This is a genomic window from Rhodococcus quanlei (assembly GCF_055231015.1).
The window spans coordinates 114777-172447 of record NZ_JBUYWD010000001.1 but is presented as its reverse complement, the minus strand read 5'-3'; the positions used below and the strand labels follow the sequence as shown (position 1 = coordinate 172447).

At 64.1% G+C, this 57671-nt stretch carries 28 protein-coding genes (2 of these 28 cut by a window edge); 10 read left to right on the top strand and 18 right to left on the bottom strand.

From position 1 onward, the window contains the following. Positions 1-301, bottom strand: the 5' portion of a protein-coding gene (locus ACZI8Q_RS00705; protein WP_463371576.1) for a helix-turn-helix domain-containing protein. 278 nt of this gene lie to the left of the window's left edge; only the first 301 of its 579 coding nucleotides appear in the window; the start codon lies at positions 299-301; the stop codon falls past the left edge of the window. A gap of 66 nt (positions 302-367) precedes the next feature. On the opposite strand from ACZI8Q_RS00705, the gene ACZI8Q_RS00700 reads away from it, so the two are divergent. Next, positions 368-1426, top strand: coding sequence for an alpha/beta fold hydrolase (locus ACZI8Q_RS00700; RefSeq protein WP_463371575.1), 1059 nt, complete (start codon positions 368-370; stop codon positions 1424-1426). Between the two features lie 224 nt (positions 1427-1650). After that, entirely contained in the window at positions 1651-2157 is a 507-nt protein-coding gene (locus ACZI8Q_RS00695; protein WP_463371574.1) for a hypothetical protein, read from the top strand. Between the two features lie 114 nt (positions 2158-2271). Here the strand turns inward: ACZI8Q_RS00695 and ACZI8Q_RS00690 are convergent, their stop codons facing one another. Both ACZI8Q_RS00690 and ACZI8Q_RS00685 read right to left on the bottom strand, forming a co-directional pair. Then, positions 2272-2607 (bottom strand): hypothetical protein, encoded by a 336-nt coding sequence (locus tag ACZI8Q_RS00690; protein WP_463371573.1) that lies wholly within the window; start codon positions 2605-2607, stop codon positions 2272-2274. A gap of 210 nt (positions 2608-2817) precedes the next feature. Further along, positions 2818-4053, bottom strand: coding sequence for a lipid II:glycine glycyltransferase FemX (locus tag ACZI8Q_RS00685; RefSeq protein ID WP_463371572.1), 1236 nt, complete (start codon positions 4051-4053; stop codon positions 2818-2820). A 970-nt stretch (positions 4054-5023) separates the two neighbouring features. On the opposite strand from ACZI8Q_RS00685, the gene ACZI8Q_RS00680 reads away from it, so the two are divergent. Next, positions 5024-6232 (top strand): TerC family protein, encoded by a 1209-nt coding sequence (locus ACZI8Q_RS00680; protein ID WP_463371571.1) that lies wholly within the window; start codon positions 5024-5026, stop codon positions 6230-6232. Positions 6233-6265: 33 nt separating this feature from the next. Here ACZI8Q_RS00680 and ACZI8Q_RS00675 read toward each other — a convergent pair whose 3' ends face one another. The 4 genes from ACZI8Q_RS00675 to ACZI8Q_RS00660 all read right to left on the bottom strand — a co-directional run bounded on the left by ACZI8Q_RS00675 (position 6266) and on the right by ACZI8Q_RS00660 (position 35511). Further along, positions 6266-6886, bottom strand: a complete 621-nt coding sequence (locus ACZI8Q_RS00675) for a hypothetical protein (protein WP_463371570.1) — start codon at positions 6884-6886, stop codon at positions 6266-6268. Between the two features lie 83 nt (positions 6887-6969). After that, positions 6970-8190 carry a lipase family protein gene (locus tag ACZI8Q_RS00670; protein WP_463371569.1) on the bottom strand — a complete coding sequence of 407 codons (1221 nt, stop codon included), beginning with the start codon at positions 8188-8190 and terminating at the stop codon, positions 6970-6972. A gap of 133 nt (positions 8191-8323) precedes the next feature. Further along, positions 8324-35077: a non-ribosomal peptide synthase/polyketide synthase gene (locus ACZI8Q_RS00665; protein WP_463371568.1), complete on the bottom strand. Its 26754-nt coding sequence runs from the start codon at positions 35075-35077 to the stop codon at positions 8324-8326. Between the two features lie 101 nt (positions 35078-35178). Next, positions 35179-35511 (bottom strand): hypothetical protein, encoded by a 333-nt coding sequence (locus ACZI8Q_RS00660; RefSeq protein WP_463371567.1) that lies wholly within the window; start codon positions 35509-35511, stop codon positions 35179-35181. Positions 35512-35704: 193 nt separating this feature from the next. Here ACZI8Q_RS00660 and ACZI8Q_RS00655 point away from each other — a divergent pair, with 193 nt between their 5' ends. Beyond that, complete coding sequence (locus tag ACZI8Q_RS00655) at positions 35705-36043, top strand: RNA polymerase-binding protein RbpA (RefSeq protein WP_378576199.1); 339 nt, start codon at positions 35705-35707, stop codon at positions 36041-36043. Positions 36044-36471: 428 nt separating this feature from the next. On the opposite strand, the gene lnt is transcribed toward ACZI8Q_RS00655, so the two are convergent. The 5 genes from lnt to ACZI8Q_RS00630 form a co-directional block, all read right to left on the bottom strand. Continuing rightward, entirely contained in the window at positions 36472-38049 is a 1578-nt protein-coding gene (gene lnt / locus ACZI8Q_RS00650; RefSeq protein ID WP_463371566.1) for an apolipoprotein N-acyltransferase, read from the bottom strand. Then, entirely contained in the window at positions 38039-39637 is a 1599-nt protein-coding gene (locus ACZI8Q_RS00645; RefSeq protein WP_463371565.1) for an amidohydrolase, read from the bottom strand. The genes lnt and ACZI8Q_RS00645 overlap by 11 nt, the downstream gene beginning before the upstream one ends. An 18-nt stretch (positions 39638-39655) precedes the next feature. Then, entirely contained in the window at positions 39656-40138 is a 483-nt protein-coding gene (locus tag ACZI8Q_RS00640) for an FxsA family protein (RefSeq protein ID WP_463371564.1), read from the bottom strand. Between the two features lie 91 nt (positions 40139-40229). Further along, positions 40230-40901 carry a response regulator gene (locus ACZI8Q_RS00635; protein WP_463371563.1) on the bottom strand — a complete coding sequence of 224 codons (672 nt, stop codon included), beginning with the start codon at positions 40899-40901 and terminating at the stop codon, positions 40230-40232. A gap of 56 nt (positions 40902-40957) precedes the next feature. Beyond that, positions 40958-42115 carry a sensor histidine kinase gene (locus ACZI8Q_RS00630; RefSeq protein WP_463371562.1) on the bottom strand — a complete coding sequence of 386 codons (1158 nt, stop codon included), beginning with the start codon at positions 42113-42115 and terminating at the stop codon, positions 40958-40960. 55 nt (positions 42116-42170) lie between these two features. Here ACZI8Q_RS00630 and ACZI8Q_RS00625 point away from each other — a divergent pair, with 55 nt between their 5' ends. The 6 genes from ACZI8Q_RS00625 (at position 42171) to ACZI8Q_RS00600 (ending at position 52038) form a co-directional block, all read left to right on the top strand. Next, a complete protein-coding gene (locus tag ACZI8Q_RS00625; RefSeq protein WP_463371596.1) occupies positions 42171-43748 on the top strand; it encodes a TldD/PmbA family protein in 1578 nt (525 codons plus the stop codon). Beyond that, complete coding sequence (locus ACZI8Q_RS00620) at positions 43745-45106, top strand: metallopeptidase TldD-related protein (protein WP_463371561.1); 1362 nt, start codon at positions 43745-43747, stop codon at positions 45104-45106. Before ACZI8Q_RS00625 ends, ACZI8Q_RS00620 begins: the two co-directional genes overlap by 4 nt. 57 nt (positions 45107-45163) lie before the next feature. Further along, the gene (locus tag ACZI8Q_RS00615; RefSeq protein WP_463371560.1) at positions 45164-48103 is read left to right on the top strand and encodes a UPF0182 family protein; all 2940 of its coding nucleotides are present in this window, start codon (positions 45164-45166) and stop codon (positions 48101-48103) included. A gap of 107 nt (positions 48104-48210) precedes the next feature. Next, positions 48211-49479 (top strand): hypothetical protein, encoded by a 1269-nt coding sequence (locus ACZI8Q_RS00610; RefSeq protein WP_463371559.1) that lies wholly within the window; start codon positions 48211-48213, stop codon positions 49477-49479. A gap of 157 nt (positions 49480-49636) precedes the next feature. Beyond that, entirely contained in the window at positions 49637-51472 is a 1836-nt protein-coding gene (locus tag ACZI8Q_RS00605) for a DEAD/DEAH box helicase (protein ID WP_463371558.1), read from the top strand. Further along, positions 51472-52038: a hypothetical protein gene (locus ACZI8Q_RS00600; RefSeq protein ID WP_463371557.1), complete on the top strand. Its 567-nt coding sequence runs from the start codon at positions 51472-51474 to the stop codon at positions 52036-52038. The genes ACZI8Q_RS00605 and ACZI8Q_RS00600 overlap by 1 nt, the downstream gene beginning before the upstream one ends. Positions 52039-52256: 218 nt before the next feature. On the opposite strand, the gene ACZI8Q_RS00595 is transcribed toward ACZI8Q_RS00600, so the two are convergent. The 6 genes from ACZI8Q_RS00595 to ACZI8Q_RS00570 all read right to left on the bottom strand — a co-directional run. Further along, positions 52257-52682, bottom strand: a complete 426-nt coding sequence (locus tag ACZI8Q_RS00595; RefSeq protein ID WP_463371556.1) for a DUF5709 domain-containing protein — start codon at positions 52680-52682, stop codon at positions 52257-52259. Between the two features lie 136 nt (positions 52683-52818). Next, on the bottom strand, positions 52819-53208 hold the full coding sequence (locus tag ACZI8Q_RS00590) for a hypothetical protein (RefSeq protein WP_463371555.1): 390 nt from the start codon (positions 53206-53208) through the stop codon (positions 52819-52821). Positions 53209-53273: 65 nt separating this feature from the next. Continuing rightward, positions 53274-53939: a hypothetical protein gene (locus ACZI8Q_RS00585; RefSeq protein ID WP_463371554.1), complete on the bottom strand. Its 666-nt coding sequence runs from the start codon at positions 53937-53939 to the stop codon at positions 53274-53276. A 79-nt stretch (positions 53940-54018) separates the two neighbouring features. Continuing rightward, entirely contained in the window at positions 54019-54417 is a 399-nt protein-coding gene (locus ACZI8Q_RS00580; RefSeq protein WP_463371553.1) for a PPOX class F420-dependent oxidoreductase, read from the bottom strand. After that, positions 54414-54992 (bottom strand): CG0192-related protein, encoded by a 579-nt coding sequence (locus tag ACZI8Q_RS00575; protein WP_463371552.1) that lies wholly within the window; start codon positions 54990-54992, stop codon positions 54414-54416. The genes ACZI8Q_RS00580 and ACZI8Q_RS00575 overlap by 4 nt, the downstream gene beginning before the upstream one ends. Before the next feature lie 14 nt (positions 54993-55006). Then, on the bottom strand, positions 55007-57671 hold the 3' portion of the coding sequence (locus tag ACZI8Q_RS00570; RefSeq protein ID WP_463371551.1) for a cobaltochelatase subunit CobN. 956 nt of this gene lie beyond the right edge of the window; the window shows 2665 of its 3621 coding nt (coding positions 957-3621); its start codon lies beyond the right edge, outside the window — the gene reads right to left on this strand; its stop codon occupies positions 55007-55009.

Here is a 57671-nt window from a genome sequence, read left to right as displayed (position 1 = left end):
CGGCCCTTCGGGTGAGAGGCACGAAGACCAGGCCGTGGCGTCGCACCGGCCGCAGATGGATGCGGGGGTCGCCGGTCAAAGGCGCCTGGACGAGATCATCGAGTGGTACGCCATGGGCCCGCGCCAGCGGGAGGAGCTGTTCCAACGTCGGGCGCAGACGCCCGTTCTCGAGCCGGGACAACGTGCTCGACGTCAGCCCGGTCTCCTCGGCCAACTCGGCCAGCGTCGTTCCCCGCGCCTGCCGCAGCTTCCGTAGCCGCGGCCCGACCCCCTCCAACACGTCCCGCTCGATCGATCCCATGCTCGCAATAGTGCAGATCCGCAATGATTCTTGCAAGTTCGCCATTTGGTGGCCGACTCTCAGGTCATGATCACGAACGAGAACGGATACCGGGTCCGGGGCCGCTGGGTCCGTGGCGCGACGGGCGTCCTGGCGGCTCTGCTCCTGACATCCGCGTGCTCCCTGATGCCGATACCCACCACCGTCACGGCGCCCCATCCCGTCACGACACAGAGCGCGACCGCGCCGTTCGATGCCGCCACCAGGCACGATAGCGCGTTCAACCAGCGGTTCCGTCACAAGTTCGCCGACGTCGACGGGATACGTATGCACTACGTCACCGGTGGCAGTGGCCCGGCGTTGGTGTTGCTGCACGGATGGCCGCAGTCCTGGTACGAGTGGCGTGCCATCATGCCGGCGCTCGCCGAGCACTACACCGTCTACGCGGTGGACCTGCCGGGCCTGGGCGACTCCGAGGGAGTACCGTCGAGCTACGACAAGGCAACTCTCGCCCGGTATGTCCACGGCCTCATCGGCGAACAGCTCGGGCTGCGCGACATCCGTCTTGTCGCACACGATTTGGGTGCCGGCGTGGGATTCCAGTACGCCGTTCAGTACCCGCACGAGGTCAATCGGTACGCCCACCTCGACTACCCCCTGCCTGGTCCCGGTCTCAGCGCCACCGCGTACCGCACCCTGAGCTGGCACATCGCGTTCAACCAGCAACCCCGGATTCCGGAGACTGTCGTGCATGACGACGTGCGAGACTTCCTCGCACTGTTCTACCCGCAGGTGGCCTTCGGTGGTAGCGCCTTCGGCGGGACCAGGACGACATCCCCGATTCCCGACACCGCGATCGACGAGTACGCCCGCACCTACAGCCGTCCGCAGGTCCTGCATGGCGGGTTCGAGCTCTACCGCACCCTGGGACAGGACGAGCGAGACAACACGGCCGCCGCGCCGATCACCATGCCGACGATGCTCATGACCGCACAAGGATCACTTGCGGCCTTCCTGTCGATCAACGGGCCGCTGATGGCGAACCTGACACGCACCGTCGAGGTACCCCAGGCCGGGCACTGGTTGGTCGAGGAAAACCCCACATTCGTCACGGCCGAGCTGCTCACATTCCTCGCCGACGGATGATGTCGTGGTGGAAGGTCTTGATATGGGGTTTCCGCGGTGCGGGTGCTGCCAGAAGGTTTGCGCGTTCTTTCGGGACACGCTGGGTTTGGGCTGGGTCGATGCCGACGGTGGCTGGCCGCCATACGCCTGCGCGACGGCAGTGAGCTCGGGATCTACGAACCGCGGAATCCGTCGCCACACTGACTTCCGTGTAATGACGGGGTGAGTGGCTGCGATGACCAAATATGCAACCGACCACACGTCAGCACGCACACCGCAACTCACGTGGCATACCCCGTCTGCTCGTAGTCATCGCCGGTGCACTTGCGGTGACGCTCGGGCTCGTCGCACCTGCCAGTGCCGACGACACGTCGACACGGTTTTCGCCGACCTTCACAGTAGTCCCAGGAGGATTGTGTGGTGCGGTGATCGACGCAACCAAGCTTCCTCAGGAACATCCCGGCCAGTTCAGCATCGAAGCGTCGATCACCCGGATCGGCGTGGGCTGTGGACCTTTCCGGCTCTACGTCCGCTGGCGAAACCTGGACACCGGCCTCACCGGCGGACAGAGCAATCCCGTGGATGCCAACGGCCACATCGGTGGTGCATCCGACGGCGTGATCACAGGCCTCGGATTCGGTCCCGGCGCGGGGAGGGTAGAGGCCTGGATCGACACAGGTTCTGCCGACTACTACCCAGACGAGCCGATGATTCCGCACATTTCAGGTAGGGCGACGTTCACCCTGAACTGACTTCTGACGAACCGAGCGCAGTGGCGGTTCTGGCGCATTCATTCTCACCGACCGATGGCCCCGAAGGCACCCGTCCACGAGATCTTCTCACCGGCGGAAGGAGTGCCCGGAGCGTCACCACACCAGCGTTCGACCCTCCACCTGGACTCTTCCGTAGAAGCGTTTCGTGATGTCGTGGCCGTCGTGGTTGTAGCTGTTCATCAGCTCGGCGAGTTCGTCGGCCAGTGCTTGAAGTGCGGGGGAGACAACGTCGATTCCGCGCTCGTGTGTCCAGCCCCAGGTTCTCGGCACGGAGCTGATCGTCACGACGATGCCGGCATCGTAGGGCGCGCCGACTTCGTACCGAATCTCGGAGGGAGCATCGCCGATCGGATCCGCAGTTGCGAGACCGCCGGGGTCATCGCTGGTAGAGAATGCAGCTCGGGCAACAGAAATGTCCTCGCGAATCATGTCAACGATTCGCGCAAGGCCTGCATGGCGCCCGATTCGACTGTGTCGTGAACCGTAGTTTCGGCCGCCAACGATTGGGCGTGACTTTTCGAGAATGCGATTCAGCATTCTCTGTGCGGCTTCCCGTTCGCCGGCCCCTGTGCGCGGGTGTTCGATCAGTGTGCGGAGTCGAGCGATCCGAAGAGTTGGGTTGCTGACCACGTGCGAATGCTATCGCGAGGATCCGCGACGCAGCCATACGTGGTCCGGGTTCGGGCGCACCTGCCGGCCACGCATGCGATTGACCGCCGCCGATTGGTCGAACCGCTGCGCGTTGATCTCGAGCTGCCGCATCAACCAGGCACGCCGAGGCCGCACCGCAATCTGATAGGCACCCAGGTAGTCCGTGATGTCGTCGCTGAATGCGGTCTTGAATTGCCCAACGCCTTGGCGCGGATGCGATGGGTCTCCGATGGTTGCCGACGACGGTGTCCCGTCGAGGTCGTAACGTTCACACCCTTGCTCGCGGGCCCACTGCATGATGTCCCACTGCAGGGCATACGACGCCCGGCTTCCACCCAGCCCGCAGAGAGTGGGGTCTCCTGGGCGTTGTCGAACCGACCCCGCACCCAGATACAGCGCAGTCTTGCCGAACGTCGCGACGAATGCGCCGACAACGATTTCGCCTTCGTGTCGTGCCAGGAACAGTTGGCCTTGCCCCGACGACTCGTACCGCTGGAATACGGCAGTGGACGTCTCGAGCGTGGGGATGTTGAACCGGCCCCCGCTGGTCGCGTCGAGCATCTCGTACAGCACTCGGCAGTTCTCCGCCGTGGCCGGGACACGGTCCACAGTCGCACCTTCCCGGAACGCGCGCTTGATCGACTTTCGAGCCCGCTTCTTGAATCGGTACAGCACGTCCTCTTCGGAACCCGTCAGATCCACGATGACAGTGCTGTCGTCGAGCCAGGTCGGTACACGCACCAACCCGTTCTCACGCAGCAATTGGTTGTGCTCCGGATCTGCCAGCAACTGGGTACGCAGGCGGACCGCGGTGATCCCGTGATCGCCGGCGAACGCTGCTACGGCACGAGCCGAACGGATCAACTCGTCGATGTCGAGGACTGGGGGACCGAACAGCACCCACAGTGGCCCGGTAAGCGGTACGTCGACCCTGAACGTCGTAACGGCATCGCCGTCGACCATCAGGTAAACCGGCGTTGCCCCTTGCTGGGCCATGCCGTCGATGTTCGCGGTGCAGCGGTAGACGGTGCCCTCATCGGGACTCTGCAAAAGCAATTCGTCCCACCGTTGGATCTCCTCGTCTACGGCGAAACGAATCTGCGGGGGCTGAGCTGCTGTTGGTGTGGGAAGGGCAGACCCGCGACGTCCCGAATCTCGCTCGAGCTTGTAGGAAAGACCGTGCGCGGAACGGTCCGTGCTGCTCCGCAAACCAACATCCTCCATGCCCAGCTCCTCATCGTTCTTGTGAATCGCCCAGGCGAGTTCAGACATCTGCGTCCCAGAACGCCGCAGAGTTCTGAGTTTCGGTAGACACTGTAATGGAAGGTGTATCGAATGTCCGATTCCGGCCTTGATGCATTGGAAGCTATGAAATCCGGTGTGGAGCTCGAGAAGCGGCACCGCGATCAGATGTCACGTGACGTAAAGGCGGCAAGGGGTAGCGGCGATGCCGGACTGCGGGAGACCGGCAATCAAGTGCATCGAAGGTCGAGCCGGTCATGTGCAGCAAGGGGATTCGTCGAACTGGTCGAACCGCTGCGCAGGCCGTGTGCTGCGGCGGCCCGACACGAGACGTGCCCCTGTCGGGCAACGCGGCAGGAAGTCTTGATCCCGCCGCCGGTGTTGGGCTGCGGGGGGTCAGGCTGGTCAGATCCCGAAGGCAAGTTGACATAATGTCGATTATCGGCATTCTCTGTACCTGGAAAAACGGTGACTTCCGTTCCATATACACGCGTGAAGCCCCATGGCTCTATCCGCTCGCAGCTCGCCGGCGGGCCCACTGGCGTTCGGTGCCTCGTGTGACATCTGGGTATTGTGCGCACCGCCTGACAAAGCGTCGCGATGACATCTGTGACGAATCAGCTGCCGTGGTCCGCTGGTTCGAGGACGATTCGACCGAATATTATGCAGCACGGCGCATTCCTCGCTGCTGAGGCCACATTCATGCCACTTCCCCACCTCCGCGCATGCAGGCCTATTACGTCACAGTGACGCAATAGTGTTGGCAGGGTGACGCCACTCGCTGAAGTGTCAGTCGATTCGAACGACTATCCAGTCCGGTTCCAGAGTCCCACCGCCGTGTTGACAAGGCGGCCAGCGGTGTCGGTCGACTACGCTTGGTGCGCGCTGGTACGCAAGGCCGCGCGAATGGATCACCCCCAATCGCGCTACTCCGAACGGAAAGCAGACCCCGATGACAGTTTCACCCGCCATATGGGCTTTGACGATCGTCGCAATCGTAGGCCTTCTGGCATTCGACTATTTCTTCCACGTACGCAAGGCGCATGTGCCGACCCTGAAGGAAGCGGCCATCTGGTCGTCGATATACGTCGGAATCGCCTTGATCTTCGGCCTTCTGGTGCTCTGGTTCGGTGGCGTCGACATGGGGTCCGAATACTTCGCGGGCTACATCACGGAGAAGGCGCTTTCCGTCGACAATCTGTTCGTCTTCCTGATCATCATGGCGAGCTTCAATGTGCCCCGTGAGGATCAGCAGAAGGTCCTGCTGTTCGGCATCGTATTCGCACTGATCACCCGCACCGGTTTCATCTTCATGGGCGCCGCGCTGATCAACAGCTTTGCCTGGGTGTTCTACATCTTCGGTTTGATCCTGTTGCTGACGGCCGGCAACATGCTCCGTCCCGAAACAGAGGACTCTCATTCCGCAGACAACTTCATCATTCGAATCGCGAAGAAGGTCTTTCACACCACCGACTATTACGACGGTGACAAACTCTTCACCATCCAGAACGGCAAGCGCGCGCTCACGCCGATGCTCCTGGTGATGGTGGCCATCGGCGGTACGGACATCCTGTTCGCCCTCGATTCCATTCCGGCGATCTTCGGTTTGACGCAGAACGTCTTCATCGTGTTCACGGCAACGGCGTTCTCTTTGATGGGTCTACGTCAGCTCTACTTCCTGCTCGACGGCCTGCTCGATCGACTGATCTACCTGTCCTTCGGCCTGGCCGCGATCCTCGGGTTCATCGGTGTGAAGCTCATCCTGCACGCGTTGCACGAGAACAATCTGCCCTTCGTCAACGACGGAGAACCGGTGAACGTCGTCGAGGTCAGTACCGGGCTCTCACTGACGGTCATCCTGGGCATACTCGTCGTTACGGTCATTGCGTCCTTGGTCAGCCCCGCTGGCAAGGCGCAATCGGCAATTGGTAATGCACGGCGACATGCCTCCCAGTACGTAGACCTCGACTACACAGCCGACGCGGACGAACGCGAACGAATCTATCAAGCGTTGAGGGGTGAAGAGGAGAAGGTGAAGGCGCTCGGGCCGAAGTACCGGAAAAAGGCGCGCGAGCAAGACGAGCTGATGGACCTCATCCGCAAAGCGCACGCACAGCACGAGTCGTTCTTGAAGGGCGAACCTCCCGCCAAAGCGCCTTGAACGGCGAGTCAGCGCACGGATTGCGAATCGAGTTCACCGGTCCCCGGCATGCAACGCTCGCAGTCTGGACTTCAGGGAACTCGGTAGGAACCGCTCCCCTCGCTTCGAGGTAGGTGTCGACGGACCGCGGACCACCATCTCGTTTCCCGTCAACGTGTAGGAGGCTCCCGTAACCTGGCTGGCAGCTGCCGAGCCGGCCAGGTAGGCGATCACATCGCATGCGTCGCGCTCGGATACGCCGTCGCCGAGAACGACCGAGTTCACGCTGATTCCGACCTCCGACACCTCGGCTGCCAAGGCGCCTGTCAGAGTGCCGATGTCGATGTCGTCGGACACGACGATCACGATTCGGCCTCCGCGTCCGCTCTCGGACATGCGCCGCATGGCGGGCTGCAGACACCGCAAGACATGTTCGACCTCCGAGGCCGGGCCGGTCATCTCCTGTTCGTCCTCGCGCCGTATGAGGTTCCTATGCGGTTTGCGAGGCAGGGTCACCAACGCATCGAAGCTGGTGAGTGTGGCGGCGATCGAATCGATCTCGGAGGAACGAACCGTTCGTCGTACATCTATTCCGACCCGATCGAGCGCACTGACCGTTTCGTGACAGATCGCAGATTCGGGGCCGGTCACGATGGCGGTGTCCGATCGGTACATGCTTCGGAATACCCCTCACGTAGAGCTACCAAACGGGCGGGACGAACGTTGCCACGTCCGTCCCGCCCGTCTCGAAATCTGGATCAGCAGTTCGACGGCGCTGGCACACCGCGGAACCGTGCGTCGAGATAATCGAGTGCCTGGGGTGCACCCAGTGCGGCCGCCGACAGATGATCTGGGGAGGGGATCAGCACAGACTGCACGGTTGCGCCGGCCTCGCAGTATCGGCGAATCGTGTTCTCGATCGAGTCCACCGGAATCAGAGCGTCCGTCGGGCTGTGCCATTCGAAGATGGGTGCCGTCGGCACGCCGGGGTACAACTCGACGCTGTTCTCGTCGAGTACCGACCATGCTTGCTCGGAGCTCATCATGTCGGTGGTCTTGGCGATCTGTGCTGCACTCTTGCCTGCGCCGGCCGTCAGGAGCCCGTTGGTGCAGGCATTGGCCACCTGGTTCCGCAACCGCAGGCCCTCTTCGTTGAGCTGTTCACTGATGGGTAGCCGCTCGGGGTACTCGCGTTCGAGCCCGATCGCGGCGGCCAGAGCGAGACCGAACGCCGGATGAGGCTGCAGGCTGAGGGCATTGGCCATCTTGCCGATGTTCATTGGCACGCCGCCTTCCGCAACTCCGACGATGTTCAGATCGGGGGCGTATTCGGGTGCCAACGCGGCGGCCCAGGCGGTCGCCATGCCGCCACCGGAATACCCGGCCATACCGACAGGACTGTTGGCCAGTCCCAGGTGCGGAACCTGTTGGACGGCACGAATTCCGTCGAGTGTGATGTAACCGCCGAGCTTCGCGGCCCCGTAGGCTGCCGTCGGTCCCAGATGATCGGGCAACGCGACGGTCCATCCACGCTGAAGCGCCACGTTGAGCGCGGGGGCTTCGCGGATCATCAGGTCGGGGTCCGTGGTGTACAGGGTCCGAGACGGCGAGCAACGCGGGCTCAGCGCATTGATGATGTGCTGGTACGACAGCAATGGACCGTCTGCCCGGCGATTGTGCGGAACCAGCACCGTTGTGGTGGCGGCAATCGGTTCGAGCTGTGAATTGGTCGAGCGAAACTTCACCTGCCACACGTCGGTCGCCGGGAACGCCGCGATCGGCGGCATGGGCCGGACGTCGAGAGGGTCCCCCACTTCCACATCGTTGACGGCTGCGGACTGTGCGTAGAACGGATCGGTGGCGGCCACGGGATAGATCGGAACTGCGGCCGCTGTGGGTGCCCCCAGCGCAACGGACCCGGCTGCCATGAGCGTGCAGATCGCAGCGACGGACAGTCGCCTGGTAGCAGAGCGGTTCATTCGCCCCCCTCATTTCTGGTCAGAAGTCGTTCACGAACGCAAGGTGTACCGCAGTGCACACGCACGTGGGATGCTCGCCCACAACACATTCCCCGAATGTGCGTACTCTACCTTGTCCAGTGACCGACGGTGTTCACCGCGTGGAAAGGTAGTCGTCGAGCGCAGGTCCGACAGTTGCCAGTACGGTGGGGTCGATCATCTGATTGTGTTCGCACGGTACCGCGACCTCACGCACTCCGCCGGTCACGGCGTAGTCCCATTCGTGGACGTCGTGTTCTGCAGCATCCGGTGATTCGGTCGCCTTGAAGAACAGCATCTCGCCATCGAACACCTGGGGCCGGAACTCGTGCATGATCTGCGATGAATTCGTGAAACCGGTGTTGATGCGTTCCAGATGTGCAGCCGTCAGACCGGTCTGCTGGCCGAAGGCCTCATCGAGGAGCTCCACGGCCCGCTCGTACGTCAGCTCGGTCCTCGCATCGTCGCTGCGACGCGTCTGCGTTCCGTCCGAGTTGGTGTCGGCCGGGTCGATGTCGAGACCGAGACCGTGCAGTAGCTCGCTGACCGTCAGCACCTCGGGGGCGGCATCGTCGTCGTGGGCGATGTAGCTGTCCATGACCGCCAGCGTGTCCACTTGTTGACCGGCCCGCCTCAGTTCGACTGCCATAGCGTGGGCGAGGACGCCGCCGAGCGACCATCCCAGCAAGTGATACGGGCCCCGGGGCTGCACTCGCCGCATTTCGACCACATATCTGTGAGCCAGTTGCTCGATCGACTCGAAGGTCGGTCCCCCACTGATAGTGGGAAGCTGGAGGCCGAAGGCCGGCCGATCCTGAGACAGGTATTGCAGAATTCCTGCGTACCCCCAGGCCAGGCCGATGCCCGGATGGATACAGAACAGCGGGGGCTTGTCGCCGGTCGGTCGCAACGCAATCACGACGCCGAGCGCCTCGTCCACGGGCGATGCCGCGATCGAATCCGTGGCCTCCGCTTCTGCATCCAAGCGGTATGCGAGCCCGGCCGGTGTCGGCTCCAAGAACATCGTCTGCAGTGAGAGCGTCTTCCCAAGTTTTGCCTGAATCTCGGTGACAAGCCTGGTGGCAACGATCGAGTTACCACCCAGATCGAAGAAGCTGTCCGACGTACTGACGCGTTCCACGCCCAGGATTTCCACGAAGGTGTCGACCAGGACGCGTTCGGTTTCGGTGGTGGGAAGCTGGAATCCTTCCGACCGAGTACCGAACTCGGGGGCCGGGAGCGCCTTCAGGTCGAGTTTGCCCACCGGGGTCATCGGGAGTTGATCGAGAACGACTACCGCTGCCGGCACCATGTGTGCGGGCAATCGCTCGGCTGCGTACGTCCGAAGTTCGGCTGCGTCGACATCGTGACCGTCCGTCGCGCGTACATAGGCGGCGAGCAGAGTGTCACCAGAGGGCCCGACGTGTCCGATCGTCGCAGCGAAGGCAATTGCGGGATGATGAACCAGGACTGCGTCGATCTCACCCAGTTCGATGCGGAACCCGCGCACCTTGACCTGGAAGTCGCTGCGTCCGATGTACTCGATCGTGTCGTTGGCGCGCCAACGAACGACATCACCGGTGCGATACATGCGTTCACCCGGTTTGCCGAATCTGTTCGCCACGAACCTGTCCGCGGTGAGTGCGAAACGATTGTGGTAGCCACGCGCGAGACCGGGTCCGGTTATGTACAACTCCCCCGGTACCCCGTGAGCTACGGGCTGCAATCGAGTGTCGAGTACCAGTGCGCCGAATCCGCGAGCCGGGCGACCGATGTCGACGCCGGTCTCGGGTCGCATCGGGTCGCTCACACTGGCCTGAATGGTGGTCTCCGTCGGCCCGTAGCCGTTGAACATGCGCCGGTCGTGGGCCCACATCTCGACGAGGTCCGGTGGGCACGCTTCTCCCGCAACGACGATCGCTTCGAGCGATTCGAGGCCGATGTCGTCGATGGAGGCCAAAGCTGTCGGTGTGATGAACGAATGTGTGACCTGGTTGCGGCTCAACAGGCCGGACAATTCGGTGCCACCGTAGATGGTGGGCGGCACGATGACGACTCGGGCGCCGGCACCGAAAGCCATCATCAGCTCGAACACCGACGCATCGAAACTTGGTGAGGCGAGATGTGAGACCACCGATTTCGGGGTGACGCCGAACCGCTCGTGTTCTTCTTTCGTCAGATTGGCCATTCCTCGGTGGGTGACGATCACACCCTTCGGTTTACCGGTGGAGCCCGAGGTGTAGATGAGGTAAGCCGGGTGAGCGAGGTGCAGACGCTTGGTGCGGTCGACGTCGGATATCGGGTTCGCCGGCACGGACCCGAGTCGAGCCTCGAACTCCGGGTCGTCGAGCTCGATCCACGGCACGGTGTCCGGTAGGTGGAAACGACGATCCGACACGGTCAGTCCGACCTTCGCGTGACAATCGGTGAGCATGTAATCGATGCGCTCCGCGGGATACGTGGGATCCACGGGAACGAAGGCCGCACCGGATTTCGCCACCGCCCAGACGGATACGACCTCTTCGATGCATCGTGGAATGCCAAGGGCGACGAATGATTCCGGTCCGACGCCCTGTGCTGCCAACACGCGCGCCAACCTGTTCGACCACTCGTCCAACTCGCGGTAGTCGAGTACGCGGGGTTCGTGGACGCCATCGTCGTACACCAGGGCAAGGGCGTCCGGCTTGCGGACTGCTGCCCTCGACAACAGGTCCGGCCACAGTTCCGACGGCACCGACGTCTTACCGCGTGCCGGAACGAGATCCATCAGTTCGGTCGAGTCGAGAAGTCCGAAATCCCCGACGGGGGCGGCGGGATGCTCGACTGCTGCGGACAGAATCCTCAGGAAGCGTTCGGCAAGTTTACGTATCGTGTCGCGTTCGAACAGTGCAGTGGCGAAGTCGAATCCGGCAGTCACACCGGCCGGTGTGCCGTCCTCGCCGAACTGTTCGATGAGGATGAGTTCGAGGTCTTCCTTTGCGATATGGGTGTCGAGGTCGATTGCCTCGATCCTCAGCTGCGGAAGCTCGAGTACCGGATTCTCGTTGTTCTGGAACTCGAGTGCGACCTGGAACAATGGTGAATAGGACGTCGACCTGGTCGGGTTGAGTTCTTCCACGAGCCGCTCGAACGGAAGATCGGAGTGGCCGAACGCTGCCAGGTCCGTCTCCCGAATCTGTTCCAGTACCTCGGTGAACGTGGCCGACGAGTCGATATGGTTGCGCAGGACGAGGGTATTGACGAACATCCCGACCATGTCGTCGAGGGCTGCATCTCCGCGACCGGCAATGGGCGTTCCGATGACGACGTCGTCCGTACTGCCCAGTCGTGCCAACAACACGGCCAGAGCAGCGTGAGTGACCATGAACATGCTGGCCCCGACACAGCGCGCCAGTTCGGTGAGTTGCGCGTGCAGATCCGCGTCGATCTCGAACTGGACTCTGTCTCCGGCGAACGATTGTTGGAGCGGCCTCGGATGGTCGGTGGGCATCTGGATCACATCGGGTAGGCCGGTGAGAGTATCCGTCCAGTACCGCAGCTGATTGGACAGCACCGATTCCGTGTCGTCTTCCCTGCCCAATACGTCGTGCTGCCACAAGGTGAAGTCGGCGTACTGCACGGGTAGCGGCTTCCATTCCGGCGCGGAACCTCCCAGCCGTGCGGTATACGCGGTCATGACGTCTCGGGCCATCGGCGCCAGCGAATACCCGTCGGCCGCGATGTGGTGGACCACGAGTGCAAGTACGTGATCGTCCGGCGCAGTACTGAAGATTCTGGCTCGTACCGGCAGTTCGACGGTGACGTCGAAGCCACGAGCGACGAACGAGGTGAGAGTGTCGACCAGGTTCGCGCGGGCCACCGGCACCAGTTCGATATCGCCCGACCCTGCACCCGGTTCGAGGATCTGTTGTACCGGTTCTCCGTCCACCCGGGGGAACAGCGTGCGGAGAGATTCGTGCCGTGCCAGGGTGTCACCGAGAGCCGACCGAAGTGCTGCGATGTCGAGTTGACCGGTCAAACGGACGGCGAGCGGGATGTTGTAGGCGGCGGAACTGGTGTCGAACTGGTTGAGGAACCACATTCTCTTCTGCGCCAACGACAACGGAATCCGGTCGGGTCTGCTGACCGCGACGAGGGCTGGACGCTTCCGTGCCTGGCCGGTGCTACTTTCGAGGTTGTCGGCGAGAGTGCGGATCGTGGGATGCTCGAACAGAACTCGAACGCCGACATCCGCGCCGAGGACCGCGGCGAGCCGCGAGGTGACGCGAGTTGCCACCAGAGAGTTGCCGCCGAGGGTGAAGAAGTCGTCGTCCACGCCGATTGCGGCAATGCCGAGTACGTCGCGAAAGACTTCCGCGACGGTCTGTTCCATCGGCGTGGCCGGTTCACGGAAATCGATTCCGGTCGATCGGAACTCGGGTTCCGGAAGGGCCGAGCGATCGAGCTTGCCCACCTTGTTGAGTGGGATCTCGTCGAGAACGGTGATGGTTGTCGGGATCATGTGGCTCGGCAGTCTCGTCGTCAGGCGTGCACTGATCTCGGTGATATCGATGTCGTTGCCGAACGTTGGAACGACATACGAGGCGAGGACGGTGTTTCCGGCCGGGCCCTCGACACCGACCGTGACAGCGAAGGACACTCCGGGCTGGGCCATCAGCTCGGCGTCGATCTCGCCCAGTTCGATGCGGAATCCACGGACTTTGACCTGGAAGTCGGTGCGCCCGACGTACTCGATCGTGTGATCGGGCCGCCACCGGACCACGTCACCGGTGCGGTACATCCGCTCCCCCGGCTCACCGTACGGGTTCGCCACGAAACGACCGCACGTCAGGTCGGGCCTGCGGTGGTATCCGCGCGCCAGGCCGGCTCCCGCGATGTACAGCTCCCCCGGCATACTCAGTCCCACCGGTTGCATGCGCGAGTCGAGTACCAGTTCGGCTACACCTCGGATCGGGCCGCCGATGGTGATCGGCTCTCCCACCGTCATCGGCTCACTGATGTTCGCCATGATCGTCGTCTCGGTCGGCCCGTACGCGTTGGACAGCATTCGGTCCGGAGCCCAGCGGGCGACGAGCTCGGGCGGGCACACTTCGCCACCGACGGCTACGTGCTGGAACTCTTCGAGATCGACCGGATCCACGGTGGACATCGCCGCAGTCGTGATGAACGCGTGTGTCACCCGCTCACTTCGCAACAGGTGCGCGAGTTCTGCACCCCCGTAGACGTCGGGCGGTGCGATGACCATGGTGGCGCCGGCTCCGAATGCCTGCAGGTACTCGAAGACGGCTCCGTCGAAGCTCGGGGTCGAGAAGTGCAAGGTACGGGACGCGGCGTCCGCTCCGAATCGGAGACGTTGGTCTTCGGCGAAATTGTCGAGTCCCTCGTGAGTGACCACGACGCCCTTCGGCTTTCCGGTGGATCCGGACGTGTAGACCACGTAGGCGGCGTTGTCCAGGCTTATCGGCGATCGCCGATCGGCGTCTGCAACCGGCAGGGCCGGTTGACTCTGCCACGTCTTGGCGAACTTACGACTGTCACACGTGAACCAGGGCACCGAGGACGGCAGTGCCTCGATGTGCGCACTCATCGTGAGGCCGATGCTGGCACCCGAGTCTGTGAGCATGTGTTCGATTCGTTCGCTCGGATAGTTCGGGTCGACCGGAACGAAGGCGGCGCCGGTCTTGGCCACTGCCCACATCCCCAGGACCGACTCGATGGAACGAGGAATGCCCAGTGCGACGAATGTTTCCGGTCCCGCTCCCTCAGCGATGAGTACCCTCGCCAGTTGATTCGACCGCTCGTCTAGTTCCCGGTAGGACACGTTGCGTCCACCGAACGTGAGTGCGGTGCGGTTCGGGTCCATTCCGGCAGCATCCTCGAGGATCTGCGGGAGGGTTCGAACCGAGAACCCCGGACGCCCGTGCACGGGGACGAGGGACGCGCGTTCGGCATCGGACAGTAGGTTCAGGTGGGCCAGAGGGATGCCGGGGTCGTCGGCGATTGCAGTGAGTGCACGGACGATCCGCTCGCCCACTACCCGGATGCGTTCGTCGTCGAACAATGCGGTCGAATACTCCAGTTTGAGGTTCAGTTCCTCCTCGCCTGAAGTGACGATGGCGAGCGGATAGTGGGCGGAATCGTGGCCGTCCACGTCGAGAACACGCATGCCGGCGATATCGGTCGTCTCCGTGAGGCCTGCACGGTCGACGGGATAGGACTCCAGGACGGTCAGTGTGTCGAATATCGCTGCGGCACCTGCCGCGTTCTGTATGTCGGAGAGCCCGATGTAGTGATGGTCGAGCAGTGCGGTCTCCTCGGCTTGTACACGATCGAGCAACTCTCCCAAGGCCTCGTCGGGATCGAGTGCCACGCGTACGGGAAGTGTGTTGATGAACAGTCCGACCATCGATTCGATGCCGGGGATCTCCGGGGGCCGACCGGACACGGTGCCGCCGAACACAACGTCGTCACGGCCGACCAACTCGCCGAGAACGATCGCCCAGGCCGACTGGACGACAGTGTTCATCGTCAGTCCTCTTGCACGGCTCAGCGCCCGCAAGCGTTCGGTGACCTCCGGGCCCACGACGTACGAGGTTTCCGCGGATTCCGCAACCGCGATACTGTCCGCATCACTGGTCAGAACGGTCGGTTCGTCCACGCCTTCGAGAGCCTTGCGCCATGCGGCGATCGACTTCTCGCTGCTCTGCCTGGACATCCATACGAGATAGTCGCGGTACGGCTGCACGGGCGGCAACACGGTTGCGTCACCATCGGTGGCGTACAGCGTCAGGAGATCACGCAGTACGAGCGGTGTGGACCACCCGTCGAGCAGAATGTGATGGTTCGTCACGATGAGGCGGCAGTCGTGTTGCGACAGCCGAACGAGGGTCATCCGCAGCAGCGGTGCCGCAGTCATGTCGAACTTCTTCGCACGGTCGGTGGCGATGACTTCGTCCAGACGCGCGAACTGCTCGTCCGATTCGAGGGCGGTGAAGTCGAACTCGGTCCAGGGAATGGCCACGTGATTCTGGACGATCTGGGCGGATTCGCCCGCACTGTCGTGAACGAAGGCCGCCCGAAGGCTCGGGTGCCGGTCCAATAGTGCCTGCCCCGCGGTGCGGAGCCGAGTCGAATCGACGATGCCACCGAGTTTCAGAGTCAGCTGCACCATGTACGGATCGACCGACTCGTCCGCGAACTGAGCGTGGAACAGAAGGCCCGATTGCAACGGAGACAGGGACCAGATGTCCGACAAGCCGGGGAAGCTGGCTTCGAGACGGTCGATCGCTTGCTGATCGACCCTGACCAGGTCGAGATCCGACGGTGTCAGTCCACCCGACAGGGGCTGCGCCGCGTGATGGGCCAAAGCGGTGAGGGCGTCGACCCACAGGCTTGCGAGCTCCTCGACCTCGCCGCGGTCGAGAATCCTCGATGGGTAGGACCATGTGGCGCGCAGTTGCGATGTGCCGGCGACCGATGTCGTCATCGCATTCACGTCGAGCACGGTGGCCACCGGAATGTCCGGACTCGGCGCATCGTCGAGTTCGGCGTCGGTGACAGGCAGCCAACCGTATTCGGAGCCTTGGGTTCCGACTGTGCCTGCGATCTTTCCGAGGTAGTTGAAGCTGATCTGCGGTGACGGCAGCGCCCCGAGCAGTTGTGCGCCGGACTGAGTCAGATACCGCAGCAAACCGTATCCGATCCCATGGTCCGGGATACTCAGCAGCTGTTCCTTGACCGCTTTGACAGCCGACCCGGCCGAGTGGCCGCCGTCGAGGGCGTCCTCGAGGTCGATCCCGTCCAGATCGAGGCGGACCGGGAACATCGACGTGAACCAGCCCATGGTTCGGCTGAGATCAGCACCGGGCACCACATGCTCTTCCCTGCCGTGCCCTTCGAGACTGACCAGGGTTTGCGCGCTGGTCTCACCGCGACGGGCACGCCAGTGCGTGACTGCCAAGGCGAGGGCGGTGAGCAATCCGTCGTTCACTCCCCCACGGAAGGCCTGAGGTAGCGCGGTCAGCAGCGAATTCGTCACGTCTTCCGGAACGGTCACCGTCACTTGGTCGACCGTGCCACTGACGTCCACAGTGGGATCGAGCGGTCGTGACCCGATTGTCGGATCCGGAGACTCGAGGATGTCGCGCCAGACCGGTATTTCGTCTGTACGTTCGGCTGCCACTTCTACGAGTGCATGCGCCCAACGCCGCATCGAGGTGCCGACGGGTGGGAGGACGACGGGTTGTTCTGCGGCGACCTGCGCCCACGCGGTCGCCAGATCGGGTACCAGAACGCGCCACGACACACCGTCGATCACAGCGTGATGGGCGACGATCAGGAGGCGACCGCCCAGCGGACCCGCATCGAACCAGACGAAACGAATCATGACGCCGCCGGACGGATCGAGCTCGGCTGCAGCCGAATCCAGTTCGGCGCTCGCGGTTTCTGCGAAGGCCGTGCCCGACACCGAGGCAACACTCACCTGCCTCAGTACCGACGGTACGGGCACGGCACCAGGAGGCTGTACCCGCAGGCCCGTACTGGTGACCCCTGAGACCAGTCGACTACGCAGCATGTCGTGATGATCGAGGACCGATTGCAGGACCTGCTCGAGGCGGCCTCGATCCACGTCGACCGGTAGCGTCAGCAGGGCGGTTTGGGTGTACCGCCGATAGTCGCCGCCCCGTTCGAGGAGCCATTCCAGGATCGGCGTCGTGGGCATCGTGCCGACACCGCCTCCTTCGAACTCGTCGAGGACGACGATTTCCGAACTGTCGGACACTTCGGCTACGCCCGCCAACCCCGCAACCGTCTTGTGCTCGAAGACCGCTCGTGGGGTCAACGTCACCCCGTGGGTTTTGGCGCGCGAGACGAGTTGGATCGACATGATGCTGTCGCCGCCGAGGGAAAAGAACGAGTCGTCGACACCAACCGACTCGAGCCCGAGCACCTCGGCGAACAAATCGACCAGGACGCGTTCGGTCTCGCTGGTCGGCCCGCGACTCGGCATCGCGCGAAGACCGAAGTCGGGTGTGGGAAGGGCGCGCCGGTCGAGCTTTCCGTTCGACGTCAACGGCAATGCGTCCATCGTCACCAGCGTGGCTGGGACCATGTACGAGGTCACCTGCGTACCGACGAACTCGAGGGCGGCGACCGGATCCACCGTGCGCTCCGCCTCCGGGACGATGTAACCGACGAGACGACTCGGGCCGTCTCCACTCTCGTGCACGGTGACCACGGCGTGGGCGATGCCCTCGAACCGCAGTAGTGCGGCCTCGATCTCACCCAGTTCGATGCGGAAACCACGAATCTTCACCTGGAAGTCACTGCGACCCAGATACTCCAGACTCCCTTCGCGATTCCATCGCGCCACGTCACCCGTTCGATACATGCGCGCACCCGGGCGTCCGTGTGGGTCTGCCACCATACGGGTGGATGTCAGAGCGGCTCTTCCGAGGTATCCGCGTGTCACCTGTTCGCCTGCGACATACATTTCGCCGTTCACACCGACAGGTGTGGGGTGCAGCCGTCCATCGAGCACGTACACCCGCAGACCGGGAATGGCCCGCCCGATCACGCTCGCGGACGCCTGCGCTGCGAACCGTCTACTCAGCGGGAGGTGGCTGACGTGAACCGTGGTTTCGGTGATGCCGTACATGTTCACGAGAGTCGGCGCATCGTCGTCGTGTCGCAGGTACCACCGTGAGAGTTGCCCGAGGTCGAGGGCTTCCCCGCCGAACACGATGTAGCGCAGAGCAAGATGCTCGGTGTCGACACCTGTCTCGGCGACGATCCGGTCCGTCTCGGCCAACTGTTGGAAGGCGGTGGGCGTCTGATTGAGGACCGTGACCTTCTCGTTGCGAAGAAGTTCGTGGAACATTTCGGGCGAGCGTGCCGTGTAGTAGTCGACGACGACGAGGCGACCACCGTACAGCAACGGCCCCCACAACTCCCAGACGGAGAAGTCGAACGCGTACGAGTGGAACATCGTCCACACGTCCGTGTCATCGAATTCGAACATCGGTTGGGTGTTCTCGAAAAGGGTCAGCACGTTGCGATGCGATACGACAACGCCTTTGGGACGCCCCGTCGAGCCCGAGGTGTAGATGACGTATGCGATGGCGTCTGGATCCTGTGGACGGGTCCTGTCGGAGTCGGTGATCGGAGCGGGGGATCGCTCGGTGAGCGCGGTCCGCACGGCCGCAGAATCGATGGACAGGATGCTGCCTCGCGCAGCGGCGAGCGCGGCCTCGTGATCGGTGGTCGTGACAACGCACCGAGGACGTGCATCGTCGAGGACGAAAGCGATTCTCTCAGCCGGATAGTTCACGTCCACCGGTAGATAGCCGGCACCGCATTTGATGATCGCCAGAATCGTCACTACCAACTCGGTGGTTCGCGGCAACGCCACCGCAACGAGTTCCTCGGTGCCCACACCCTCGTCGATGAGCAGTCGCGCCAACCGGTTCGACCGCTCGTCGAGATCGTGGTAGGTGATCGAATCTCCCTCGTAGGTGACCGCCACGTCCCCGCCATGCGCCGATACGGTCGTCGTGAACCGATCGGCCAGAGTCGCTGCCACGGGCGTTCGGCCGGCGGCGTTCCATTCGTCGAGCATCAGATGTCGTTCGGCGACCGTGGTGGACTCGATGTCGCCGACCGGTGTCTGCGGGGCGTCCGCGATGCCGCCCAGGAGCCGCTGGAAGCGCTCGCCGAAAGTCGCGACGGTTGCGGCGTCGAACAAGTCCGTCGCATAGGTGAACGATGCCTGCATGCCGGCGGGCACTCCGAACTCGTCGTAGATTTCCTCGAGACTCAATTGCAGGTCGAACTTCGCGACATCCAGATCGAAGTCCACCCCGCTGACCGTAAGATCCGGCAACTCGAGGCTCGGTGTCTCGTTGTTTCGGAATTCGAGCATCACCTGGAACAACGGAGAATGGTCGGTTGCGCGTTCGGGATCGATTACATCCACCAACCGCTCGAACGGAAGATCCGAATGCGCGAAGGCCTCGAGGTCGATCCCGCGGATCTCGTCGAGCAGTTCGGCGAATCCTGCCCCTGTATCGACGTTCGCACGAAGCACCAAGGTGTTCACGAACACCCCGACGAGCTCGTCCAATGCAGCGTCGCCACGCCCGGCGACGGGAGTCCCGACTGCGATGTCCTTCATCCCGGTCAGATTCACGAGAAGGACCGTCAGCGCAGCGTGCATCGTCATGAACATCGTCGCGTTGTGGCGCCGGGACAGCGCCGACAGCCGCCTGTGCAGCTCCGGTTCCACCGTGAAGTTCACCAGGTCTCCCCGGAAGGACGGCTGACTGGGGCGTGGCCAATCGGTGGGCAACGCCAGCACTTCGGGGAGCTCGGCAAGATGTTCGGTCCAGTACCCCAGCTGTTGCGAGATCAGAGAATTCGGGTCGTCCTCGGAGCCGAGCACCTCGCGTTGCCAGAGCGAGTAGTCCGCGTACTGCACCGTAAGCGGTTGCCATTGCGGTGCGGTGCCCGTGATGCGCGCGGCGTATGCGGCGAACACGTCCCGAGCGAGCGGTGCCATCGAGAACCCGTCCGCACAGATGTGATGAATCACGATGACCAGAACGTGATCGTTGACGCCGGTTTCGAAGAGAGTCGAGCGAATCGGGACTGCGGCCGTCACGTCGAACCCCCGCGATGCCAACTCCGCGACCCGCACGGGTAACTGGGATTCGGTCACCTCGACCACGTGTTGTGGTGGTAGAGCCTCTGCCGGTGACAGCACCACTTGTGTGGGTTCACCGTCGTACGACGGGAAGACGGTTCTCAGCGCCTCGTGCCGCCCCAGCACGTCTTTCATCGCGGACCACAGTGCGTCTACGTCCAATGCACCTTCCATACGCACGACGAGAGGAATGTTGTAGGCGGCCGATGTGGTGTCGAACTGGTTGAGGAACCACATCCGCTTCTGGGCCAACGACACCGGTACATGATCCGGCCGCGGGTGTGCCTCCAACGGCGGGCGAGTACCCGCAGTGGCAACGGTCTCGAGCAGCCGGGCGAGTTGGTGAACGGTCGGCGCTTCGAAGAGACTTCGCACGCCGATGTCGGTGTCGTGTTCGGCGCTCAGTCGTGCGGCGACCCGTGTCGCGGTCAGGGAGTTTCCGCCGAGGTCGAAGAAGTTGTCGTCCACCCCGATTCGTTCGAGTCCCAGCACCGACGCGAAGATGTCCGCGACGGCTCGTTCCTTCTCGGACGTCGGCGGCCTGAAGCCGTCCGCCGACGGCAGGAACACAGGCTCCGGCAGTGCGTGGCGATCCAGCTTTCCGACGGGTGTCAAGGGAATCTCGTCGAGCACCATGATGCTGGCCGGGATCATGTGCGCCGGCAACGACCGTGACACGGATTCACGTATCTCGGCGACATCGAGTTCGGCGCGGCCGTCGGGCAACACATACGACACCAGGACGGTCTCCCCCGTCGGACCGGTTCGTCCCAGGGTCACGGCAAATCCCACGGCCGGGTTGCTGGTCAGGGCGGCGTCGATGTCGCCGAGCTCGATGCGGAAGCCGCGCACCTTCACCTGGAAATCGCTGCGACCGAGATACTCGGCCGTGCGGTCGGGAAGCCACCGCGCCACATCACCGGTGCGGTACATGCGTTTGCCTGGCTCGCCGTAGGGGTCGGCGACGAAACGGGTGGCGGTCAGGCCCGGTCGACGATGGTATCCGCGCGCCAGACCTTCACCGGCGATGTACAGCTCCCCGGGAACGCCGGTCGATACCGGTTGCATCCGGCCGTCGAGTACCACCTCGTGCACACCACGTACCGGAGCCCCGATGCGTACGGTCTCGTCCGGGACGAGTGGGTCGCTGATGTTGGCCATGATGGTGGCTTCGGTGGGTCCGTATCCGTTGTACAGGTTGCGACCGGGCGACCATCGCGTGACGAGTTCGGCGGGCACGGCCTCGCCGCCGGCGACGACGTGCTGGAATTCGTCGAGTCCGTCGGGCTCCACCGAGGCCAGCGCGGCAGGGGTCACGAAGCCGTGGGTGACGCGTTCGCGCTGGATGAGTTCGGCGAGTTCGGTTCCGCCGTAGACGTCCGTGGGGACGATCACCATGGTCGCCCCGACGGCGAACGGCAACAAGTAGTCGAGCACGGAGGCATCGAAACTCGGCGACGAGAAGTGCAGTGTCCGTGACTGCGCGGTGGTGCCGTAACGCCGCCGCTGCTCTTCCGCGAAGTTGTCGACGCCGCGATGACTGACGACGACCCCCTTGGGCGTGCCGGTCGAGCCCGAGGTGTAGATGACATAGGCCGGGTGGTCGAATCGCAGGTCCCGAATACGGTCTGCGTCCGTCACCCGGGAGCCGTCACTGCCACCCATCACCAGTTCCACATCAGGATCGTCGAGCACGACCCAGGGAACAGTGCCTGGAAGCGTTTCGAGGTCGCTGCTCACGGTGACACCGAGGACGGCACCCGAATCGGTGAGCATGTGCTCGACGCGCTCGATGGGATAACGCGGATCGACGGGGACGAATGCGGCGCCGGTCTTGGCGATGGACCACATCGTGAGCACCGACTCGATCGACCGGGCGATGCCGAGAGCCACCGTCGTCTCCGGGCCTGCACCACGGTCGATGAGTGCCCTGGCCAACCTGTTCGAGCGCTCGTCGAGGTCCCGGTAGGACATGTCCCGTCCGGCACAGGTGAGAGCGATCCTGTCGGGGTCGAGTTGTGCTCCCTCGCTGAGCAGATCAGGCAGTGTGCGGGTCGATCGTCCTTCGGGTCCGCGCGTCGGGACCAGAGTTGCCTCTTCGTCCGCCGACAGCAGCCGCAGCTGTGCGAGTGGAAGATCGGGGTCGTGGGCGATTGTCGTCAGGGCCCGCCGGATACGGTCGCCGATGCATTCCATCGAGATCCGTTCGAACAACGCGGGGAAGTACTCCAGCTTCAGTTGCAGCGTCTCGTGTGCGGACGCAATGAGAGCCAGCGGGTAGTGCGCCGCGTTCGCGCTGTCGTGGAGATCGACGAGATGCATTCCGGCGATATCGGTTGCTTCGGTCAACCCCGCACGATCGACCGGGTACGACTCGAATACGGTCAGGGTGTCGAAGACTGCAGCGTCGCCCACTCGTTCCTGTACCGACGTCAAGCCGAGGTAGTGGTGATCGAGCAGGTCGGCTTGTTCACTCTGCACTCGGCTTGCCAGCTCCGACAGTGTTTCCCGTGGATCGAGTGTGATTCGCACCGGCAACGTATTGATGAACAGACCGACCATCGATTCGATACCGGGAATTTCCGGGGGACGGCCGGATACCGTTCCGCCGAAGACGACGTCATCGCGACCGAGAAGCTCGGCCAGCACGATGGCCCAGGCCACCCTGATCATCGTGCTCATCGTGACGCCCCGATCGCGGGCGTGCCTGCGAAGTTCCTCGGTGCTCTCTGCCGGAACCTCGATCAACAGTTCGTGGGAGGTGCCGTCCTGCGTCACCGAGCGCCCTCCGGGCGACAGCAGTGTGGGTTCTTCCACACCGCTCAAGGATTCTGCCCACGCGTTCAGTGAATCATCGGTACTACGATCCGCCATCCAGTGGAGATAGCGCCGGTACGGATGCACTGTCTGCAGAACATCGGTTGACCCGTCGGTTGCGTACAGGGTCAACAAGTCACGGAGCACCAGCGGCATCGACCAGCCGTCCAGCAGAATGTGGTGGTTCGTCAGAATCAGTTGCTGACGGTCGTCGCCGAGGCGCAGGAACAAAAAGCGCATCAGGGGCGCAGTCCCCATGTCGAATCCGCGTGCCCGGTCGGCTTCGAGGAGGTCGGCTATCGCGTTCTCCTGTTCCTCCTGATTCAGCTTCGAGAGGTCGTGGTCCTCCCACGGCAATCCAACGGTCCGGCAGACGACCTGTACGGCAGTGCCTTCGGAGTCGTGAACGAATGCGGTTCGCAGGTTCTCGTGCCGATCCAACAACGCTTGCCCTGCTCGGTGCATCCGGTCGGAGTCGGCGCCGGCGAGTTCGAGCGTGAGCTGAACGGTGTACGAGTCGATCGACTGTTCGGCCAGCAAGGCGTGGAACAACAGGCCGGATTGCAGCGGTGACAACGACCAGATGTCCTGCAACGACGGGTAGCGGTCTTCGAACCGGTCGATCGCCGTCTGGTCGAGGGCGACAAGACTCAGGTCCGACGGGGTCAGGGCGCGCACATCCGGTTGCCTTGCCGCGTCGGTGATGGCCGTCAGTGCCCGAACCCACAACTGAGCGAGCTCGCCGACTTCTTCGGCGTCGAGAACACCTGCGGCATACGACCAGGTGGCTCGTAGTTGTGGGCGGCCACCGACATCGGTGGTCACGGCATTGATGCCGAGCGCGGCGGCGACCGGAGCGCCGCGGTCCTGGGTGCGTGTCAGGTCGACTTCGGTGGTGGGCGTCCAGTCCACTCTGCCCGACGAGTCGGCGACTCCTGTCGAGAAGCGGCCCAGATAGTTGAAACTGATCTGCGGCGACCGTTCGTTTCGCAAGTGGCTCGCCGATTCCGGGTCCAGGTAGCGCAGCATCCCGAATCCGATGCCGTGGTCCCGGATTGCGAGCAGCTGTTCCTTGACAGCTTTGATTGCCGAGGCTGCGGCATGCCCACCGTCGAAGGCATCGTCGACGTCGACACCGGTCAGGTCCAGGCGAACCGGGAACATGGAGGTGAACCATCCGATGGTCCGACTCAGATCGGCGCCCGGAAGCACGTGTTCCTCACGTCCGTGCCCCTCCAGTTCCACCAGCGTGGTCGCGGCGTCGACTCCGCGGTGGCGCCGCCACCGTGACACTGCCAGCGCCAATGCTGCGAGCAGGCCGTCGTTGACGCTGCCGCGGAACGTGTCCGGGACGGCGGTGAGGAGTGCGTCGCTGATATCGGGGGGAATCTCGACCGTGACACGTCCGAGAGTTGCGTTCACGTCGATGCTCGAATCGAGTGGTCGCGCACCGATGAGTGGGTCGTCGCCGGCGAGGATCTGTTGCCAGGACTCGAGTTCGTCTCTGCGCTGCCGGGCGATCTCGACCAGCCCGTGTGCCCAGCGCCGCATGGACGTTCCCACCGGTTCGAGGGCTGTTTCGCGGCCAGTTCCTCGCTGACCCCAAGCCGACGCCAGGTCCGGCACCAGCACCCGCCATGACACGCCGTCGATCACCAGGTGGTGTGCCACGACGAGCAGCCTGCCGCCTTTGTCGCCTTCGGCGATCCACACGACCTGTAGGACCGGTCCATCGAACGGGTCCAGCCGGTCTTGTGCCGATTCGAGTTCGGCGACGACCACCGAGGCGAACTCCGCGGTACCCGGTTCCGCGGTAGTAGATGCCCGCCGCAGGAGGTCGGTGGCGTCGACGGAACCGGGTGGCCGGATCTCGAGCCGGTTCACTCCGTCCTGCTGGACCAACCGTGCTCTCAGCATGTCGTGGTGGTCGATCACGATCTGGAAGGTCGCGGCCAGTTCGCCGAGGTCGTTCAGATCCGCGGGGGCGGTCAGCAGAGCAGACTGGGACATCCGCCCGAATGCGCTACCACTCTCGAGCAACCATTCGACTATCGGCGTAGCGGGAGCGAAACCCACGCCTCCACCGTCGAGCTCTTCCAGAGTCGCCGAATCGGTGTCGTCCGTGAGGGTTGCGACGAGCGCCAGCCCGGACACCGTCTTGTGATCGAAGACGTCTCGGGGCGACAACGACAGTCCCACTGTCTTGGCGCGCGCCACGAGCTGGATCGACATGATGCTGTCGCCGCCGAGAGCGAAGAACGAATCCTCCGTCCCCACCGACGAGAGGCCGAGGACCTCGGCGAAAATGTCGGCCAGCACACGTTCGCGCTCGTTGGCCGGAAGTCGACCGGACGCCACCTCGCTACCGAAATCGGGTTCGGGGAGCGCTCTTCGATCGAGTTTGCCTACCGGTGTGACCGGGAACGTATCCAGCACCATGAGCGCGGCAGGCACCATGTACGGCGCCAAGCGGGTCTCCGCGTGGACTCGTAACGCAGCCTTGTCCAGGACCGCGCCGTCGGCGGGGACCACGTATCCCACGAGTCGCACAGGCCCGTTGCCTCGACCGTGCGCCGTGACCACTGCGTGCGCGACGCTCGGGTGGTCCGCGAGAACGGCTTCGATCTCGCCGAGCTCGATGCGGAAGCCGCGCACCTTCACCTGGAAGTCGCTGCGGCCGAGGTACTCGAGTCGACCGGAATCGTTCCACCGCGCCAGATCGCCTGTTCGGTACATGCGCTCGCCGGGCTCCCCGAACGGATTTGCCACGAATCGATCGGAGGTCGTCGCGGATCGTGCGTGGTAGCCGCGGGCGAGGCCGGCACCGGTGACGTACAGTTCGCCGGCAACTCCGGTGGGCACGGGATGCAGACGTGAGTCGAGCACCATTTCCCCGCACCCGAGCGGCGGACGTCCGATCGTCACCGTCTCTCGTGGATCCATCGAGTCGGTCACGCTGGAGACGACGGTGGCCTCGGTGGGGCCGTACGCGTTGAACATCTTCCGGTCAGGGGTCACCCACTGCCGTACCAGCTCGGGAGGGCACACGTCGCCGCCGGTCGCCACGCATACCACCGTGTCCAGGCCTTCCGGATCGACCGAACCCATTGCGGCCGGGGTGATGAACGCGTGGGTCACCTTGCCGTCCCGGAGCACGGAGGCAAGCTCGGCGCCTCCGATGACCGATGTCGGTGCGATCACCATGCAGGCACCGGAGCCGAAAGCGAGCAGGAACTCGAGAACCGACGCGTCGAAACTCGGTGACGAGAAGTGCAGGGTGCGCGATCGGCGGGTCACGCCGAATCGTGTCCGCATATCTTCGGCGAAGTTCGCCAGCCCGCGGTGGCTCACGACGACACCCTTGGGAGTGCCCGTGGAACCGGAGGTGTAGATCACGTAGGCCGGGTGGTCGAGGTGGAGACGGCCGACTCGCTCGGACTCTGCGACGGCGTCGCCCGGATAGGAATCGAGTTCACCTCGCACCTCCGGTGAATCGAGGACGAGCCGTTGCACGGCCAACAGATCCGGCACACTCGCGTCGTGGCCTTCTCGCGTCACCACGAGGGCGGCCCCGGAGTCGGTCAGCATGTGAAGGATCCGATCGGATGGGTAGCCCGGGTCGACGGGCACGTAGGCCGCACCGGCCTTCGCAACCGCCCAGATCGACAGCACCGATTCGATCGACCGCCCCACGGCGAGCGCGACCACATCTTCCGGTCCCACACCGCGCGCAACCAAAGCCCGAGCCAGCTGGTTCGAACGTGCATCCAGTTCTCCGTACGAGAGTTCCAGGCCGTCGTGGAGCAGCGCGGGCGCGTCCGGATCGACCGCCGCCGAAGCGAGGATCTCGGCGAGTGTCTTCGGCGCAACGCCAACGCCACCCGTCACCGGGGTCGATGCTGCCGATTCCGAGTCGGACAGCACGGCGATGTCGCCGATCGGCCGGTCCGGGTTTCCGGTGGCGGCCGCCATGATCCGCTGGAGGTAGGAGGAGAACCTTTCGACGGTCGACGGGTCGAACAGACTCGTTGCATAGGTGAATGACGCCTCCAGACCCGTGGGTTCGCCGGCGGCACCGAACTCCTCCGTCACGGTGAGTTGCAAGTCGAAGTTCGAGATATCGGGAGTGAGATCGATCCCGGACACACTCAGACCAGGCAATTCGAGGTGGGGTTGCTCGTTGTTACGGAACTCGAGCATCACCTGGAACAGCGGCGAGTGCGCGGTGGAACGCTCGGGGGCGATGTCGTCGACCACTCGTTCGAACGGAACGTCGCTGTGGTGGAACGCATCCAGGTCGGTGTCACGTACTTGGGCCAGCAATTCGGAGAACGAGGTGTCCGGTTCCGCGGTGGTACGCAACACCAGGGTGTTGACGAACATTCCGACCACGTTGTCCAACGCGGTCCGGCCACGACCCGCGATGGGTGTTCCGATGGCAACATCGGCCGAATCGCCGAGCCGGACGAGGAATGTTGCCAGCGCCGCATGGATGACCATGAACAGACTGGTGTCGTGTTCGCGCGCGGTCGCCGTCAGTGCCCGGTGTGTCTCCTCGTCTATTCGGAAGTGGTGGACGGCCCCCTTCATCGACGCCGTGTTGGGACGAGGTCGGTCGGTGGGAAGGGACACCACTTCGGGCAGCCCGTCGAGGACTCGGTTCCAGTACCGGAGTTGCGCGGCGAGAATACTGTCGGGATCGTCGGGGGCTCCCAGAGAACGTTGCTGCCAGAGTGTGTAGTCGACGTACTGCACCGGCAGCGGTGCCCACTCCGGCGCCGTCCCGACTGTCCGCGCCGTGTAAGCGGTCATCACGTCCCGTGCGAGCGGCGCCATCGAGAAGCCGTCGGCGCAGATGTGGTGCACGACGATGCATAGAACATGATCGTCGTCACGGGTGTGGAGCAGTTCGGCTCGTACAGGTGCCGCGACCGTGACGTCGAAGCCTGCCCCGGCGATCGCCGACAACCGATACTCGAGCTCTCCTTCCGGAACCGGTATCGGCTGCAAGGACGGCACGACTTCGCTGGTCGGGACGACGACTTGTGTCGGGACACCCGAATGCATCGGGAATCGGGTGCGCAACGATTCATGCCGTTCGACCACATCTACCACCGCTGCGGCGAGAGCATCGGTGTCGAGCCGTCCGCTCAACCGAATTGCCATCGCAACGTTGTAGGCCGGCGAGGAGGTATCGAACTGATTGACAAACCACATCCGCTTCTGGGCCAGGGACACCGGCACGTGTGCGGGGCGATGGACCGGTTCGAGCGGAACCGGTGCCGGCTCCTGCTCGGTGACGGCGTCGGCACGCAGTGCGAGTTTCTCGACGGTGGGGGCGTCGAACAGATCACGGACCCCGAGCTGTACACCGAGCGCTTCGCCTGCCCTGGCAACGAGCCGCGTTGCTACCAGCGAGTTTCCACCGACATCGAAGAAGTCGTCACGCACCCCGATCCGGGGCAGATCGAGTGTCTCGGCGAAGATCGACGCAAGTACCTCCTCCACCGGATTGCGCGGCTCCACGAATTCGGAGCGTGGCGCGAGCAACTCGGGCTCCGGAAGTGCCTTCCTGTCCAGCTTTCCGGTTGCGCCGAGCGGAAGCTCCTTCAGAATCACGAACTGGCTCGGCACCATGTATGCGGGCAGGATCGTTGCGGCGGTCTCCCGCAACGAGGTGACGTCGATTACCTGCCCGCGGGTGGGAACGACGTACGCGACCAAGCTCTCCCCCGTCACCTCCCGGCTGTGCACGACTGCAACCGCTTGCGCTACCGCAGCATCGTCGAGCAACGCGGATTCGATTTCGCCCAGTTCGATCCGCTGACCGCGCAGTTTCACCTGGAAGTCGCTGCGCCCCATGTACTCCAGATTCCCCGAACGGGACCAGCGCACGACGTCGCCGGTCCGGTACATGCGGGTACCGTCGTCGCCGAGTGGATTCGCGACGAAGCGATCGGCGGTGAGTTCGCTCCGGCCCACATAACCGCGGGCGAGTTGCACGCCTGCGAGATAGAGCTCGCCGGGTACACCGACGGGAACCGGTCGCAACCTGGTATCGAGAACGTATACCTGCGTGTTCCAGACGGGTGCGCCGATCGGCACCGACCACTTCTCGGTACCGGTGCATTCGAAGTAGGTGACGTCCACGGCGGCCTCGGTCGGCCCGTACAGGTTGTGGATCTGCGAGGGCGAGAACCGCCGGAATGCCGCCACGGTGGCCGGCGGGAGCGCCTCACCACTACAGAACACGCGCCGCAGGCTGGTGCACTCGTCCGGGTCCGCGCCCGCGACGAAGGTGGCGAGCATCGACGGCACGAAGTGCATTGTCGTCACGGACTGATCGGCGACGAGTCGCGACAGGTAAGCCGGGTCACGATGGCCGTCCGGCTGGGCGACGACCAGCCGAGCACCCACCTGCATGGGCCAGAACAACTCCCACACGGAGACGTCGAAGGTCACAGGAGTCTTCTGCATCACCACGTCGTCGGCAGTCAGTGGGTAGCGGTCTTGCATCCACAGCAGTCTGTTGACGATCGAACGGTGACTGACTTCGACGCCTTTCGGTCGCCCTGTCGACCCGGAGGTGTAGATGACATAGGCGGCGCCGTCCTGCCGGATCGGCCCCCCACGGTCGGCATCGGTGATCGGCGCATCGGAGTGGGTCGTCGGGGAAGCAACAGCGACATCGACGACAGGCACATCGAGAACGGGGAGGTGTGCGTCAACATCGGCGGTGGTGAGCACGCATACCGGAGCTGCACTGTCGAGTACGTAGGAGTTTCGCGCGGCCGGGTGATCGGGATCGAGCGGAACATACGCCGCCCCTGCCTTTTCGATCGCATAGATCGCCACCATCATGTCGAGTGACCGGCGGACGGCGACGGCGACTCTGGAATCGCCGCCCACACCCCGCTCGATGAGTGCTCGGGCGAGTCGGTTGGCGCGGGCGTCGAAGTCGCGATACGACAGCGATTCGCCTTCCCACACAAGTGCTGGGGCATCCGGGGTTCGTGCCACCTGCACCTCGAACAGGTCGACGAGCGTGCGGGTGGGAACTGTCGTTGCGGTGTCGTTCCACTCGTGAACCACCCGGTGGTACTCCGCTGCGTCGGCCAACGCAGCATCCCCGAGCGTGCGCGCGGGATCATCGGCGAATTGTTCGAGTAAGCGGGCGAACCGGTCACCGACCGCAGCCATCGTCGAGCGGTCGAACAACTCGGTCGCATAGGACAATTCGACCTCGAGTCCGGCGCTACCCTCGGTATCGGGCCGGGGCTCGTCGACGATCACCTGCAGGTCGAATTTCGCTGTTTCCGTATCGACTGGATCGACCGTGAGGTCCAGCCCGGGCAACTCGATTCGCGTTTCGGTGTCCGATTGCAGCACCAGCATGACCTGGAACAGAGGTGAATGCGATTCGGTACGAACCGGCTGCACCTCGTCGACGACGAGTTCGAACGGCACGTCCGTATCTGCGAACGCAGCGAGATCCACCTTGCGGGTGTCGGCGAGGAGGTCGACGAACGACTGCGACGAGTCGACGGTCGTTCGCAGAACCACCGTGTTCACGAACATTCCGACGAGGTCGTCGAGTTCCTGCGGTCCCCGACCGGACACCGGCGAACCGATACTGACGTCGGCAATGTCCGCCGATCTGCCGATCAGGACCGCCAACGCAGCGTGCAGGACCATGAACAAAGTGACGTCTTGTGCGGCGGCCAGCTCTCGAAGTCGTCGGTGGAGATCTGCCTCGAGCTGGAACCGGTGACTGCCGCCGCGCATCGACTGACGCGCCGGGCGTGGCCGGTCCAAGGGAAGCGTCGATGATTCGGGTACGCCGGCCAGCCTCTCCTTCCATCGGCCCAGTTGCTGAGACAGAATGCTGCTCGGCTCGTCTGCCGCTCCGAGCATGTCGCGTTGCCACACGGTGAAGTCGGTGTACTGCACGGCAAGTGACTCCCAGGCAGGCGCGTTTCCGGCCGATCGCGCCACGTAGGCCGTGATCACGTCGCGGGCCAGTGGGCCCATCGACAACCCGTCTGCGGCAATGTGATGTGCGACGAGAAGAAGCGTGTGATCTCCGGGGGCGATTCGGAACAACCTGGTGCGCAGCGGAATGTCCACTGTGACATCGAATCCGGCCCGGGCATTCTCCGACAATCTGTCGGGAAGATCGGCCGCACTCACGTCGACCTCGACGGGGTCGGGAGCGACTTCGTCGACCGTTCGGACATCCTGGACCGGCCCGGACGCCGTGTTCGGGAACACGGTGCGCAGGGCCTGCTGTCGTTCCATTACGTCGGCGAGCGCCGCGACGAGTACCTCACGGTCGAGCTCACCGCGCATCCGAATGGCGATCGGGATGTTGTAGGCGCTCGACGATGTGTCGAGTTGATTGACGAACCACATACGCTGCTGCGGCGCCGATACCGGAATCGCAGCAGTGTGCTCATGGGCGACCAGGCTCGGTCGCGACCGTCCCGGCTGCCCCTCAGTGATCTGTAGTTGCTCGTCCACTCGCTCCGCCAACTGCGACACCGAGGGGGCTTCGAACAGGTCGAGAACCCCGATCTCCGTCGCGAACGCGGCGTTGATTCGCGACACGACGCGGGTGGCGACGAGGGAATCACCGCCCAGGTCGAAGAAGCTGTCGTCGACGCCGACACGGTCCACCTTCAACAGTTCGGCGAACAGGTCCACCAGGCGACTCTCGGTCGGTGTTCCGGGCGCGCGGTATACCGTGGCCACCGCCTCGAACGATGGTTCGGGCAGCCTGTTTCGGTCGAGTTTGCCCGCGGGGGTCATCGGCACCTCGTCGAGAACCACCACGCGGGCCGGGACCATGTGCGCAGGAAGTCGATCCGCAGCATGCTCGAGCAGACCGGCGGTATCGACCGGCGCATCTCCCTCGGGCAGAACGTAGCTGACCAGCAGGGTGTCTCCGGACGGTGCGACGTGGCCGGTGGTGACGGCGAAGCCCACCCCAGGATGCGATCTGACGACTGCGTCGATCTCGCCCAGCTCGATGCGGAAGCCGCGAACCTTTATCTGGAAGTCGGTGCGTCCCAAATACTCGAGCTCGCCGTGGCTGTTCCACCGCGCCAGGTCACCAGTGCGGTACATGCGAACTCCGGGCCGCCCGTACGGGTCCGGCAAGAAACGCTGCGCCGTGGTGGCCGGTCGGCGGTGGTACCCACGCGCGACGCCCGGCCCACACACGTACAGTTCGCCGGGTACACCCACAGGAACGGGGTGCAGCCGTGAATCGAGCACCAACGATCCGCTTCCGCGGGGTGGGCGGCCGATTGCGACAGGCTCATCGGCAACCAGTGGGCCGCTGACAGCAGCCACCACCGTGGCCTCGGTGGGTCCGTAGGCGTTGTACATGCGCCTGCCGTGCGCCCATTGTTCGACCAGTGCCGGTGGGCATGCTTCACCACCGGTGATCACGCACCGCACGTGATCGAGGCCTGTCGGGTCCACGGACGCCAGGGCTGCGGGGGTGACGAAGGCGTGCGTCACACGGTGTCGGTGCATGACGTCGGCGAGCTCGGTACCGCCGTACACCGTCGGTGGTGCGATCACCATCGTCGCGCCGGGGCCGACCGCCAGCAACAGTTCGAGCACCGACGCGTCGAAACTAGGGGACGAAAAGTGCAGCGTGCGCGATTGCGAGGTGACGCCGTACCGCTCCTGCTGGTCGGCAGCGAAATTCGCCAGACCCGCGTGGGTGACCATCACGCCTTTCGGTGTGCCCGTCGAACCCGAGGTGTAGATCAGATAGGCCGCCTGGCTGATCCGTCGAGGGCCGGAGAGATCACCAGCTGCGATCGCGCCGGACGGTTGCTGTGCGAGAGCCGTGTCGAGCTCGCCACTGCCGAGGACCAACCACGGTGTGGTGTCGGGTAGACGGTCCGCGCTCTGCTCGACGGTGATGCCCATCAGAGCCTGCGAATCCGACAGCATGTGTTCGATTCGGTCTGCCGGATAGGCCGGATCGATGGGGACGAACGCCGCGCCCGACTTGGCTACCGACCACGTCGCAAGCACGGACTCGATCGACCGTGCGATTGCCAGTGCCACCACGGACCCCGGTCCCGCACCGCGGCCCGTCAGTACCCGTGCGAAGCGGTTCGACTGCTCGTCGAGTTCACGGTAGGTCAGCACCCGGTCATCGTCGATCAACGCGGGGGCATCCGGATTCGCCGTCGCTGCGTGCGACATGAGGTCCGGGAGAAGGCGTGGGGACAACGACTCGGTGCCGAGAACTGGGGCCAGTCGGTCCATCTCGGCGCTTTCGAGAATCATCAGATCCCCGACAGGCGTGTCCGGTCGGCTCACGGCATCGGTGAACAGTCGTTCCAGCCGGGCAACAAGACCCTCCGCAGTGGATCGATCGAACACGTCCGCTGCATACGAGAGGCTGCCACGAATAATCGGCCCGCCGCGTTCGTGCTGCTCGTCCATCGACCACCACAGATCGGCGGCGGTGGACGGCCGGTCACCCGAACTGCGCGGCCGCGTGCCGGTCAACTCGAACATCACCTGAAGTCGGAGCGGTCGCGCGCGGCCGCCGTCCTTGCACTCGAAGAGCTCGTAGTAGGGCAACTCCGCGTGTGCGAAGGCGGCATCATCGGCAGCACGTACGGATTCGAGGTGCTGCGCGAAGGTACGCTCACCGGTCACCGACGTGCGAAGTGCCGTTTCGTAGCCCGCCTCGTCGTAAGTGCCGAGCACTACGTCGTCTGTATCACCGAGCCTGGCCATCAGGACGGCCAGCACCGTGTGAATCACGCCGAACATGCCCTCGGTATCGGCCGTGGGGAGGGTGGCGGCCCGTGCCGTGCTGGATTTCGGAAGGCAGAATTCGACAGTGCCGTAGTCCGGCTGACGGTCACCCGAGTAAGGCCGGTCCAGTGGCAGCGCGATGGCTTCCGGTGCACCTGCCAGGGTGCGGCGCCAGAATTCACGGACCTCGTGCGTGCGCCGGATCCGCTTGCCTTCGCGAGCACTCGCGGCGTGAATAGTGTGGACCTGCGCCGAACGCTCGGCAACGGTGAACTCTTCCACCAGTTCGACGAACCAGCGATGATGTGAACGCAGTTCCGCGGTGTCGTACCGATCCGGGTTGCCACGGAAGTCGACGAAGGTGCGCGCCGATCCCCCGCTCTGATAGAAGTTCACCAACAGATCGTCGACGGGCCCGGAGGTGACGATCTCGTACTCGCCCACCAGGTTTCCGAGGGTGATCTCCTGGTGGAACAGCATCACGTTGACCAGCGGGCCGGACAACGCCCCTGCGGCACCCGCGAGTCCGGCGTCGCGACGAATGTCCTCGAGGCTGCATCTCTGATGACGCAACGCACCCACCAACTCGAGCTGAACCCTGCCGACGAGATCCCCGACCGAATCGTCCGGAAGCACCGCGATGTGCAACGGCGCGACGTTGACCAGCATGCCGCCGGACCGTTGCAACGGCGCAGTGGTCCGAGCCGAAACGGGGATGTTGACCAGAACGTCTTCTCTTCCGGTCATGCGCGACAGGTAGCAGGCGAAAGCCGAGATCAGAACGGCAGCCGCCGTGGCGCCGACGCGTTCACCGGCAGCATCGACGCCTGCCATGGCAGTGTCCGACAGAAGCGCACTCTCGAGGTGACTGTGGGCCCTGGCCGGGGCATCGGCCTTCGCGAGGGTGGAACCGCCCTCGATGCCCCGGATGTGCTCGGCCCAGTACTCCCGATCCGACTCGAAACGCCGCGACGAACGGTACTTCTCGTCCAGTTCGTACAGTTCGCGCAGGTCGAGTGCCCGGTTCGGAGGGACCTCGGTACCACGAACGGCGGCCGTGTAGAGCGCGGCGATTCTGTTCAGCATGGTCGCACCGCTGTAGCCGTCGAGTGCCACGTGATGGATGCGCGTGTACCACCAGTACATCTGGTCCCCGACCCGAAGGACAGTCATGTCGACCAGCCGATCCCGGGTCAACCGCAGCGGATGTGCGCAGTCGTCATCCATCCAGGCCCGAGCCGTCCCTTGCGGATCGGATTCGGCTCGGAAGTCTCGGAACCCGATCGATGGGTCGATTGTCTCGTCGACCATCTGATACGGCTCTCCGTCGACGTCCAGGAGACGCAGAAACGGTGATTGGAACTCGTGTGCCGCCTCGACCGCGACGCGGCTGAGCAGTTCGAGGTCCACGTCGCCCTGCAATTCGACGTATTGGGCTATGAACTTGGGCACCGCCGGACTCAGCTGCTGCGCAAACCACATACTGCGCTGCACGGCCGACAAGGGGAACGCCCCCTCTGGGACGGTCGAAGGCGAGCTCGGAAGTTGCGAATTACCCATCGGTGTCCCCCATCGGGTTGGCGGAGGTATCGAACAGAGGTGCGTAGACGCAGCCGGTGACGGCGGTGGCCGTACGGAGCGGGAACGCGGGAGAGTCGGTGTCAGCGCAAGCGTTCGGCTGCGAGCGCGAGCTGTACCAGCGAGTCGCACATCGTGGCGAGTTCATCGGGGTCTGCACCTTCGGAAACCGCTGTGCCGAGGTCTTCGGCGGCGCAGCGGACCTCGAACAAGCGATCCATCACGGCGACCGACTCTTCGCGGGTCAAGACCACCGCGTCGGCAGGGATGGAGGTGCCCTTCACCAGCGCCCGCTGTTCGTAGGCGCGCTGGCGGCAGGATTGTCGGCAGTAGCGCTTGCGGCGACCGACCCCGGAGTCTGCAACTTCGCGACCACACCACACACACGAAGCAGGTTTGCGTGTCGGGCCGGCCATGGTCGCTCATCGTACCGGTGCGGATAAAGCCACCCTGCACCACTGCGCACCGTGCCCGGTAGGATGGATGGGTTACGTCTACGCCGCACGTGGGAACCAAATGGGGTCCCACCGCGTTGTAGATGTGTGTGAACGCCTGGTCACCTGATTCCGGGTGTGTCCACGCGGAGACGTTCGAGGAGAGGAACCCACCATGGCAGATCGTGTACTTCGAGGTAGCCGACTCGGAGCGGTGAGCTACGAAACCGACCGCGACCATGATCTGGCGCCCCGTCGCATGGCCAAGTACCGCTGCGACAACGGCGAGATCTTCGATATCCCTTTCGCTGATGACGCCGAGATCCCCGGCACGTGGATGTGCCGCAACGGTCTCGAGGGCACCCTGATCGAGGGAACTGCTCCCGAGGCCAAGAAGGTCAAGCCCCCGCGCACGCACTGGGACATGCTGCTCGAGCGTCGTTCGAAGGAAGAGCTCGAAGACTTGCTGAAGGAACGCCTCGACTTGCTCAAGGCGAAGCGGCGCGGAGCCTGAATCACCGCGAAGCGGCGCGGAGCCTGAATCACCGTGTAGCGGCGCGGAGCCTGATCCGACGTCGCCACGAACGCCGTCTCGGTTGTACCGGGACGGCGTTTGTCGTGTGCGCGCGGGCTGGGCTGTCGCGGTGTTGCGCATCGACGTCATTCACGCACTCCGATCTCCTGAACGCACGCGGCGAAGGCTCACTGGAAGATCGAGAACCGTCACCCGAACACGCAGTCGACAGAACTCCGCGTGATCGCCTCCCACTCGCGTGGGACACGAATCACGTGACAAGCTCTCGATCTACTATTCGGAGCCTCCCGTCGAGCGGATTGGTCGGCGCTTGTACAGGCACCGGCCCTGCCCTGGTGTTCGTGCTTCCCGTTGTCGACCTTCGTGCTGTTGTTGCCTTTGATCGGTATCCCCACTAGCTCCGGGGATCAAACACGATCGGTCGGCGTCTTCGTGCGGCGTGGTCGAATGATCGCGGCGGCAATCGCACCGGCGGCACAGATGCACAGAATTGCTTCGGGGATCGAACCCGATCGGCTCGCGATTGTGGTCTCGGTCCGCAGCGGAAGTTCGGAGACCAACGCAGCCGGAGCGAAGAGTTCGGTCTCGTCGATCGTCGTACCGTCCGGACCGATGATGGCGCTGACACCGCTGGTCGCCGCGACGACCACCGCGCGACCGTGTTCGACGGCACGCACCTTCGACATTGCGAGTTGTTGGTAGGTCATTTCGGTGTCTCCGAAAGTTGCGTTGTTGGTGGGAACCGCAAGGATCTGCGCGCCCGCGTCCACCGACTGTTGGAACGCACGATCGAACGCGACCTCGTAACACGTTGCGATACCGACCGGTATCCCCGCCGCATGCACCACCCCGTCACCGTGGCCGGCCACGAAGTTTCCGGCACGGTCGGCGTAGGAGGAGAACTTGCTGAAAAAGTCCCGGTACGGCAGGTATTCGCCGAAGGGTTGGATGATCTTCTTGTCGTGGCGCTCGTCGGGGCCTTCGTCACCGTTCCAGACCAGAACGGAGTTGGTCGTCGTGTGCCGGCCGTTCGGCAGAACCGTGTCGTTGACGAGCACGGCTCCGACCAGAATGGGCGCACCGATCGATTCCGACGCACGGCTGATGTCGGCGTATGCGTCCTCGTTTCGGAGCGGATCGATGTCGGATGAATTCTCCGGCCAGACCACCAGGTCCGGTTGCGGTGCTCGGCCCGCACCGACGTCCTCGGCCAGCTCCAATGTCTGCGCCACATGGTTGTCGAGTACCTGTTTGCGTTGAGCATTGAAATCCAGGCCCAGCCGCGGAACGCTGCCCTGGATGGCAGCAACGGTCACCGTCCCGCTGCGGCCCTCGGGAGGACTCACCCACGGCACGAGGAGCGCAACCACCGAGGCAACGAGCGCCGCTGCCGCAGCGCCGACCAGTGGCCATCTCCGATCGCGTCGGCGCAGCGCGACGACGACGAAGGCGAGACCGGCTCCGGTCAATGCCACCGCGAAGCTCAGCAGCGGCGCACCGCCGAGGGATGCAAGCGGCAGCAACCACCCCTCCGACTGCCCGAATGCCAGCCTTCCCCAGGGAAATCCACCGAACGGCACCGAGGACCTCAACCATTCGGTGAGCGACCACACCGCGGCAATCCACAGGGGGGCCCAGGGCAACCGTGAAACGAGGACGGCGAGGGCGCCGAAGGCGCCGATGAACAACGCCTCGACAGCGGACAGTGCCAACCACGGCACCGCACCCACGAATTCACCGATCCAGGGCAGAAGCGGGAGGAGGAAGCCGAGGCCGGCAAGGTATCCGTACCCGAAGCCCGATCGAACCCGCAGCCTTCCCCTGCCGAAATCGGTGAGAACCAATGTCAGCAGGCCCAGGCCGATCGGTGCAAGAAACCAGAACGGTCTCGGTGGGAAACCGGCGAACACGAGCAGTCCGGCGATCGGCGAGAGCGCCAGGCGCACGAGCACGGCCGACGGCACGCGTCGCGGGCTACCGCTCATGAACTACTCGTCCACGGTGGACACTCCGAATACACACCGGCATCGGTGCCTGTTCGTCCAGGCGCGGCAGTGCGGGAACCCGAGACCGAGGATCGGTGGACCACCTTTGAACCGCATCCTTGGGGGCACTGACTTCCAAGTCTCCGACATCCCACACCGCATACGACGCGGGAGCACCTGGTTCGAGGGTGCCGGCCAGGCCGTCCCGCACACCGCCGGCACGCCAGGCGCCACGTGTGGCAGCAGAGAAGGCGGCGCGCGGGGAGATACCGCTGCCGGGGGTGCGGTGGTCGACGGCGGCCCGCACCATCGTCCACGGGTCGACCGCGGTGACCGGCGCATCGGATCCGAAGGCCAACGACACGCCGGCCGCCGCGGCTGCGGCGAACGGATTGAGGGCGCTTCCCCGCTCAGGGCCGAGACGAAGGGCGTACAGGTCGTGCTTCCCACCCCACAGTGCATCGAATCCCGGTTGCATGCTGGCAATCACACCCCAGGAGGCCAATCGCTCGATGTCGTCGCCGCTCATCATCTCGGCGTGCTCGAGTCGGTGTCCGCGAGCTGCCAGTGCAGGTCCCCCCAATTCGTCGGCCGCGATCCCGAAGGCTTCGACCGCCGCGCCTACTGCGGCGTCCCCGATCACATGGAATCCGGCCTGCACTCCGACGAGAGTGCAGGCACGGATGTGCGCGGCGATCTTGTCGACGGTCAGATAACTGTTCCCCGAAGTGTCCGGGTCGTCCGTGTAGGGTTCCCGCAACCACGCGGTGTGCGAACCGATGGAACCGTCGATGAACAGGTCACCGCCGAGAGCGTGCGCACCGGTGCGGGCCAGTAGATCGCGGGCTTCTTCGGGCGTTTCGACCGCCTCACCCCAGTAGCCACGAACTTCCACCCCATGCTCGTGCTCGAGCAGTTCCCGAAAGTCTGTGAGACCCGAGATGTCCGGTCCCCCGCACTCGTGTACGGCGACCACACCCGTGCTTGCTATCGAGTCCAATGCGGCGGTGCGGGCGCGTTCCCGCTGCCGTGTGGTGAGCAAATCGCGCGCCGCGGCGCGGACCTGGTGGTGGGCATCGAATCCGAGAGGCCCCTCCGCTGAGTATCCGGCGGCGGCATCGAGCCCCGGAACCGTTTCACGCATCGGCGTCGAGCACGCTGCCGAGTGAACGTCGATTCGGGACAGGTACACCTTGCGCCCCGGTGCAGCGACGTCGAGATCGGCCGTGGTCGGTTCCGATCCGTCGTCCCACGACGACTCGTCCCACCCATGTCCCCAGATCACGTCGTCGTCGTGGGTTCGTGCGAACTCGCTCAGCCGGTATAGGCAATCGTCCCTGGACGACACCCCGACGAGATCGAGGCCGACGATGTTCAACCCCAACGATGTGACGTGCACATGGGTGTCGACAAATCCGGGTGTGACGAAGGCGCCCGCAAGGTCCTCGATCTCCGCGTCCGGGTTCAACGCACGACCGGCGCGTTCGTCGCCCACCCAGGTCACGACCCCGTCCGTGATCGCCATCGATGTGGCATCGGGAGACGAGGAACTGTAGATGCGTCCGCCGACGAGCAGTTGAGTTCTCACGGACGTCAAGTGTGCCCGTCAGGGAAGTACAGTTCGGCCGGGGGTCGGCCTTTCGTCGAAGTACTCGTCCACGACCTCGCCTTCGATGACTTCGCCGGACCGGAATCGGGCGGCTCTGGTGAAGGCGTCGGCGCCCGCGAACGCCGCGGTGGTACGGCGTCCCACGACGAACATCACGGCCGGGCGGAGCAGCCATCGTGTCGGCGGTATCAGCAGCGCCAACCCGAGTACGGAGGTCACCAGGCCGGGTACGAACATGAGAACCGAACCGATTCCGACGAGGGCGCCGTCCGCCAGTGCCGCACCCGGCGAGCCTTCGCCCTGCCCTGCACGGCGCAACCCCAGCATCACTCGACGCCACTGTGAGGAAACCAACACCACGCCGAGTGCGGTGCCCGCCAAGAGCAAGCACACAGTCCACACCGCGCCGATCATGCTTCCCACCCAGATCAGGGCGGCGACTTCCACGACGACGTACAGCAGAAACAGTGCGGCATACATGGCGGCTCCTTTCGGCCGATCGAGGCGAATCCGATCGGCACCCTCGATCGATCAACGAACGAGGTGCCCGATTTTCTCCCGAACGGACGAATCAGTCTGCACGTGATCCGGCATTCACCAAGCCCGTTTCGTAGGCCAGAACGACCGCCTGCACACGGTCACGCAGTTCGAGCTTCGTCAGGATGCGTCCCACATGGGTTTTGACGGTCGATTCGGACAGAAAGAGCGCTGCGGCGATTTCCGTGTTCGACTGCCCGGTCGCCATGTGTTCGAGTACCTGCCGCTCCCGCTCGGTGAGCACGTCGAGCACCGTGGGATCGCGCCGTGGCGTCGTCTCGCCGCCGTCGATGAATCTGCCGAGGAGCCGCCGGGTCACCTTGGGCGAGACGACGGCATCGCCCGCCGCGACGCTTCGGACAGCGGACACGAGATCTTCCGGAGGTGTGTCCTTCAGCAGAAATCCGCTGGCCCCGGCACGGAGTGCGCCGAGCGCGTGTTCGTCGAGGTCGAACGTGGTCATCACCAGCACGCGACTCGAGCTACCGGACTCGAGAATCTGCGCGGTGGCGCTCACCCCGTCCACGACCGGCATTCGCACGTCCATCAGAATCACGTCGGGTTCGAGTGTGCGAGCCGCGGTGACTGCCGCAGCACCGTCGCGGGCCTCACCCACGACTTCGATGTCGTCTTGCGCTTCGAGCACCATGTTCAGACCCATTCGCATGAGTTCCTGGTCGTCGACGAGCAACACGGTTATCGGCACATGCGTCAACATAGTGGCTACGGACTCTCTCACGCCATGCGGCGACCGGGCCAGGTTCAGGTGTCGGCGTCGAGTGGCAAGGTGGCAAGGACACGCCAACTGCCATCGGTCCGGCGACCTGCCTCGACGTTCCCACCCAGAACTGCAACTCGCTCGCGCATTCCGAGCAGACCGTTTCCCGACCCAGACGTGAACCCGTCCGTGTCCTTGCCGTTGTCCGTCACTTCCACCAGCACATCTTCGTCACGCCTGTGGACCCGGACCCGTGCCTTCGGACTGCTTCCGGCATGGCGGAGCACATTCGTCAGCGACTCCTGCACCAGGCGGTGTACGCCCAGACTCACGGTGGCGCTGATGCCGTCCAACTCTCCCGCCAGTTCCAGTTCCACTCGCAAACCTGCGCTGCGCATCATCGCGACGAGGTTCGCTAGACCTGCGGTGCCGTGCTGTGGGAGATCGTCCGACTGCTCGACCCGCAGAAGTGACACGGTCCGCCGCAGCTCCGCCAGCGCCTGGCGCCCGGTGCCCGAAATGTTCCGTAACGCCTGCTCCACGGCAGCCGGATTCTTCTTCAGTGCGTAGGTGGCGCCGTCCGCCTGCACGATCATCACGCTGACAGCATGGGCAACGACATCGTGCAGTTCACGAGCAATGCGGGTGCGCTCGGCGGCGACCGCCTCCTGCGCGCGACGATCCCGGTCGTACTCGGCCACTGCCAGCCGAGCTGCGACTTCTTCGTCGTAGGCATGTCGGGCACCGAGGAACTCGGCGGCCGTCCACGACAACGCATACAGCAGGACGGCGAACAGACCGGATTGGAGTACGGATTGGTTCAGCAACACGACCGATGTCACGGTGTCGAGTACCAGGCCGCAGAGAAACACGAGTCCGGCGCGACGCCCCACATAGACGACCAACGTGTAGAGCGCTATCGGTAATGCGAGCAGCGCCGGATGTTCGGCGGACAGATCCCCCACACTCCAGCTGACGAACGTGTTCTCGAACGACACCGCCAGAACCACACCGGCCACCGTCCGAGGAAATCTTCGCCGCCACGCGATGGGTGCGGACAGCCCGACAGCCGGGATCACGTGCAATAAGGGCTGCGCCGGTTCATCGGCGGCCAACACGAACTCGGCCACGAACAGCATGGCGGCAAGAATGGCGTCCGCAACCGTCGGTTTCCCCCGCAGCCACAGACTGAATCTCCGCATGGGTGACAGCGTAGGGCGCGCACGGTGGCCGGGTTCGGCCCCTGGGCGCCGGCGGATGTGCTGCACCGCCGTTGGCAGCAATCAGGACGGCAACCGGACTACCGTGAAATGCGTGACTGTGACCAGAGAGATCGACGACGATTTCCTCGCGCTTCCGTTGCGCGCGCTGGCGGACGCCGCGCTCGATACGGCGCAGCGAGCCGGCGCGAGCCACGCCGATGTGCGGGTCCACCGGGTGACCAGTTCGACGCTGCGGCTACGTGACGGTGTGGCGTCGGCGGCCGTCGACAGCTCGGAACTCGGTTTCGCCGTACGGGTGGTGGTCGATGGGACGTGGGGCTTCGCGTCACACGCAGAGCTGACCCCCGCCACTGCCGCCGCGACCGCCCGAGTCGCCGTCAACGTAGCGCGCACGCTGCGTGGACTCAACCGCGAACAGGTCGAATTGGCGCCAGAACCCGTATACGCCGATGCGAGCTGGATTTCGGACTACGAGACGGACCCCTTCGCGGTGACGACAGCGGACAAAGTCGCGATACTCGCCGAGCGCTCGGACCGGTTGCTGACGTCGAGCGGGATCGACCACGTGACCGCACAGTGCCTCCAGGTGAAGGAGCAGACGTTCTACGCAGATCTGGCCGGATCGTCCATCACACAGCAACGCGTCCGCCTGGACCCGGAATTCGAGGCCACCACGGTGGACCGGTCTACCGGAGGGTTCGAGACGATGCGCACCCTCGCGCCGCCGGTGGGCCGCGGCTGGGAGTACGTCGGCTCCGATGATCACTGGAACTGGACCGGGGAATTGGAGGCTTTGCCGATCCTGTTGGCCGAGAAGGTGAAGGCCCCCAGCGTCGTTCCCGGTCCGACCGATCTCGTGATCGATCCGTCCAATCTGTGGTTGACGATCCACGAATCCATCGGGCACGCCACCGAGTACGACCGGGCGATCGGCTACGAGGCGGCGTACGCGGGAACGTCGTTTGCGACACCGGATCAGTTGGGAAGCCTTCGGTACGGCAGCAAGATCATGCACGTCACCGCAGACCGCACAGCCGAACACGGTCTCGCTTCGATCGGCTACGACGACGACGGGGTGAGATCGCAGTCGTGGGACCTGATCCGCGACGGTGTATTGGTGGGGTATCAACTCGATCGTGTGTTCGCTCCCCGGCTCGGCCTCGCGCGCTCGAACGGTTGTTCCTATGCGGACTCGCCGCATCACGTCCCCATCCAACGCATGGCGAATGTGTCGCTACAGCCGGATCCGGCGGTGGATCGCAGCACCGCCGATTTGATCGGAGACGTCGAGGACGGCGTCTACGTGGTCGGTGACAAGTCCTGGTCGATCGATATGCAGCGATACAACTTCCAGTTCACCGGCCAGCAGTTTCATCGGATTCGAAACGGTCGGCTCGACGGCCAGCTACGCGATGTCGCCTACCAGGCGACCACCACCGACTTCTGGCGGTCCATGGCAGCGGTCGGCGGGGCGTCCACATGGCGGCTCGGCGGCGCCTTCAACTGCGGTAAAGCACAACCCGGGCAGGTGGCGTCCGTCAGCCACGGCTGCCCGAGCGCACTGTTCCGCAGTGTCCATGTTCTCAATACTCGGACGGAAGGTGGCCGATGATTCCCGCCGCGCATCTGGTGGACCGCGTTCTGGATTTGGCGACAGTCGACGAGACGATGGTGATCGTCACCGATGCAAGTGAGGCATCGTTGCGGTGGGCAGGCAATTCCATGACCACCAACGGTGTGTCGACGTCGAGGGAATGGACGGTGATTTCGATCGTTCGCGCCGGTGACACGGCCAAGGTCGGCATCGTCACCTCGTCCAGTGTCGATCCCCGCGAGACCGCCGCGGTGGTAGCGGCATCGGAGCACGCAGCCCGCGCCGCACGGCCCGCATCCGACACGATGCCGCTGCACACAGGCGACGGTTCGGACTGCACATGGGATCACCCACCGGCCCATACCGAGATCGGCGCCTTCGAACAGCTTGCACAAGATCTGAGCCAGGGATTCGACCACACCGACCTGCTGTACGGCTTCGCGCACCACCAGTTGCACACGACGTGGTTGGGGACGTCGACGGGAATTCGGCGGCGACACGTCCAGCCCACCGGATCGGTCGAGATCAACGGCAAGCGCGGGGACGCCAGTGCTTGGGTGGGTGCGGAGACCGAAGACTTCACGGATCTGGCAACGACGAAGATGCTCGAAGAGCTGTCGAATCGGCTGGACTGGTCGGCACGCCGCATCGATCTTCCGGCCGGCCGGTACGAAACCATTCTCCCTCCGTCCGCGGTCGCCGATCTGATGATCTCCCTGATGTGGTCGATGGAAGGGCGCGGCGCCCACGAAGGACACTCGGCGCTGTCCACCGCAGGTGGCACCCGGATCGGGGAACGCCTGAGCGATCTCCCGTTCACCTTGTACTCCGACCCCGTGGCACTGGGGCTGGAAACGGCGCCGTTTCTGGTCACGGGGTACTCCGACGAATCCGTGTCGGTGTTCGACAACGGCATGGAGCTGGTGCGGACCGACTGGATTCGCGATGGGGTGGTCAACGCATTGGCCTACCCGCGATCGGCCGCCCAGGAGTTCGGCGCCACCGCCGCGCCGCCCGGCGGCAATCTCGTCCTCGATGGCGAGGGGTCCGTCACCCTGGATCAGATGGTCGCGGAAACCGAATGCGGTCTGCTCCTGACCACACTCTGGTACATCCGAGAGGTGGATCCCGCGACGCTGCTGCTGACGGGCCTCACCCGTGACGGCGTGTACCTCGTAGAAGACGGTGAGATCGTCGGCGAGGTCAACAACTTTCGGTTCAACGAGAGCCCACTGGACCTACTGCGCCGTGCCACCCAGGTGGGTGCCACGCAGCGGACGCTTCCTCGCGAGTGGAAGGACTGGTTCACCCGTACGGCCATGCCGTCGCTGCGGATCCCCGACTTTCACATGTCGTCGGTCAGCAGAGCACAGTGACACCGAACGCGGAATCCGTAGAATAGGGCGAAACGGTCACACCTGAGAGGACAGGACATGACCGGCCCACTGTTCGCATCGCCGCGGACGAGAACTCTCACACTCGTCACCGTGGCTCTGCTCGGGTTGCTCATCGTCCTCCCCTTGCTCGTCGGTGCGTACACGAACTGGTTGTGGTTCGGCGAGGTCGGTTATCGCAACGTCTGGTCGACGGTGCTGGTCACTCGCATCGTGTTGTTCTGCGCGGTCGGTCTCCTCGTTGGCGGGGCCCTGTTTCTGGCAATGGCAATGGCATACCGATCACGTCCGGTCTTCATTCCGCCGTCGCCGTCGAATCGAAGCGTCGAGCAGTACCGGAACGAGGTGTTGAAGCGCAGAAGCCTGCTCACTATCGCGATCCCGCTGGTGTTCGGATTCTTCGCCGGCGTCGCGGGCCAGACGAACTGGGGCGTGGTCCAACTGTTCCTGCACGGAGGATCCTTCGGCGCGGCCGATCCGCAGTTCGGTCACGACATCAGCTTCTATGTGTTCGATCTACCGTTCTACGAATTCGTGTTGAACTGGTCGTTCATTGCCGTGGCTTTCGCCCTGCCCGTGAATCTGGCGACCCACTACCTGTTCGGCGGGCTGCGCGTCGCACGCAGATCCATCGTGCTGTCGTGGCCTGCTCGTGTCCAGCTTGCAGTACTCGCCGGAACGCTGATCCTGCTGAAGGCGGTCGCGTATTGGCTCGACCGGTATGCCCTCGTCTCGAGTAGTCGCAAGGAGCCGACGTTCACCGGGGCTGGATACACCGACATCCATGCCGTGCTGCCCGCGAAGCTGATCATGGCGGCGATCGCCGTCGTGTGCGCCATTGCCTTCGTCGGCGCGATCGTCGCGCACGACTTCCGGATTCCGGCGTTGGCCACAGCATTGCTCGTCCTGTCGTCCATCCTCGTCGGTGGGGTGTGGCCCCTGCTGATGGAGCAGTTCTCGGTGCGACCGAACGCCGCCGACGTCGAGCGCCCGTATATCGAGCGCAATATCGCGGCCACCCGAGATGCATATGGAATCGGGTCCGAGACAGTGGAGTACGAGCCCTACTCCGGCGTCGGGACGCGTTCACCCCGGGAGGTACCCGCGGACGTCACGACCATCGCCAACACCCGCCTACTCGACCCTGCCGTGCTCTCACGAACATTCACCCAGCAACAACAGCTCAAGAACTTCTACAGTTTTGCACCCAGCCTCGACATCGACCGATACGAGATCGACGGCGAACTACGCGACTACGTAGTGGGTGCACGCGAACTGTCGCCACAGAGCCTGACCGGGAACCAGACCGACTGGATCAATCGTCATACCGTCTACACCCACGGCGACGGCTTCGTCGCTGCCCCCGCCAACCGGGTCAATGCCGCCGCGCGGATGGCCACCGGGGACACGGCGAGCAGTGACAGCGGCTACCCGATCTACACGGTGAGCGACATCGCCTCTCAGGGCACCGGCCGGCAGATCATTTCCGTGGACCAACCGCGCATCTATTACGGCGAGGTCATCGCGAGTGCCTCGCCGGACTACGCGATCGTCGGGACCGCCGGGACGGAGGGCCCCAGAGAGTACGACACCGACGCCACCAAATACACCTACTCCGGGGCCGGTGGCGTACCGATCGGAAACTGGTTCAATCGGTTGGCTTTCGCCACGCAGTACACAGAACGCAATATCTTGTTCTCGCGCGCGATCGAGCCCGAGTCCAAGATCATCTTTCATCGTGATCCGCAGGTGCGGGTCCAGAAGGTGGCACCGTGGCTCACCACGGACCGAAACCCGTATCCGGCGGCCGTCGACGGCCGAATCGTCTGGATCGTCGATGCCTACACGACCCTGCCGCAGTACCCGTACTCGAAACGCTCCACCCTCGAAGAGGCAGGTGCCGACCCCATCACCGGACGTGCGCTTCCCCGAGACGAAATCGGGTACGCGCGCAACTCGGTGAAAGCCACGGTAGATGCCTACGACGGCACGGTCACGCTGTACCAGGTGGATGACAATGACCCGGTTCTCGAAGCGTGGAAGAGTGTGTTCCCCGGAACGGTTCAACCCGAGGACGCGGTCTCGGATTCGCTGCGTGCACATTTCCGGTACCCGGAGGACCTGTTCCGCACGCAACGAGAACTGCTCGCTAAGTACCACGTGAACGATCCGCGGGAATTCTTCACCAACAATGCGTTCTGGTCCGTGCCGAGCGACCCCACTGTCGACACGAATCGGCACCAACCGCCGTTCTACGTACTCGTCGGAGATCAGGAAACCGCCGAGCCCTCGTTCCGGCTGGCGAGTGCGATGGTCGGCTTCAACCGAGAGTTCTTGTCGGCGTATCTCTCCGCACGTTCCGACCCAGACGACTACGGCCGCATGACCGTTCTGCAGCTACCCACCGATACTTTGACGCAAGGCCCGCAACAGATTCAGAACTCGATGATCTCCGATACGCGTGTGGCTTCCGAGCGCACTTTGCTGGAACGCTCCAACCGTATCCAGTACGGCAATCTGCTCACCCTCCCCATCGCCGACGGCGGGGTCCTCTACGTCGAACCGTTGTATACCGAACGCATCTCGAACACGGTTGACGGCTCCACATTTCCGCAGCTCTCGCGGGTGCTCGTCAGCTTCCGCGAACCGGGGACCGGTGGTGTGAGGATCGGATACGCGCCTACGTTGGCCGAGGCACTCGACCAGGTGTTCGGAACGGGCACAGGTGCCGCAGCCACCGCACCCGGTGGCGATGCTCGCGCCGCACCGCCCACCGAGGCGCCCGCTCCCTCACTGTCCGCAGCACCGGATACGGACATTCCGCCGGCAACCGACATGACCGCGGAGCGAACTGCGGAAATGGCTGCAGCGCTCGAAGACCTCCGCGCGGCCCAGCAGCGGGGCGACAACGCCGCATTCGGAGCAGCTCTCGACCGGCTGCTCGCGGCGGTCGAGGGGTACGTCGAATCAGGAAATTGACCGCCACGGACGGCACCGTCGCCGCTCACCGTAACCTCTTCGGCGATGAGTGATGCCGACGTGCCGACCGTGAACTGGACCAGCACGGTATGCCGATCCTGCAGGGGATGCCTGACCGCAAGGAGAATCTTCGGATGAGCGTGGTCGGTCGATTCGGGTCGAGTGTCTCCGGTTTCATCGGTGGCGCGGTTGCGGCGTTCACCTTCCGCGAATCGGCTGTCCAGGATCACGAGTTCGCAGGCAACGGTGCGTGGTCGGTGCTGGTAACGCCGCAATGGTCAGGAACCGTAGCTGCGGTCACCGCCGTCGGCGTGCTCGCGGTGCTGTCCGTGCGGTGGGCCCGGCTGCTCACAGCGCTGGCCGCGGCAGCGGGCGGGGTTGTCATCGCGCTGCCCGCCTTCGTGGCTGTGACCGCCTCGGCAGCTGTGACTCTCAACGCTGTCGGGGCGGGCATGCTGCTCGGGGCCGCTGTACGAACGGCGGCCGGCAGGCGCGCGGCGCTGATCGCCGTCGCGGTCGGGGTCCTGGGAACGAACCTGTTCTATGGCGCCGCCACCCTGTGGCGCACCCGGCTACCGCGGTGGTCGGTCACGCTGCCGGATGATCCGACGACGGTGCCGGCTGCGGTGCCGGTTCTTGTCGCCGCAGCCGCTGCGCTCGTCATCGGCGTCGTCGCGCTCCTCGAACGCCCCGGCAGCAAACCCGAGGAACCTCGGTGCGGTCTTCTTGTGGGCGTGGCGCTTCCCCTGAGCTTCATCTTCCTGTACGCGTGGTTGGGGTCGGTATCGGCAAGCACCGTCTCGTGGATCGTGGCGGTGGGCCTCACCTGCGCGGCGGTACTCGCCTCGACTCGGTGGCTCCCGACCCGTGATGGCCATTTCCTGTTGGCCGGGCTCGCGGTCGCGGCGTCGTCGGTCAACGAACTGCGATACTTCGCCGGGTCGTGGTGGCTGGTGATGGCTGGCGTCGGACTTCTGGTCGTAGGGGCGGCGATCGGGTGGTTCCGGCCGGCACAGTCGACGGGGATGCTGCTGATCGCCACGGTAACCGTGACCGGTGCGCTGTCCGGCAACGCGACCCTCGACGTCGTGCCGATCAGCGCCTACGCTCTCGTCTTGCCGTTCGCTGTGGGCCTGACTGTTGCCTCCTGTATGCCCGTGGCGCGGCCGATCGTACTCACCGGCGCCTTGATGCCTATGACCATCACCCTGTTTGCGGTCTCGGCGCCGGTTCTTCGTGACTACGGGTGGACACACGGCTACCCCGCCGATCCCCCGCTGGCGGCAGTGGCATCACCTCTGCCATGGGGTGTGGTCGCGGCAACTGTGACTGTTGTACTGGCGACCGTTGCGGCCACCTCGCGGCGTCCCGAGTGACACCGAGCACCGGAATCGATGGCGCATCGCCGGAGCAGGAATTTCACTAACGAGGTCGTCGCGGCTCGTCAATGTCGGAAATACCACAGCTGAACTGCGGGTTTTCCCGACGTTTTCGTTGGCGGTAAGCCCCCGAACCCGACTACCGTCGGCGACCGTGAATCAACCAACCCCGCTCCGTCTGCAGGCGACGTACCTACCTGAGCAGATGTCCTTCGCGTTCTGGGGCGCACCCGATTCTGCAGCGGAACTCTCGGACTTGGGGTTTACCACCAGCTCGTCAGCCGTGTCCCGGATGGCTGTTCCGGATGGCGACGGCGGCATCGCAGTACGCGATGTGGATACCCAGCTGATCGAATTCGACGTAGCGGTGGACGGTCTACGACACCTCGATATCGATCACCCCGGTCTCGGAGCATCCGTGCGAGCGTGGAAGCGAGTGATCGAGACCGGACGCTCACCGGACATGCCCACGGCAGGTCATGCCGCGACCCATCGAAACGACACGGCGATCAGAAGTGCCGACTCCACTGTGCAGGACTTCAACGATGCCACGACAGTCCTCGACGAACTAGGACATTCCGGAATCCAGGCAACGCTGCGGCCCTACCAGGTTCAGGGCGTCGCCTGGTTGAAATCGTTGTCCGCCTACGGCGGCGGAATTCTCGCTGACGAGATGGGCCTGGGAAAGACCCTGCAAGCCATTTCGATGATGGCCATCCGAACAGGGTGTGGGCCCCACCTCGTTGTCTGCCCCACCTCCGTCATCGGCAACTGGCGCCGCGAAATCCAGCGGTTCGCACCGCACCTTCCGCTCCACATCCATCACGGACCAGACCGCGAACTGCCTGAACGTCTGGTCGACGGAACCATCGTGGTCACCAGTTACAGCGTGTTACGTTCCGACGTCGAGCACGTGGAGCCGATATCCTGGAGTTCGGTGATCTTCGACGAGGCACAGCAGATCAAGAACCCCACCTCGCTCGTCGCGAAGGCCGCAGCGCGTGTGCGCGCCGATATCACCGTCGCCATGACCGGTACACCCGTCGAGAACCGCCTCGACGAGCTGTGGTCGCTGTTCCGCGTGGCCAACCCGAACGTTCTGGGCAGCCGCGCACGATTCCGTGAGCGTTTCGCCGCACGGATCGAATCGGGCCGCTCCGCCACCGCTGCGTCTCGGTTGTCCGCCATCATCGACCCCTACATCCTGCGCCGAACCAAGGACACTGTTGCCAAAGATCTTCCGCCGAAACAGTTCGCAACCGTCAATTGCACCCTCACATCGGAGCAAGCCCGAATCTATCGCTCCGCCGTCACGAAGGCATTCGATTCCGGGCTGGGCACCGGAATCGCGCGACATGGCAATATCCTCGCCCTTCTGACCACCCTCAAGCAGGTATGCAATCACCCCGCGCAGATCACCGGTGACACGGAGGGTCTGAGCGGACGCTCGGGAAAACTCGATCGCGCCACAGAAATGCTCGCCGAAATGGTCGACTCCGGCCACCGCGCTCTGGTGTTCACCCAATACGGGGCGATGGGTGAGATACTTTCGACCCACCTCGGGGCCGAGTTGGGCATCGCGGATGTTCCGTTTCTCCACGGCGGACTGAGTGTGTCACAACGCGATGAGATGGTCGCCGCCTTCCAGACCGGCCGAGAATCCTCACCCGTACTCGTCTTGAGTCTGCGCGCGGCAGGCTTCGGTCTCAACCTCACTCGGGCAAGCCACGTCGTCCACTACGACCGATGGTGGAATCCTGCCGTCGAAGACCAAGCCACCGACCGAGCGCACCGCATCGGCCAGCAGCGCACCGTCAACGTCCACACCTTGGTCACCGGAGGAACCGTCGAGGATCACATCGCCGCCATGCACCAATCCAAAAAGGCAGTCGCCGACTCGATTTCCGGCGGTTTCGAGGCACAGTTCGCCACGCTGCCCGATACCGAACTGCGTGATCTCCTCGAGTTGGACGGCGCGGTGATCCTCTGATGGCCGCCGAATTCGGAGTAACCGCGTGGGGTCGCGCATGGTTGCGGACAGTCGAAAGAGCTGCGCCCAAGCCCAAGCTGAGCACTGCACGTAGCCTCGTGCGTAACAACACCGTGGTGTTGACCGGTCTCTCTGCGGGAAGTATCGGCGCGCAGGTGACCGTGAAAGGTGTCGTGTCTACTGTCGCAATAGTGGTGCCGCTCTGGAACGAAATGCAATTCGACTCCGTCACCCGGGCTCTGCGCAGCGCCGGAACGACAGACCGGTCGGCACCCTCCGGAGAGCTACCGGACAGCATCGTCCCGGCTCTGAGTTCGATAGGCATCGGGGTCGCCCCTGCTCTGTCCGACTGCACAGCTACCTGCGACTGCTCGGCAAGACTCGCGCCGTGTGTGCATCATCTGGCGACGATCTACGCCGTGGCAAACAAGCTGGACGAAGAACCCGCATTGGCAATCACGTTGAGGAGCAAGCCCCGCAAGACTCGCGTCGCAGCCGGCACGCCGGTACCGGGGGTGTGGATTCCTCTGCACGAGATCGATGTATCGACATTTTACGGAGACTGACTCCACCGTAGAAATCGATGCCGTGCGCATTGGTGAGATCACGCCCACGACTTCCCCGGCCGCGTCCTTGCGGGCCGCGCGATCGTCGAGCTCTGCCAGGCATTCCTCCACGCACCGCAAGGATTGCGCGGATGGACGGGGGCAGACACGGGCCGACCGAACGGGTGGAACGCACGGCGGTCGACGGCTACCTCGAAATCGGGAACTGACCCGTCGCGTCAGTCGTCGTCGACCACGTGCACGGCAGCTTCTTCCGCGGAGGCTGCACCACCACTGATCCCGACGTCGTCGGCGACCATGTCCTTCTCGGTGTCCTCCCTCGATCCTTCGTCGTCCGCGACCAGCCGGCCCGATCGGGCGTCACCCACTTCGCGGTAGTCGCGAAACTCGGGTGACGCACCCTCGTCCGAAACGTCGGGTACCTCTTCTGCCAACCGCTGATCCAACGACTCACCCTCACGTTGTTCGGCGTCGGTGGTTCCGTACGCATCGAGGCCGAGAGGCCGATCCGGCGGTGAATACCCTTCGTCGAGCGCATCCTCGACACCTCGGTCGACCAAGGTGTCTTCCTGGGTGAGCTGGTCGTCCTCGTCCAGGCTGTACTCGCCTTGCGAGCCTTCTCGTGCACTGTCCGGTGAACTCATGGTTTTCACGATGCCACTCGTGCGCGCCGCGTGCCAGTGCATCTGCTTCCTGGTTCGGCCCCGAGCAACCCGGTTTTGCGACAGCGTTCGCCGTTCGGTGAACGGTGGCGGCCACTCACCGCTGTGAACGATCAATTCACATACCGGATGTACCCGAGCGGACCCTCACCACTCGCACACCCGCAGTAGCTGCAATCGCGCCGGTAGCTGCACCCACGCCGGTCGTCGCTGTCGGCAATGCCATCCAGAGCGAAATCGGAAGTCGGGGCTCCGACGCCGGAACGAAGTCGGTGAAACCTCCACCGGTGTACGACGGATCCGCCGGTGACACGAACGACGAGAAGCCATCACTGTCCGACACAACATAGGCCTGACCGTCCGCGTCGGCCGGCCGATCGAATGCCCACACCCCCGCCGCGACAAGTCCCAGCAATCCACCAAATGCGGCAGCACTCAAAGTCGTACGCGCCTTCTCGTTCATCACGCTCGCATAGTCGCATGTCCGCAGCTTGTGGGTAGCGACCATCCCGAAATCCACGTCACACGGCTGCCACTGCCTGCGAGTATTGCCGTCGACATCTACAAATAGGCCTACTTCCCTGAGCGCATGAATCGCGTGAAGTCCATGGTGATCGAGGAAGCGCGATGAATCCCGATCTCTGGGTATGCGATCGTGAAGACCATCTCACTGCCGTCTTCAGGTCGGGGACTCAGAAAGTACGTTGCGGCGGTTTCGGATTGGTGATTGTAGCTTGTACCGCCATACAGCCAAGGCGTCGTGGGGTCGTCATCCTCCGGCGCTTGGGGAGGTGTGCACTTCCTATTGGTGACGATCTTGCCGTCCGAAAGCACGATTCCAAGATAGACGCGATGCTTGCGGGGTCGGTGTGTGAGGTTGATTCGTTCGCCGATGGACGTGTCTTTGTCCGCATCGCGCTCACGTGCCATCAGATCGAAGCGGACTCCGGTGGGATAATCCCTCAGTCGGGACAGCATCAACTCCACATCCTGGTTCTGATGCTGCGCGAAGACGAACTCCTCATCCGATCGCCCGACGAGACCATCATCGTTGCAAGGAGGCTTGCGGGCTGCAGGAACATCCCTCCGAACGGCCTTCCGAATTGCCTCGGCAGTCCTTCGGGTTCGGAGCCGATCAAGGTGTGATTCGAACTCCGGGGTGTGTTCGAACCCGATCGCGTGGTTGATCCTGGTTGCGCCGCGATCGTCTGGGTTCACGCCTTCGACGAACTGCACCATCAACTCATGATGTCAGCACCCACTCCCGGGCGTCACTGGAGTCGGCCGAACATGGCCTCCACCGATGCGGGATCGCCTCCTACGGCACCAACGTGATCGACAGGCCGATGGTTCCGGTTCTGCCGCGACGGAGCAGGCTGCCCTTTATCGTGATCCAACCGAGGATCCCGTACTTTCGTGCGATGACGTCTCGGGCGACGTCGGTCTCGTCGGCTCCGAGTATCTCGGCCTGCGCATCGACGGGCTCACCTCGTGGCTTGCCGCGCGCGTCGCACACCGCGACCGTCACACGCTGGTTTCGGCGAATGCGTTTCACCTTGTAGGAGTCGGTAACCGTCCACATGAGGAGACGGCCGCCGTCCTGTGCCGCCCACAGTGGGGTGGCCACCGGCGACCCGTCCTTCCGGAACGTCGTGAGCAGAACGTACTTCGCGGCTGCAATCTTCTCGAACCCTGCTCGGTTCGATGCGCCGCTCATGCGGATGCCTCCGACAAGACGACGAGCGCAACGTGTTCGGACAGTCCGTCCCAGTACCCCTCGAGTCGTGGCCCTTTCGAGTCAGCCGCGCCGCTCTCCGGTCGACGCACCACCGTGACAATTGCAGGATCGGGCGCACCACCACCGATGCCGACCACCCGTGCAGTGTTCGGAATCCGGTTGAGCTCGTCATCCGACTTCACGAACTGCTCGGCCTCAGTGCCTCCCGAGGCGATCACCGATGTGACGGCCGCTGTGTACACGGGATCGCCGACCGCGTCGTACACCCAACGCTGCCCCAGGACGGAGTGGTCCATGGTGCCGACGAGCCACTGCTCCGCACCCGCCAGCGGTGCACCGCGGTAGGTCAACGGGATCTGAAACACGACACCGTCCGAGCTGCGAACCAGGTGGGTTTCGATGCCCACTTCCCCTGCCGGGTCGTCGAATCGGTAGCTCGCCACACCGTCGAGCCGGGGCTCGGTGGCCCCGCCGTACCAATCCTGGGTGGGCAGCCAGGCTGCAATCAGTTCGAGTTTGGACGGCCGAAGTTCGGCGTCGTACAGGATCGCCATTGCACCGATGCTACCTAGTCGCCCTCGAGTTCCCCTTCGGTCTCGAGATACACCTCGCGCAGTCGATCGAGCGTCTTCTGTTCCGGCGCTTCCCACAGCTTGCGCTCGGCCGCCTCCAGAAGACGTTCGGATATCCCGTGCAAAGCCCACGGGTTCGACTTCTCCATGAACTCACGGTTGGTCTCGTCCAGGACGTACGACTCCGCCAGCTTCTCGTACATCCAGTCGGCGACGACGTTTGTGGTGGCGTCGTAACCGAACAGGTAGTCGACGGTGGCGGCCATCTCGAACGCGCCCTTGTACCCGTGCCGCCGCATGGCTTCGAGCCAGCGAGGGTTCACGACTCGTGCACGGAACACCCGGGACGTTTCCTCCGACAACGTGCGCGTGCGCACCGACTCGGGGCGGGTGCTGTCCCCGATGTACGCCTCGGGTGCGGTGCCCGTCAACGCGCGGACGGTGGCGACCATGCCGCCGTGGTACTGGAAGTAGTCGTCGGCGTCGGCAATGTCGTGTTCACGGGTGTCGGTGTTCTTGGCGGCCACCGTGATCCGCTTGTACGCGGACCGCATATCGTCCGCTGCGGGCACTCCGTCGAGGCCCCGACCGTACGCGAAGCCGCCCCAGGTGGTGTAGACATCGGCCAGGTCGGCGTCGCCGCGCCAGCTCTTGGAGTCGATGAGCTGCAGCAGACCGGCACCGTAAGTACCCGGCTTCGAACCGAAAATACGTGTCGTCGCGCGACGTTCATCGCCGTGCTCCGCGAGGTCGGCTTGCGCGTGGGCGCGCACGAAATTCTGATCCGCGGGCTCGTCGCGCGCCGCCACCAGCTGTACGGCGTCGTCGAGCATGGCCAGCACGTGTGGGAAGGCGTCGCGGAAGAACCCACTGATACGCACGGTGACGTCGATACGGGGCCGGCCGAGTTCGTCGAGGTCGATCACTTCGAGGTTCACCACGCGCCGGCTCGCCTCGTCCCAGACGGGGCGCACACCGAGCAGGGCGAACACCTCAGCGATGTCGTCGCCGGAGGTGCGCATCGCGGACGTTCCCCAGACGGACAGTCCCACGGAACGCGGCCATTCGCCGTGGTCGGAGCGGTAGCGCTCGAGCAATGATTCGGCCATCGCCTGCCCGGTCCCCCACGCCAGGCGGGACGGAACGGCCTTCGGGTCGACAGAGTAGAAGTTGCGGCCGGTGGGCAGCACGTTGATCAATCCGCGCAGCGGAGATCCGCTCGGGCCGGCGGCGATGAATCCGCCGTCCAGGGCGTGTAGCACCTGCGCGATCTCGTTGTTCGTTTCGCGCAGCCGCGGAACCACCTCGGTCGCCGCGAATTTCAGGATCTGTCGCACGGTCGGATCGTCGGTCAGGGTTTCTGCGGCGTCGGGGTGCCAGTCCTTGTCGAACATGCCCTTCACAAGGGCATGCGCGGTGGCCTCGATGTCGTCCACTCGGCCGCGGGACTCGTCACCGTCTTCGCTGAGGCCCAATGCTTCACGCAGACCGGGAACGCTCTGTTCGCCGCCCCACATCTGCCGCGCACGCAGCATGGCCAGGACCAGCTCGACTTCGGCGTCGTCGACCGGCGCCTCGCCGAGGATGTGGAGTCCGTCACGGATCTGGACGTCCTTGATCTCACACAGCCAGCCGTCGACATTCAGCAACATGTCGTCGAACACGTCCTCGTCGGGACGCTCGTCCAGGCCGAGGTCGTGGTCCATCTTCGCGGCGCGCATCAACGTCCAGATCTGCTGGCGGATCGCGGGAAGCTTGGCCGGGTCGAGCGCCGAAATGTTCGCGTGCTCGTCCAACAGCTGTTCCAGACGTGAGATGTCGCCGTAGCTTTCAGCGCGGGCCATCGGCGGGATCAGATGATCGACGAGAGTGGCGTGGGCCCGGCGCTTGGCCTGGGTCCCCTCCCCCGGATCGTTGACGAGGAACGGATAAATCAACGGCAGGTCGCCGAGCGCTGCATCCGTTCCGCACGTCGCGGACATGCCCACCGTCTTACCGGGCAACCATTCGAGATTGCCGTGCTTGCCGAGATGCACCATCGCGTCGGCAGCGAAGCCGCCCGCTTCGGGTTCCGCGGCGATCCATCGGTACGCCGCAAGGTAGTGGTGACTGGGCGGCAGGTCGGGGTCGTGGTAGATGGCGACCGGCTTCTCACCGAATCCGCGGGGCGGCTGCACCATCAGCACCAGGTTGCCGAACTGCATCGCGGCGATCACGATCTCGCCGTCCCTGTCCTGTGAGCGGTCGACGAACAGCTCGCCGGGCGCCTCGCCCCAGTGCTCTTCGACGCCCTCTCGCAGCTCGGCGGGCAAGGTGGCGAACCACTCCCGGTAGCGGGCCGCCGAGATGCGAATCGGATTGCCTTCGAGCTGCTCCGCTGTCAACCAGTCGGCATCCTGCCCGCCGGCGGCGATGAGCGCGTGAATCAGTGCGTCGCCGTCCTTGTCCGCCAAGCCGGGGACAGCATCCGGACCCCCTGCGGGTCCGAGGTCGTACCCGGCGGCCCTCATCTCGGTGAGCAACTTGATCGCACTGGCCGGGGTGTCGAGGCCCACGGCATTGCCGATGCGTGCGTGCTTCGTCGGGTACGCGGACAGCATCAGCGCAATCCGACGCTCCGATGCCGGGATCGAGCGAAGGCGCGCGTGACGGACTGCGATC

What these genes read in the sequence shown, in the direction of transcription:
- ACZI8Q_RS00620 (WP_463371561.1), top strand. Translation starts at nt 43,745, where the DNA reads ATGATTCCCGCCGCGCATCTGGTGGACCGCGTTCTGGATTTGGCGACA.
- ACZI8Q_RS00595 (WP_463371556.1), bottom strand. Translation starts at nt 52,682, where the DNA reads ATGAGTTCACCGGACAGTGCACGAGAAGGCTCGCAAGGCGAGTACAGC.
- ACZI8Q_RS00680 (WP_463371571.1), top strand. Translation starts at nt 5,024, where the DNA reads ATGACAGTTTCACCCGCCATATGGGCTTTGACGATCGTCGCAATCGTA.
- ACZI8Q_RS00585 (WP_463371554.1), bottom strand. Translation starts at nt 53,939, where the DNA reads ATGGTGCAGTTCGTCGAAGGCGTGAACCCAGACGATCGCGGCGCAACC.
- ACZI8Q_RS00695 (WP_463371574.1), top strand. Translation starts at nt 1,651, where the DNA reads ATGCAACCGACCACACGTCAGCACGCACACCGCAACTCACGTGGCATA.
- ACZI8Q_RS00625 (WP_463371596.1), top strand. Translation starts at nt 42,171, where the DNA reads ATGTGCTGCACCGCCGTTGGCAGCAATCAGGACGGCAACCGGACTACC.
- ACZI8Q_RS00660 (WP_463371567.1), bottom strand. Translation starts at nt 35,511, where the DNA reads ATGGCCGGCCCGACACGCAAACCTGCTTCGTGTGTGTGGTGTGGTCGC.
- ACZI8Q_RS00640 (WP_463371564.1), bottom strand. Translation starts at nt 40,138, where the DNA reads ATGTATGCCGCACTGTTTCTGCTGTACGTCGTCGTGGAAGTCGCCGCC.
- ACZI8Q_RS00685 (WP_463371572.1), bottom strand. Translation starts at nt 4,053, where the DNA reads ATGGAGGATGTTGGTTTGCGGAGCAGCACGGACCGTTCCGCGCACGGT.
- lnt (WP_463371566.1), bottom strand. Translation starts at nt 38,049, where the DNA reads ATGAGCGGTAGCCCGCGACGCGTGCCGTCGGCCGTGCTCGTGCGCCTG.
- ACZI8Q_RS00600 (WP_463371557.1), top strand. Translation starts at nt 51,472, where the DNA reads ATGGCCGCCGAATTCGGAGTAACCGCGTGGGGTCGCGCATGGTTGCGG.
- ACZI8Q_RS00665 (WP_463371568.1), bottom strand. Translation starts at nt 35,077, where the DNA reads ATGGGTAATTCGCAACTTCCGAGCTCGCCTTCGACCGTCCCAGAGGGG.
- ACZI8Q_RS00610 (WP_463371559.1), top strand. Translation starts at nt 48,211, where the DNA reads ATGCCTGACCGCAAGGAGAATCTTCGGATGAGCGTGGTCGGTCGATTC.
- ACZI8Q_RS00575 (WP_463371552.1), bottom strand. Translation starts at nt 54,992, where the DNA reads ATGGCGATCCTGTACGACGCCGAACTTCGGCCGTCCAAACTCGAACTG.
- ACZI8Q_RS00675 (WP_463371570.1), bottom strand. Translation starts at nt 6,886, where the DNA reads ATGTACCGATCGGACACCGCCATCGTGACCGGCCCCGAATCTGCGATC.
- ACZI8Q_RS00700 (WP_463371575.1), top strand. Translation starts at nt 368, where the DNA reads ATGATCACGAACGAGAACGGATACCGGGTCCGGGGCCGCTGGGTCCGT.
- ACZI8Q_RS00615 (WP_463371560.1), top strand. Translation starts at nt 45,164, where the DNA reads ATGACCGGCCCACTGTTCGCATCGCCGCGGACGAGAACTCTCACACTC.
- ACZI8Q_RS00630 (WP_463371562.1), bottom strand. Translation starts at nt 42,115, where the DNA reads ATGCGGAGATTCAGTCTGTGGCTGCGGGGGAAACCGACGGTTGCGGAC.
- ACZI8Q_RS00590 (WP_463371555.1), bottom strand. Translation starts at nt 53,208, where the DNA reads ATGGTCGCTACCCACAAGCTGCGGACATGCGACTATGCGAGCGTGATG.
- ACZI8Q_RS00690 (WP_463371573.1), bottom strand. Translation starts at nt 2,607, where the DNA reads ATGATTCGCGAGGACATTTCTGTTGCCCGAGCTGCATTCTCTACCAGC.
- ACZI8Q_RS00580 (WP_463371553.1), bottom strand. Translation starts at nt 54,417, where the DNA reads ATGAGCGGCGCATCGAACCGAGCAGGGTTCGAGAAGATTGCAGCCGCG.
- ACZI8Q_RS00655 (WP_378576199.1), top strand. Translation starts at nt 35,705, where the DNA reads ATGGCAGATCGTGTACTTCGAGGTAGCCGACTCGGAGCGGTGAGCTAC.
- ACZI8Q_RS00670 (WP_463371569.1), bottom strand. Translation starts at nt 8,190, where the DNA reads ATGAACCGCTCTGCTACCAGGCGACTGTCCGTCGCTGCGATCTGCACG.